The organism is Prevotella aurantiaca, from assembly GCF_015262605.1.
GTDB lineage: Bacteria > Bacteroidota > Bacteroidia > Bacteroidales > Bacteroidaceae > Prevotella > Prevotella aurantiaca.
The window spans coordinates 1-57,671 of record NZ_JABZSJ010000002.1 but is presented as its reverse complement, the minus strand read 5'-3'; the positions used below and the strand labels follow the sequence as shown (position 1 = coordinate 57,671).

The 57,671-nt window shown below is 39.3% G+C and carries 56 protein-coding genes (1 of these 56 running past the window's edge); 25 read left to right on the top strand and 31 right to left on the bottom strand.

Annotated elements, in window-relative coordinates; genetic code table 11:
• Positions 1-384: the 5' portion of a DUF481 domain-containing protein gene (locus HXN26_RS01075; protein WP_273158268.1), read on the bottom strand. The gene continues 372 nt to the left of window position 1, outside the view; 384 of the gene's 756 nt are visible here — the first part of the coding sequence; it begins with the start codon at positions 382-384; its stop codon lies beyond the left edge, outside the window.
• 280 nt (positions 385-664) lie between these two features.
• Here HXN26_RS01075 and HXN26_RS01070 point away from each other — a divergent pair, with 280 nt between their 5' ends.
• Complete coding sequence (locus HXN26_RS01070; RefSeq protein WP_025000560.1) at positions 665-1,081, top strand: hypothetical protein; 417 nt, start codon at positions 665-667, stop codon at positions 1,079-1,081.
• A gap of 248 nt (positions 1,082-1,329) precedes the next feature.
• Here HXN26_RS01070 and HXN26_RS01065 read toward each other — a convergent pair whose 3' ends face one another.
• Positions 1,330-1,746, bottom strand: a complete 417-nt coding sequence (locus tag HXN26_RS01065; protein WP_273158234.1) for an SMI1/KNR4 family protein — start codon at positions 1,744-1,746, stop codon at positions 1,330-1,332.
• 395 nt (positions 1,747-2,141) lie between these two features.
• Here HXN26_RS01065 and HXN26_RS01060 point away from each other — a divergent pair, with 395 nt between their 5' ends.
• From HXN26_RS01060 to HXN26_RS01035, 6 genes are all read left to right on the top strand, one after another.
• A complete protein-coding gene (locus tag HXN26_RS01060; RefSeq protein ID WP_273158233.1) occupies positions 2,142-3,404 on the top strand; it encodes a hypothetical protein in 1,263 nt (420 codons plus the stop codon).
• A 271-nt stretch (positions 3,405-3,675) separates the two neighbouring features.
• Positions 3,676-4,143, top strand: coding sequence for a hypothetical protein (locus tag HXN26_RS01055; RefSeq protein WP_273158232.1), 468 nt, complete (start codon positions 3,676-3,678; stop codon positions 4,141-4,143).
• Between the two features lie 104 nt (positions 4,144-4,247).
• The gene (locus HXN26_RS01050; protein ID WP_273158231.1) at positions 4,248-4,733 is read left to right on the top strand and encodes a hypothetical protein; all 486 of its coding nucleotides are present in this window, start codon (positions 4,248-4,250) and stop codon (positions 4,731-4,733) included.
• Positions 4,734-4,839: 106 nt separating this feature from the next.
• Complete coding sequence (locus tag HXN26_RS01045) at positions 4,840-5,427, top strand: hypothetical protein (protein ID WP_273158230.1); 588 nt, start codon at positions 4,840-4,842, stop codon at positions 5,425-5,427.
• A gap of 53 nt (positions 5,428-5,480) precedes the next feature.
• Positions 5,481-5,792, top strand: coding sequence for a hypothetical protein (locus tag HXN26_RS01040; protein ID WP_273158229.1), 312 nt, complete (start codon positions 5,481-5,483; stop codon positions 5,790-5,792).
• Between the two features lie 99 nt (positions 5,793-5,891).
• A complete protein-coding gene (locus HXN26_RS01035) occupies positions 5,892-6,080 on the top strand; it encodes a hypothetical protein (RefSeq protein WP_273158228.1) in 189 nt (62 codons plus the stop codon).
• A gap of 99 nt (positions 6,081-6,179) precedes the next feature.
• On the opposite strand, the gene HXN26_RS01030 is transcribed toward HXN26_RS01035, so the two are convergent.
• A complete protein-coding gene (locus HXN26_RS01030) occupies positions 6,180-6,806 on the bottom strand; it encodes a hypothetical protein (protein WP_273158227.1) in 627 nt (208 codons plus the stop codon).
• A gap of 208 nt (positions 6,807-7,014) precedes the next feature.
• On the opposite strand from HXN26_RS01030, the gene HXN26_RS01025 reads away from it, so the two are divergent.
• Positions 7,015-7,455 carry a hypothetical protein gene (locus HXN26_RS01025; protein WP_006045902.1) on the top strand — a complete coding sequence of 147 codons (441 nt, stop codon included), beginning with the start codon at positions 7,015-7,017 and terminating at the stop codon, positions 7,453-7,455.
• A gap of 351 nt (positions 7,456-7,806) precedes the next feature.
• On the opposite strand, the gene HXN26_RS01020 is transcribed toward HXN26_RS01025, so the two are convergent.
• A complete protein-coding gene (locus HXN26_RS01020) occupies positions 7,807-8,751 on the bottom strand; it encodes a Gfo/Idh/MocA family protein (protein ID WP_273158226.1) in 945 nt (314 codons plus the stop codon).
• 164 nt (positions 8,752-8,915) lie between these two features.
• Here HXN26_RS01020 and HXN26_RS01015 point away from each other — a divergent pair, with 164 nt between their 5' ends.
• From HXN26_RS01015 to HXN26_RS01000, 4 genes are all read left to right on the top strand, one after another.
• Positions 8,916-9,851 (top strand): RsiV family protein, encoded by a 936-nt coding sequence (locus HXN26_RS01015; RefSeq protein WP_273158225.1) that lies wholly within the window; start codon positions 8,916-8,918, stop codon positions 9,849-9,851.
• Positions 9,852-9,979: 128 nt separating this feature from the next.
• The gene (locus HXN26_RS01010; RefSeq protein ID WP_273158224.1) at positions 9,980-10,267 is read left to right on the top strand and encodes a hypothetical protein; all 288 of its coding nucleotides are present in this window, start codon (positions 9,980-9,982) and stop codon (positions 10,265-10,267) included.
• A 112-nt stretch (positions 10,268-10,379) separates the two neighbouring features.
• Positions 10,380-10,967 (top strand): hypothetical protein, encoded by a 588-nt coding sequence (locus tag HXN26_RS01005; RefSeq protein WP_273158223.1) that lies wholly within the window; start codon positions 10,380-10,382, stop codon positions 10,965-10,967.
• 89 nt (positions 10,968-11,056) lie between these two features.
• Positions 11,057-11,674, top strand: coding sequence for a hypothetical protein (locus tag HXN26_RS01000; protein WP_273158222.1), 618 nt, complete (start codon positions 11,057-11,059; stop codon positions 11,672-11,674).
• 174 nt (positions 11,675-11,848) lie between these two features.
• On the opposite strand, the gene HXN26_RS00995 is transcribed toward HXN26_RS01000, so the two are convergent.
• Both HXN26_RS00995 and HXN26_RS00990 read right to left on the bottom strand, forming a co-directional pair.
• Positions 11,849-11,983, bottom strand: coding sequence for a hypothetical protein (locus HXN26_RS00995; protein WP_273158221.1), 135 nt, complete (start codon positions 11,981-11,983; stop codon positions 11,849-11,851).
• A 71-nt stretch (positions 11,984-12,054) separates the two neighbouring features.
• Entirely contained in the window at positions 12,055-12,606 is a 552-nt protein-coding gene (locus tag HXN26_RS00990) for a DUF6078 family protein (protein WP_273158220.1), read from the bottom strand.
• 253 nt (positions 12,607-12,859) lie between these two features.
• Between HXN26_RS00990 and HXN26_RS00985 the strand changes: the two genes are divergently transcribed.
• The 4 genes from HXN26_RS00985 to HXN26_RS00970 all read left to right on the top strand — a co-directional run bounded on the left by HXN26_RS00985 (position 12,860) and on the right by HXN26_RS00970 (position 16,803).
• A complete protein-coding gene (locus tag HXN26_RS00985) occupies positions 12,860-13,420 on the top strand; it encodes a DUF416 family protein (protein ID WP_273158219.1) in 561 nt (186 codons plus the stop codon).
• A gap of 46 nt (positions 13,421-13,466) precedes the next feature.
• Positions 13,467-13,898 (top strand): hypothetical protein, encoded by a 432-nt coding sequence (locus tag HXN26_RS00980; protein ID WP_273158218.1) that lies wholly within the window; start codon positions 13,467-13,469, stop codon positions 13,896-13,898.
• 594 nt (positions 13,899-14,492) lie between these two features.
• Positions 14,493-14,657, top strand: coding sequence for a single-stranded DNA-binding protein (locus tag HXN26_RS00975; protein ID WP_273158217.1), 165 nt, complete (start codon positions 14,493-14,495; stop codon positions 14,655-14,657).
• Positions 14,658-14,718: 61 nt separating this feature from the next.
• Positions 14,719-16,803, top strand: a complete 2,085-nt coding sequence (locus HXN26_RS00970) for a leucine-rich repeat domain-containing protein (RefSeq protein WP_273158216.1) — start codon at positions 14,719-14,721, stop codon at positions 16,801-16,803.
• A 442-nt stretch (positions 16,804-17,245) separates the two neighbouring features.
• On the opposite strand, the gene HXN26_RS00965 is transcribed toward HXN26_RS00970, so the two are convergent.
• The 3 genes from HXN26_RS00965 to HXN26_RS00955 are packed head-to-tail and all read right to left on the bottom strand — an operon-like array spanning position 17,246 to position 18,928.
• Positions 17,246-17,929, bottom strand: a complete 684-nt coding sequence (locus tag HXN26_RS00965) for an LrgB family protein (RefSeq protein ID WP_273158215.1) — start codon at positions 17,927-17,929, stop codon at positions 17,246-17,248.
• A 44-nt stretch (positions 17,930-17,973) separates the two neighbouring features.
• Positions 17,974-18,342 carry a CidA/LrgA family protein gene (locus tag HXN26_RS00960; RefSeq protein WP_273158214.1) on the bottom strand — a complete coding sequence of 123 codons (369 nt, stop codon included), beginning with the start codon at positions 18,340-18,342 and terminating at the stop codon, positions 17,974-17,976.
• On the bottom strand, positions 18,329-18,928 hold the full coding sequence (locus HXN26_RS00955; protein WP_273158213.1) for a cytidylate kinase-like family protein: 600 nt from the start codon (positions 18,926-18,928) through the stop codon (positions 18,329-18,331). Before HXN26_RS00955 ends, HXN26_RS00960 begins: the two co-directional genes overlap by 14 nt.
• A gap of 412 nt (positions 18,929-19,340) precedes the next feature.
• On the opposite strand from HXN26_RS00955, the gene HXN26_RS00950 reads away from it, so the two are divergent.
• Positions 19,341-19,931 (top strand): hypothetical protein, encoded by a 591-nt coding sequence (locus tag HXN26_RS00950; RefSeq protein ID WP_273158212.1) that lies wholly within the window; start codon positions 19,341-19,343, stop codon positions 19,929-19,931.
• A gap of 107 nt (positions 19,932-20,038) precedes the next feature.
• On the opposite strand, the gene HXN26_RS00945 is transcribed toward HXN26_RS00950, so the two are convergent.
• Positions 20,039-20,188: a hypothetical protein gene (locus HXN26_RS00945; protein WP_273158211.1), complete on the bottom strand. Its 150-nt coding sequence runs from the start codon at positions 20,186-20,188 to the stop codon at positions 20,039-20,041.
• 843 nt (positions 20,189-21,031) lie between these two features.
• On the opposite strand from HXN26_RS00945, the gene HXN26_RS00940 reads away from it, so the two are divergent.
• Positions 21,032-22,660, top strand: a complete 1,629-nt coding sequence (locus HXN26_RS00940) for an anaerobic C4-dicarboxylate transporter (protein ID WP_025001213.1) — start codon at positions 21,032-21,034, stop codon at positions 22,658-22,660.
• A 127-nt stretch (positions 22,661-22,787) separates the two neighbouring features.
• Here the strand turns inward: HXN26_RS00940 and HXN26_RS00935 are convergent, their stop codons facing one another.
• The 3 genes from HXN26_RS00935 to HXN26_RS00925 form a co-directional block, all read right to left on the bottom strand.
• On the bottom strand, positions 22,788-23,000 hold the full coding sequence (locus HXN26_RS00935; RefSeq protein ID WP_273158210.1) for a hypothetical protein: 213 nt from the start codon (positions 22,998-23,000) through the stop codon (positions 22,788-22,790).
• 388 nt (positions 23,001-23,388) lie between these two features.
• The gene (locus tag HXN26_RS00930; RefSeq protein WP_273158209.1) at positions 23,389-23,988 is read right to left on the bottom strand and encodes a porin family protein; all 600 of its coding nucleotides are present in this window, start codon (positions 23,986-23,988) and stop codon (positions 23,389-23,391) included.
• Positions 23,989-24,208: 220 nt separating this feature from the next.
• Entirely contained in the window at positions 24,209-25,660 is a 1,452-nt protein-coding gene (locus HXN26_RS00925; RefSeq protein WP_025000173.1) for an aminoacyl-histidine dipeptidase, read from the bottom strand.
• 77 nt (positions 25,661-25,737) lie between these two features.
• Between HXN26_RS00925 and HXN26_RS00920 the strand changes: the two genes are divergently transcribed.
• On the top strand, positions 25,738-25,932 hold the full coding sequence (locus tag HXN26_RS00920; RefSeq protein ID WP_025000172.1) for a hypothetical protein: 195 nt from the start codon (positions 25,738-25,740) through the stop codon (positions 25,930-25,932).
• A 33-nt stretch (positions 25,933-25,965) separates the two neighbouring features.
• Positions 25,966-26,565 carry an OmpH/Skp family outer membrane protein gene (locus HXN26_RS00915; RefSeq protein WP_273158208.1) on the top strand — a complete coding sequence of 200 codons (600 nt, stop codon included), beginning with the start codon at positions 25,966-25,968 and terminating at the stop codon, positions 26,563-26,565.
• Between the two features lie 575 nt (positions 26,566-27,140).
• Here HXN26_RS00915 and HXN26_RS00910 read toward each other — a convergent pair.
• Both HXN26_RS00910 and HXN26_RS00905 read right to left on the bottom strand, forming a co-directional pair.
• Entirely contained in the window at positions 27,141-29,306 is a 2,166-nt protein-coding gene (locus tag HXN26_RS00910; protein ID WP_273158207.1) for a tetratricopeptide repeat protein, read from the bottom strand.
• 258 nt (positions 29,307-29,564) lie between these two features.
• On the bottom strand, positions 29,565-30,494 hold the full coding sequence (locus HXN26_RS00905; RefSeq protein WP_273158206.1) for an ABC transporter substrate-binding protein: 930 nt from the start codon (positions 30,492-30,494) through the stop codon (positions 29,565-29,567).
• A gap of 70 nt (positions 30,495-30,564) precedes the next feature.
• On the opposite strand from HXN26_RS00905, the gene radA reads away from it, so the two are divergent.
• Entirely contained in the window at positions 30,565-31,944 is a 1,380-nt protein-coding gene (gene radA / locus HXN26_RS00900) for a DNA repair protein RadA (RefSeq protein ID WP_273158205.1), read from the top strand.
• Positions 31,945-32,365: 421 nt separating this feature from the next.
• Here the strand turns inward: radA and HXN26_RS00890 are convergent, their stop codons facing one another.
• The 4 genes from HXN26_RS00890 to HXN26_RS00875 form a co-directional block, all read right to left on the bottom strand.
• The gene (locus tag HXN26_RS00890) at positions 32,366-34,147 is read right to left on the bottom strand and encodes an ABC-F family ATP-binding cassette domain-containing protein (RefSeq protein ID WP_273158204.1); all 1,782 of its coding nucleotides are present in this window, start codon (positions 34,145-34,147) and stop codon (positions 32,366-32,368) included.
• A 3-nt stretch (positions 34,148-34,150) separates the two neighbouring features.
• Complete coding sequence (gene yihA / locus HXN26_RS00885) at positions 34,151-34,765, bottom strand: ribosome biogenesis GTP-binding protein YihA/YsxC (protein ID WP_025000167.1); 615 nt, start codon at positions 34,763-34,765, stop codon at positions 34,151-34,153.
• Between the two features lie 11 nt (positions 34,766-34,776).
• Positions 34,777-36,168: a phosphoglucosamine mutase gene (glmM, locus tag HXN26_RS00880; RefSeq protein WP_273158203.1), complete on the bottom strand. Its 1,392-nt coding sequence runs from the start codon at positions 36,166-36,168 to the stop codon at positions 34,777-34,779.
• A 68-nt stretch (positions 36,169-36,236) separates the two neighbouring features.
• Positions 36,237-36,875 carry a BamK family beta-barrel-assembly machinery protein gene (locus tag HXN26_RS00875; RefSeq protein ID WP_273158202.1) on the bottom strand — a complete coding sequence of 213 codons (639 nt, stop codon included), beginning with the start codon at positions 36,873-36,875 and terminating at the stop codon, positions 36,237-36,239.
• A 217-nt stretch (positions 36,876-37,092) separates the two neighbouring features.
• Here HXN26_RS00875 and HXN26_RS00870 point away from each other — a divergent pair, with 217 nt between their 5' ends.
• Both HXN26_RS00870 and rd read left to right on the top strand, forming a co-directional pair.
• Positions 37,093-39,480, top strand: a complete 2,388-nt coding sequence (locus tag HXN26_RS00870; RefSeq protein ID WP_273158201.1) for a TonB-dependent receptor — start codon at positions 37,093-37,095, stop codon at positions 39,478-39,480.
• Positions 39,481-39,588: 108 nt separating this feature from the next.
• Positions 39,589-39,753 (top strand): rubredoxin, encoded by a 165-nt coding sequence (rd, locus tag HXN26_RS00865; RefSeq protein WP_084472151.1) that lies wholly within the window; start codon positions 39,589-39,591, stop codon positions 39,751-39,753.
• 1,460 nt (positions 39,754-41,213) lie between these two features.
• On the opposite strand, the gene HXN26_RS00860 is transcribed toward rd, so the two are convergent.
• The 3 genes from HXN26_RS00860 to map all read right to left on the bottom strand — a co-directional run bounded on the left by HXN26_RS00860 (position 41,214) and on the right by map (position 43,765).
• A complete protein-coding gene (locus tag HXN26_RS00860) occupies positions 41,214-41,762 on the bottom strand; it encodes a CinA family protein (protein WP_273158200.1) in 549 nt (182 codons plus the stop codon).
• Between the two features lie 12 nt (positions 41,763-41,774).
• A complete protein-coding gene (tsaD, locus tag HXN26_RS00855; RefSeq protein WP_273158199.1) occupies positions 41,775-42,809 on the bottom strand; it encodes a tRNA (adenosine(37)-N6)-threonylcarbamoyltransferase complex transferase subunit TsaD in 1,035 nt (344 codons plus the stop codon).
• A 92-nt stretch (positions 42,810-42,901) separates the two neighbouring features.
• Entirely contained in the window at positions 42,902-43,765 is an 864-nt protein-coding gene (map, locus tag HXN26_RS00850) for a type I methionyl aminopeptidase (protein ID WP_273158198.1), read from the bottom strand.
• Between the two features lie 1,617 nt (positions 43,766-45,382).
• On the opposite strand from map, the gene HXN26_RS00845 reads away from it, so the two are divergent.
• Positions 45,383-45,871: an outer membrane protein gene (locus tag HXN26_RS00845; RefSeq protein WP_273158197.1), complete on the top strand. Its 489-nt coding sequence runs from the start codon at positions 45,383-45,385 to the stop codon at positions 45,869-45,871.
• A gap of 471 nt (positions 45,872-46,342) precedes the next feature.
• Here HXN26_RS00845 and HXN26_RS00840 read toward each other — a convergent pair whose 3' ends face one another.
• The 9 genes from HXN26_RS00840 to glmS form a co-directional block, all read right to left on the bottom strand.
• Complete coding sequence (locus HXN26_RS00840; RefSeq protein WP_025000159.1) at positions 46,343-46,897, bottom strand: Fe-S-containing hydro-lyase; 555 nt, start codon at positions 46,895-46,897, stop codon at positions 46,343-46,345.
• A gap of 24 nt (positions 46,898-46,921) precedes the next feature.
• Positions 46,922-47,764, bottom strand: a complete 843-nt coding sequence (locus tag HXN26_RS00835; protein ID WP_273158196.1) for a fumarate hydratase — start codon at positions 47,762-47,764, stop codon at positions 46,922-46,924.
• A 4-nt stretch (positions 47,765-47,768) separates the two neighbouring features.
• Entirely contained in the window at positions 47,769-48,713 is a 945-nt protein-coding gene (locus HXN26_RS00830) for a P-loop NTPase family protein (protein ID WP_273158195.1), read from the bottom strand.
• A gap of 144 nt (positions 48,714-48,857) precedes the next feature.
• Positions 48,858-49,178, bottom strand: a complete 321-nt coding sequence (locus tag HXN26_RS00825) for a DUF4387 domain-containing protein (RefSeq protein WP_025000157.1) — start codon at positions 49,176-49,178, stop codon at positions 48,858-48,860.
• A gap of 24 nt (positions 49,179-49,202) precedes the next feature.
• On the bottom strand, positions 49,203-50,579 hold the full coding sequence (locus tag HXN26_RS00820; RefSeq protein WP_273158194.1) for an acyclic terpene utilization AtuA family protein: 1,377 nt from the start codon (positions 50,577-50,579) through the stop codon (positions 49,203-49,205).
• Positions 50,580-50,647: 68 nt separating this feature from the next.
• Positions 50,648-51,886, bottom strand: coding sequence for a methylaspartate ammonia-lyase (locus tag HXN26_RS00815; RefSeq protein ID WP_025000155.1), 1,239 nt, complete (start codon positions 51,884-51,886; stop codon positions 50,648-50,650).
• Between the two features lie 125 nt (positions 51,887-52,011).
• Entirely contained in the window at positions 52,012-53,472 is a 1,461-nt protein-coding gene (locus HXN26_RS00810; protein WP_273158193.1) for a methylaspartate mutase subunit E, read from the bottom strand.
• Positions 53,473-53,500: 28 nt separating this feature from the next.
• Positions 53,501-54,886, bottom strand: a complete 1,386-nt coding sequence (glmL, locus tag HXN26_RS00805; RefSeq protein ID WP_273158192.1) for a methylaspartate mutase accessory protein GlmL — start codon at positions 54,884-54,886, stop codon at positions 53,501-53,503.
• Positions 54,887-54,889: 3 nt separating this feature from the next.
• Entirely contained in the window at positions 54,890-55,306 is a 417-nt protein-coding gene (gene glmS / locus HXN26_RS00800; RefSeq protein WP_004364137.1) for a methylaspartate mutase subunit S, read from the bottom strand.
• Between the two features lie 739 nt (positions 55,307-56,045).
• On the opposite strand from glmS, the gene HXN26_RS00795 reads away from it, so the two are divergent.
• On the top strand, positions 56,046-57,257 hold the full coding sequence (locus tag HXN26_RS00795) for a hypothetical protein (RefSeq protein WP_273158191.1): 1,212 nt from the start codon (positions 56,046-56,048) through the stop codon (positions 57,255-57,257).
• Positions 57,258-57,671: the final 414 nt, after the last annotated feature.

Below are 57,671 nucleotides of genomic sequence, written 5' to 3'. Positions count from 1 at the left end.
AAATCGATAGCGTGCTTGCAGACCAGTAGACAACTTGAAAACCATGCCACGACTGCCTGCCCAAAGCGACTCTGCATAAGGATACACTTCGAAAACGCGGTAAAGCAAGTAGCGATATTCGGCATGAACGTGTCCTTCGCTCACAGCTATTTTATCGCCAACGGTATTGATTTCTAATTTGTTGATAAGGTTTATAATGCGCTTTTGCTTTATCAACACATTCAGATTAGCCGTATTCTTAATGGTGAACACATGTTTTTTCTCTGTTTTAAAGTCGATTTCAGGTTGTAACGAGCCTTGAATAGTCTTCGTACTATCTATGTCTAACGTAAGATTTTCGGAGAAAAGCATTTGCGCTTTCATTGGAATAGCAGCAAAAAGCATAATTATAATAAAGGCATATTTACCAAAATGCGCTTTATTATTAATGGTTTGATGAGACAAAAATAATGATAAACGATGTTGAAGATAATTTTTTTTCTTAATGTAAACGTTATTTTCCATATCCTTTCCTTTTATTTTTACCTTATATATTTTATTGTTTGCAAAGGTAGGGATTATATTTTAAGAAAATGTTATATACTGAAAAAAAATATGTAAAGGTTGTTGCATATTCCAAAAAATATCCATATCTTTGCATCGTAAACTAAATATTAATATGGTTATGAAAAGATTTTTGTTAATTGGGATAATGATCTTGGCAGCTGTAACTGGCTTTGCTCAGGATGAAAATAAAGTAAAAACATTAAAAGAACAGCAAAAAGTGCTGAAACTAACCTCTAAGTTGAATAAGCTTCAGCTTGATTATGAGAAGGAGAAAGCAACCTATAATGACATCACTCAAGCTGCTGCTGAGGCGAATGCAAATGCAGATATAGCTACAACAGACTTTAATACGACTGATGCAAAGGGTACTGTAAAGGATGCTAAAGATACGATTAAGGCTCTAAAAGAAGCTAAGAAAGCTAACAAAAAGTTGAAAAAAGTACAGCAGAAGTTGAGTAAAATGGAAAAGAAAATAGCTAATCTGCAGAATCGTTTAGATAATTTGAACAAGGGAATCGAGTTTGTAAACCAATAAAAGGTAGAACAAACGTAAAACAATAGAATAAAAACGACATTACAAATTGATAGGTAAAGATAGTCTTCTTTATTTCTTTTTTAAACTAAGAAATATTGAAGACTTCTTTTTTTGCCTAATTTTAAGCAACTTTTGTAGGCTCTTTATAATTATGTTTGTTTCTTTTATAAAGAGTAATACAGGCTTTTCAACTCTTTGTTTACATCTACATAATCTTGTCAAAAAGCCGCACATATCTTCTTTTTGTATTAGTGAAACGAATTAAGAAAGTCGGTAAAGGATTCTGAAACTAAAACAAATGCTTTGTCTTCAGCACATTCTGCTTCTATAATATAAATGTATCCATACGTGTTTTGTGCCACCGAAATAAGGTAAATGTTGCCTCCATTGTCGTAAGCAAAAGGTATTTTGTCTTCGAAAACAATGCCGCTTTTTTCGTAATCGCTTATGATTTTCTCGATAGGAAGCACACCATATTTAATCGGATAGAAGCTGTTGATAGTGAAAAGGTGCTGTTTTCCCTTTACATTTTCATAAGGAGGATAACCTCCATTGTATTGTAAATAATGCTCTTTGAAATCCTTTGGCAGTGCAATATCATATTGATATTCAAATGCTGTAAGTTCTTCCGCTGTTAGTTGCTGTTCGTATTGTTCGAATTTCATACCATTTTAAACACTTTATTTGTATATCGTTACTCTTCAATGCACATATACTTGTTGTATAGTAGCACTAATATGCAAAGATAATCATTTTTGTTTATTGCGCCAATACAATGCCTTTAAAACCATTATCGCTGCAATATGATGTCGTACCAATGGCATAACGAGAAAAGAAATGAATGTTTTTTATATTGCAATTTTTTTACTCAAAGTCTTTCATAATTTGAAATAATGATGTAAGTTTGTATCATCAAGACAAGATAAAGAATTTGAACCAACTTGAAATTCCCTTGAAAACAGCGAGAGAAGGGCCACATATAATTGAGTAATATCCTTATCCGTAAAGTTAAAAGGTGAATAGAAAGTGGCAGAAAAGAATATAAATCAGACAACGAAAAATGAAAAATTACTTTTTACTTATCCCATTTTTAGTTTTATTGGGTTGCAGTAATAAACCAAATATTAAGGACAATAAGCCAGCGAAAGCGAATATTTCCGAAAACAAATCCTCTTTGCCTTTAGCAATTCAACAACAGTTGGGAATATCAGAAGATATGATATTGCCATTTGATTCTATAAGGATGGATTCGCTAATACAAGATTATAAAAGTGCTTTAGCTGATGAGTCCGAAGGTGATGATTATGAAGAGCCAGAATGGTTTCCAAATAATGAACAGTACATAAAAACTTTAATTCCTTATGCTTTTAACGATTTGATAAAGCGAGGATTTGTGCCTTTGTCTGCAACTCAATTTCAGAATAAACTAAAAATATTGGGCTTGGAGATGCAAGAAAGGAAGAAAATTCCAATAATCAATGAAACTAAACACTATTTTTCTATACCACCTCTTGATGCTGGGTGGTATGATGAGGTAGCTAAAGATGGTATTGATAAAAAGGAACTTAACTATATTAGATATGGATTTTCAAATTATATTTATGTAAAAGGATATAATTTTATTTTACCAACAACATATATTGCAGATTACTTAAAAGAAAAGAAGCATAATGTCGTGTTTAGTTTAAACGATGAAATAGTGCATCTTAATAAGTTCTTCTTAAACGATGATAAAGCCAGTTTTTTATGGCTAAAACAAAATGCTCCGCTATCATTGATAGGTCTTCTTAAGACTTATGGTTACGACACGAACGAAAAAATTAATAATGTTGTTCTAGCAGATATATTAAATAGATATGATCAAGACGGAAGTGTATCTGGTATGTTTAACACCTTCATACGTAAAATATTTTATAACAAACCGCACATGGAACTTAGAGAAGGCTTATTAAAGTCTCTTCTGCGCTTACCAGTAAATGAAAAGAATAGTTTATGGTTAGCAATGCTTGATAATTATATAGGATTCCTCATAAAAGATGGAACTAAAGACACTTATGCTTGGTATTTCGACTTTACAAAAAAGGAACGATATAAGGCAGCAGCTTATTTCGGATATTATTTGTATAAACTAAGGGCAAAGTATAAAGAAACGAATCCAATTTTTTTTGGAGAAGAGCTATATTACAATAAAAACTTCTACAAATATCTTTACGAACAGAAGTATTTCAATCTTCCTAAATTCAAGGAGATATGCGATTCTGTCTACGAAGAATATGATATAGATGTTAAAACGTACCTTAATAGTATAGGGAATAAAGAGTAAGTAAAACAAAATACATACTTAATTTAGAGGACTTTGCTATGCGATTTTGCATTGATTACGTATCGCTTTAAAATCTATAATTATAAAATAAAAATTTATAATTAAAATTCGAGTAATTTATTATTATAAATTTGCTAAAATATAATTATAAATTTTTCATGGCAATTTACTTCTTGTAAATCAGTACTTTAGAGTATACATTGTTTACGCAGATATTTAAGTCTTGCACCTAAATATGACGACACTGAATAAAGGACAAACACTTGGCAATATGAATAACATAAATGAGTTTATAAACGGAGAAAATTATGAAGTTCTCCTGAAAAGTGTGCAGAAAATCAGTAGCATAGAGATTGATAATACTGTTCCTTTCGCATTGTTAGATTATGATAATGAAATGTTAAAGGCAGCGCAAGTTAAAATAGACGATTTAGAATCTTTACTTGGCTCAAACATGAACGAAGCAATGACCTTTATAGATAAAAAAATGCAATTTGACTTTGAAGATGATGATGAATATCCTAGAGGAGAAGAAATTTCAGACGACGATAAACCTCATACCATTGAAGAACTTCCTTACTATAAAAACTTTTTAGTTTCATTTCTAATCGAATATTATTTACTAAAAGAACAGCCTACGGAGTTAGGTAAATACCTAAAAAGAACACACATAGCACAGGCAACTAAATACGAAAAAGAGTTACGCAACATTTGGAAAGAAGTATCAGAACTTAAATAAACTCTCTTAAGAAAGGAACTAATAAAGATAGAATATGAAAAATAAGAAAATAAATAGCTACATTTGCAGTTGTACACTTTTGTTTGACAACTTACAATTATATTATGAGAATAAACTTTGAAGGAATAAAAGATACAGAAACAAGAGCATATCTTTTTGCTGAAGTACCATCAGGTGATGTAATTCCTGATGGTAAAAATGATATAATAAAACGAGACAGAAGTGGACTTCTTGATAAAATAATAGATGCATATCGTCCGTTTCTTCCTCAGAGTGGTGCTGTATTGAATAGTAATTTTATCATTATTACGCCGTTGAACAGCTATTTTTATGGATTTTCTTACAATAAAGACTTAGCGGGTTGGCATCAGCAAATAGAAAAAGGAGCCAAACTCTTAAATGTTCGATTAGGAAAGATAGTTGACGAGGAGTATTTTCTGTTATCAGATGGGACTAAATACAAACTGTCTGAATGTGAGTTTGAACGATACAATTTTAAATTCAAAGATGAAAACGGGAGATGGAAGACTCATAAAAAAAGAGAGAGAATTGAAAAAATATGTTTGTTGGCAGATAATATAGAAACATAAATTGGGCGGCAAACTATTCTTCGTTAGTTTAATAGTTAGCAAATATTATGTCTGCAGCACTTGTAGTTTATAGTTGAATTAGATATTATCTAAAACGTAATAAAAAATGTTTTATAAGTTAGGAATAGCTCCAAGCAGTAAGAAATGGGCGAAATACGAAAATATTTCGTCATCACTTTGGATAGATAATATTGAGATAACAAGTACAAAGCTTTTTAAAGAGGCAGACTTGTTAAGAAACGGAAAACATATAGAATATACAACTCTACGTGATGGTAAAATACCCCCAATAAATTCGATAGGTGCAGACTTTATCGTATTTGATGCTTTAATTTCAGATATCCTTTCGCTAAACGAAGAAAATAATATGGTAGTTATCGAAAGTAAAAAAGCAAATAATAAATACCTGTTGTTGAACAACGATAAGTCGATAGATTGTGTTGATTGGGATTTATCCGAAATAGAACGTTGGCCAGAAGGAACCAAAATTGCAGATTGGCAAAATAAACGTGGTCGTTTCTTTATTAAACCCGTATTAAAAGAAAATAAAATCCCACCCAAAACACAAGTATTCCGACTACAAGAATGGGGAGGAGCCTTTAATATTGTCATTTCCGAAGATTACAAAGAAAAAATAATGAATTTAGATTTCGACCATTCGTTCTTAACATTTGAGTGTTTAAAAACAATATAGTGTGAAGTAGATTTAAGAATTTTTGTATTTGGTGATTACAGCGATATTAAATTATGAATCAGCAACTGGAATATTTAGCAGAACTTAAAGAACAACTGTGTAATTGGAAAGCGTATGACGAAACACAGTTAGAAGAGTTAATAGAAGAGTTTGAGAAGTTTCCAAGAAAAGAGTACTCGCTTAATTACATTCCAGTTTTAACCGATTCATCTTTAATTACAAGTGTATTCGAAATAGGCAAGGTTTACCAAAACAATCTAAAATTATTGATAAACGTCATTTCGAGTTTAGGGAACATCGTATGCCGTTATGAGGTTACTCCGTCCTCCGAAATGTTCATATTTTTTAAAGAATGCACAAAGTAGAAGAAAGTAAATTATTATGTGTCGTTATACATTAGTTCATTTCCTCAATATTCCAACTGGGACGATAGGTGGAACTTCTTGCTTTCGATGCCCCAAATAGTGCCTAAAAAGAAATCAATTTTAAATTTTCAGACGGAACTTAAAAGACTTCTTGTTTCAAACGAACCAATTCCAGCCGAAGTCCGCCAGCAAATAATACAAACTTTAAATACAATCATCGGTTCAGGAACATTAGGCGAATATAGCAAAAGTGCTTTTTTACAAATCGCTTCTTTGTTAGAGCAATAAAAAAGTATATCGCTGAATCTTGAGAAAAGTTCTTATCTCTTTTTCCAATGACAGAGAAACGACTTCAGGTAGAGATAGTCGTTTCTGCTTTAGTCAGAACTATTCTCTGTTGTAAATTTTTTCAGTAGAAATTAGTTCTCCTGTTTCTGCATCTAAAACAAAATCCTCCGATCCATACATTGTTATACGTTCTATGTACCATTTGGCATGATTGTTCTTTCCTGGTACGAAGTAAATGCGGAAAGGGGTACTCATACAACTGGTTTGTTGTCCTTTTCCTGTTGTTAAATCTATCCAGCCTTTTTCTTCCATCCAAAGAAGCAAATCTTTGGGTTTTATTTTTAAGTTTTCAAATTTTTTGTCCTCGTTTTCTTCTTTTATTAGTTTACCCTTTTTATCGTACTCACGCCAAACGCCAATTCTTATATTTGAACAATACAATATGTCACCTTCTGTATCTAAAAAACCATTTTTATGATACATTTTGATATGTGCTTTAAAGGTTAATGGCTTTATCGTTTCAATGACATTAACGTCTTTATCAAAACTAACTTTAACAACCGTTCCATCTTCCTCTGTATATTCTGTTATAGATGTATTGGGCGAAAGTTTACTTTTATAATATTTGTAATTAAACTTCTCAGGTGCTTTCATTTTATTTGAGTTTTGTGCAGCGCACGGAAATATAATAGTTAAAAGTAAAAAGAGTATGATAAATTTTTTCATCTGCTTTATTAAATTTATATGGTAATAAAAAATATCTTTGTGCAGTTTATGAATATATACTTTTGCAAATATACTTATTTGTTTTGGATTAGCATGGTTTATATTTTATAAAATATGTTGTTGCAGATCGTAACTTAACATTCGTTAATCTTGTCAGAGTTATGAATCTTTTTGTTTACCTTTGTCAAAGGTAAATAATTATATATTTATGAGATATACGCAAGAAAACTTTCAAGAGTGGATATTCTTTATCTCTGATAAGATGGAATACTTCACTGGAACTTTTGCCAAGGAACATGGTTTAGTATTAGATTATAGTAAGAAGTCGTTAGATGATTTAGAAAGATGGATTCTTGATAATTTTAATGACCATAACGATTTAATAGCGCAAAAAGAATTGTTAGACCATCTAACCATTTATATTGGACAAACTTTCAAAAAATATATTGGTGGCAAATGGTTTATTGACTTAGAAAACAAGAAAAATGTATATTATAGTATGCCTGTTCTAACTGATGAAACCTATAGAGGTGTGACATATGTTTCCCCAATGACCTTTGCAACTGCTTGTATTAGTAGGAATAAAGGAAATTACATCAGTACCATTCTTTTGAATAGAATGAAGAATATGGGAATTGAAATGAAATGATTTGGTAGCTTATTTTTAAAAGAAAAGTGTTTTAAAAGTATTGCAGAACTGATGGAAGAGGTGAACAGAATAGATGGAGAAGCTGAACGAAACCTACTGAAAAGTTGAACGAAACCAATTGAAAAGGCGAACAGAACTGATGGCAATACTGAACAAAACTAATTGGAAAGCAGTCGCTCGTGGTGTATCATAGAAAAAATGTTTTATCTTTTCAAGAGATAAAACATTTTTTTGTAGGTTGCAATTTAAATATTATGTGGTTGCAGATATTAAGATATGATGAGGTAGTTTCGATTGTCTTATAATTCAAGCATTATATCTATCCATTCAAAGCTAATATAAACCATGTTATTAGGTCATTACTTTCATAACCTCAATAGATGTCTCAAGCCATTCTTCCATCTGCTTATAATCTTTTCGTTCCCATATATTTTTAAAATCAACAAATTCATGAGCAAGTCGGTTTTCGTATGCATTGCGCTGATAGCTGGTAAGTTTTCCTTGCTTCATAATCTCTATACTTCTGAATTCATTGGCTGTTGTTGGTATGCGAATCCAACCTTTTTCTCCTTGTATAATAATGAAAGAAGGACTGCTCGAATCCTTTGCGGCAGTGCAAATTGCAGTCATTGAAGGGTAGGAAAGCACCATTACACCAGATGTATCAATGCCATTGTGTCCACGATTTGCAAAATATTGTTTTGAAACAGGACGTCCGAAGAGTCCAACCATAATGTTAATATTATAAACATTTAAGTCGTTTAACGTGCCTCCTCCCATTTCAGGACTAAATGCTGGAGCTATATCTCCTTGCAAATAACGTTCGTATTTACTCGAAAATTGCGAAAAATTACATTGCACAATACGTATCGGCTCGATGCGTTTTAGGCTTTCTTTGACAAGACGAAAGTTAGGAGTATGAAGCGGTGCAATAGCTTCGAAGAGGTAAAGCTGATGTTCCCGTGCCAAAGAAGCCAATGTTTCAGTTTCTTGAAGAGTCATTGTAAATGGCTTTTCAATAATAACATTCCTCTTAGCTTCCAATGCTTTGCGTGCAAAATCATAGTGAACACTATTGATTAAGGCGATATATAAGAAATCAGCATCATCGTCTTTGAGTAATTGTGAATAGTCTGTATAGATGCGTTCTATACGATTTGACTTTGCAATAGCCTGCGCTTTTTCCTTATTACTATGTGCGAAGAGACTCGTAATTTCTATCCCTTTAACTTCTGTTTTCAGCATTCTGATAACTTCATTAGCTATCGTGCCTGTTCCTATAATACTGATTTTCATTTTTCTTTCTACTTTAATAGAATGTCCTTTGGTACGATTAGATTTAGATATAAGACCGAAAGAACATGCTCCTTTTACTAACCTACAGCAACAAAAGTAGGCAATATTTTGCAGAATAGGGGAGAAATGACTATTTTTGTGCTCTCTTAACAAGCATTATACGAATGAATAATAAAAGATATTTGTTAATTTTTGCCGCTCTTATATTAGTTTTAATAAATGTTGGTAGTAAGGGTAATCAAGCGAAATCGGTAAAGAAATTGGGCGATTCTGTGGCATCGCTTTCTAAAGTTTCAGATCCTATTGTAGCAGAAAAGGAAGTTCCTCTCGTTGTTGATTCGATAAAAAAGGAATATCATACAAAGACAGCTGACTTACTATTTGTTTATTCTTTCCCTACTTCAGGACCTCGTCCTTTAATCGATTCATTGCGTGTTTACCTCTCATCTGAAATGCATCAAAGTACGGTTATATATGAAGATGAAGACATTTTAGTTAAACCTTACAAGCAACTTGCCGATGGTAACGGTATGATAAAGTATTATGCAAAGGCTGCTTTTAAGAATTTGAGTCGCATTTTAGAAGGCTCTAAAGACGAAGAAGTGGCGTGGAAGCCTGACCTTTCAATGTTTGTGTTGCTGGATAACGAAACAAATCGCTACGTTACATACGTTTCTACTTATGGTTCTTACTTAGGTGGTGCGCATGGAATTGTTTACGAATATGGTGTAAACTTTGATAAAAAGACAGGCAAGAAACTCAAAAATGTGCTGAAACCACATAGCGAAAAGAAACTACAAACCATACTTAGAAAAGGCATAGAAAGCTATTTTAGAGATATGGATGGCTTTGAAGAGAATGATAAAGAGTCACGCGAAGCTTATGTTAAGGAGCAAATGGGATTCCTTTTCGTTGAAAATGGAATTATACCGCTACCCAATAATGGTGTTTATCTTACTCCAGAAGGAGTTGTTTTTACCTATGGCTTCTATGAAGTCGGTGCTTATGTCATAGGAATGCCCACTTTTGTAGTTCCTTATCATAAGATTAAGAACTTCTTAACGCCCGAAGCTCTCCGTCTTGCAGAGCTTGATAAATAATGTCATCGTGGTACGGAGCTATTTTTAAAGAAAGACTTTGAGGTAGCAGGCGGTTTACTTTTAATAAACAATACACGTACAAACAGACAGCAATAACATTGTGCGCACATCGTCGTAAGGCTTTTCTTATGTTGCCTAAAAGCCGTTATGTTTTTGCTGCAATACCCCTGCAATCATTCTGCATCGTGGGCGGCAGCAGTGCTGAAATGCTGTCGCACCTTTGCTGCACACCCATTGCAGTACTTTTGAAAATATCTTTGCACGCAGCAAAAAAGCAGAAAACAAACAGCTTTTTCCGCACCAATCAGCAGCAATTACGTAAGATATACACCATGCATGGCGGGCTTTATTCCGCTGAAAACGACACAATAATCGCCAATTATTTCCGTTTTGAATGCAAGGCAGCATGGGTATGAAGCACTAAAGCGAAAGTTACAATATTCTGTATGAGCGCTTATCGTCTCCGAAAGGTGTATATTCAGCTGATGAAACACGTAGGTAATACGATATAAAAATAAAAGTTTAGCTATGGAAAGAAGAACTTTATCCATCACGGGTTATGGCATCTATGTTGTTAGTATCGCTTCTTTAAAGCGCTTTCTTTCAATCAAAAATGTCAAAAGCAAGAACATCTTGCAAGTCTTTCAGAATAATCCTGATTTGTATTTCGAGTCGTTAAGCGAAGGAATTTGGATACCTATCCTGCCCATTGACTGTATAGACTACGACATAATGGTGGGTTCTGACGAAATAGCACAAAGCAATTGGGAAAATGTTTTCGCCTACGATGGCTTCAATCTTGACGTTGAAGATGGCGAAATATGGATTGGTTCTATTGGCAGTTTCGCCAATTTTAAGGTCAGCGAGTTTAAGAAAGCTGCATCAGACCGCCTCTCTTATCAGACCTTAGATGGTGAAACACTGAACAAAGGCTTCAGAATTACCCTCGAAAAAGGCAAATATCGTGTGTCTATTTCGGGACATAAGCAGCATACTAACGACGATAAAACTATTTACGGCTACGGGTTCGACTTCCAGAATACGGCTGAATTTACAGAATATAACGACCCTCGTGAAGACGAGAAGTACACTTTTAACCTGCCGCTTTATCCATAACAAACCAGCAGAATAACCCCGACTAAGTCCAATCATAATTATAACAAGAGTTATAAAATAGTAGGTTTAAAACTAAAAATAACTTCAACATGAGTCAAGACGAATTAAAAGAAGAGTACGATAAATATAATACAGAAGACATGTTCAATGCGCTTAAAGAGAGCGTAGAGGCACAAGTTGTGCGCACAGAACCTTATAAAGGTTTTGGATACAATATCTTCCCCTATGAGTTTCAGATGGTTGGAATGAAAAAGGGTAGGCCTGTTAAGAATCTCGACAGCCTTAAGAACAAGACCAACCTCTATTTTTACGGCTTTAACGAAGCCAATCAGATAGTAGAAGTTAAGGAAGGTTGCGAGATAGAAGGGCTGTTTGATTATCAGTTTCTCCTTTATGAAGCAGGTTTTTTCAAGTCGTTACAATACAACGAAAGGAAGAAATTGCAAAACGTTACATACTGTTATCTGAAAGAAGGAGGACTGCTTGACAAAGCATTATCGAAGGGTCGATATGGCGGCAGCGAGCAATATTACTTCTATGACGATACCAATAAGCTGCAAAAAATAGAACGTAAGCAATACGATGAGGAAGGAAAAGCAGCGGCAACCATATACCATACGTTTAACTATCGCCCTGATGGAAGCTTGGAAAACATTGTAAAGTCTACCTCAATGTACGAACAAGTAGTTTATAAAGAGAAGAAATAACTCGGCGATAAAGTCTTTTGACCGCTCTGTTTGCAGCCCCCTCTTCTTTCGATATTTGGGCCAACAGAATGTGTCGAAAGGGTTGATGCGTTGTTGTTGGTAGGCAAAGACTATTTCATTGCCTACCAACAACAACGCATTTTCTTTATTACTATCATCGTATATCAGTCTTTTTCAACTTTCATCTGCTTTCGATGAGGCTGCAACATCGTTTTGCCTACTTTGCTGCAAAGCCCTTGCAACCTTACTGCCGAGTGGTGGGCAACGTTGCTGCACAGCAGCAGAAGCAATGCTGCAAGCTGGTTGCACTATCTTTGCAAAGGTGTTTTCATGGAGTAGGACAATAAAAAAGGAACACGTAGAACATGCTCCTTTTCTTCTTAATCCCAGTTGTGCAACATCTCAAAACTATCGAACTGCGGTGCCGAATAGCCGTATTCGTCGAATACAGCAGCTATTTTGACTTGCTCTTCAGGCGATATGGGAACGTCGCCGCGCAGCGCATAGTAGAAAGAACGCCTGCTACTGAACACCTCTATTACCCTTTCTCGCACGTCAGGGTATAGTCGTTTTGTAACGTTATCGAACAACCGACTCATGCCGCGTGCATATTTCTGCAAGTCAATGGACCGATATTCGCTGCACGTTTGTCCCTTTTCAACTCGTTCTACATAGGCAGGCGATATGCAGAAGTCGGTATTAGGCATTTCGTTTTGCATCTTTTTAAGTTCTGCCACCCTCCTTCTTAAGCAGTTAGCAGCCTTCGAACACTGTGCGTCAGTGGCGTAGCACGAAGCGTAGCCAAATGGAATTTCCTTTTCAGACATAATGAATAATAATTTTAAGGTTAATATATTGATGATAAATACAGCCACCATTACCACCCAAAACCATGTCCTGCATGGCGTCAGACGGCTGATCTTTGTATGCAAAGTTACTGCAAACACACTGCTAAAATGCTGTTTTTACGGATAGAGTATAGGGTAGTAATCTGGTGATAGGCACACAATACAACCATTCCTATGCCTGTTGCGTGTTATATTTGTTATCGTTTGCATAGTTCGGCAAAAAGTATTATCTTTGTAACAGAATCTTTCAAATGTGCGACTTCAAACACTTTTGCAACACAGAAAAATAGATTTGAAACTCCGCCATTGGGGGAAACAGAACAACCAATAGTTTGAAATGAACGACGAAATAAAAGACCTGATTGCAGCATTGCCTCCACATAAGCAACTCTTGTTTGGTGTTTGTTGCGTTAAAAGAATAGAGAACAACCTTTATAAGTTTCTCGAAAGCAGAGACGAAGAACCTGCTTTTATTGCAGCAAGTGCCATAACTGACGAGCTGTTTCGAGGCTGTATAATAGACTATTTCCCCTATATTGGAATGAGATTTAGCAAAGAAGAAGAGGCATTTATCGAATCTCTGATACCCGATACCGATGAAGACGGAAGCAAAGAGGTTGTATTTGCACAGAACGCAGCTATAGCATTGGCATATTGTATGCGCTTTACGAAAGAGCAGAATAGCGATTTTATGAACTATTGCGGACTTAAAATACTCGAAACTGTTGATGTTATGGCATTTGATTCAAAGGGAAATGAATCGTCAGACTTGCTCATTTTACACGAAATAGCAATGCAAAAGAAAATTATAAAGCTGATAGATGCAATGGAAAATAACTTCGACGAAACTGACGTCGTGGCGTTGAAAGAAACCATAATGCAGTATGCTGTAGGCTAATAGCCTGAAAGAAGAATAGAAAATAAACTTATATAAAATCATATTTATGCTGTCGGAGAAAATAAAAAACTACCTGATAGAATCGGAATTTTACGATGGAACGGAAGATGAAACCTATCAAAAAGTAATGTCAGACTTAGGTATTGACCTTCAAACACCCTTTGCTCAGTTTCACATTTATACGAATCAGGTAACGTTTTTGGGCAAACGTGCCGAGCTATACAACGTATGTTGGTTTGCAATAAACTCGATTTACTACGAGCAAATAGAGTCTATGAGGTCTATATTCAAGCTGCCAGAGGAGTACATACCGCTCGATAGCTTTGAAGGAGAGGGCGGATTCTTCTACAATAGGAATACGGGCGAAGTGTTAGAACTTACTCTTGGGAAGGTGTACGAGGACTTTCAGCAAGGCAAATTAAAGCCCCAATGGCCCGATTTCAATACTTTCCTTGAATGGTTCTTCGACCTATCGTAACTTCATTGTGAAAGAATTGTGCAATCTTACAGTCTGTTTTGTATTAAGAAACAGACAGTAAGGAATAACCATTGCGAAATAATCACCTTATTATAGCAAGGGTTCTATCTGCTCGGAGTAGCGATAATACCAAATGGAAAACACAAAATTAGAAAATATTTATACTTTTGTTATATTCCTTTACCTTACTACTTGCCATTCTAAAACCATATTTCTCCCTCTTTTTAGCCCCATAATGTTAAAAGTCAAACACTTATAATGTTTAGTAAAAAAGTGTTTTTTATGCTTTAATTTTAGTTAATAAACATTTTTTTTACTATCCGTTTGCAAACTGTTTTCATATTTTTCAGAATGAAATACCTATCTTTGCAGTTGAAAAAATTACAGAGACAAGACTATACTATACATAGAGTAAAGATACATCAGGATAAAGATTGTAGATTATTCATTGTTTTAGGAGCTTTTCATTAAGTTGTAATTATCACATGAAACCCTCATTGGGCTTTGCTAAAATGGGTAACGTTTATCAACGCGACTTGCTTCTATTCACTTTAGTAAAGTACTTTTAATAGTTTAATAAAAGTAAAATGAATTATGAAAAAAGATTATAATGCGCCACAAATCAGTGTGATGTCAATAGAGGTTGAACAAGGATTCTTAACTCTTAGTGTAACAGGCAACTCTCACGAAGGCTTCGTTGAGGTTACAGATCCAAACCTAAAGATTGAAGATGGAACCAATGATGACTCACCATTCTAAGCATTCGATACAATTGTATCAAGGATAACAAAAACAAATACAGTTTAAAACGATTTCTACAATGAAAAGAATTGCAACATATTTATTGTGTGGTATCACGTTATTTGCAGCAGTATCGTGTGCTAACGACGACGAAATGGTGAACGAAAATACCGAAGACAATTTGGTTTCCATGTCATTTCAAACAGGCGATGCGCCTAATTATGATAATGATACAGCCGATTCTGCAAAGGCAACAGGTACAAGAACTGCGTTGAATCCAGATAAAAGCAGTGTTACTTGGAACGCTAACGATAAGATAAGCATAGGCTATCAGGGTGCAGCAGGCAATGTAACGCAACCTTTTTCTACGCCAACGACGGGCTCAAATGTTAAGTTTTGGGGTCAAGCAGCAGAGAAAAACACTGCATACTTCATGATGTATCCTTATCAAACAACCACAAAGATTGAGTATAAGAATAACAATTGGGCGAATTACACCTATGTTTTCCCAAAGACACAGACTGCTATTGCAAATACATTCGACCCTAATGCCAATCTTTCGGTGGGTGTTATACCAGATAGAACAAAGCCTTTCACAGCTTATAACCTTGGTGGTTTGCTGCGATTCAGCATCGAAGGCGCTGCCAACGTGGCTCAAGTGAAGATTCTTGCAAGGGGTCAGGAGCCGTTAGCAGGTGATGCTACATCGCAAATAAAGTTTAATAACAATGGTAGTATAAGCTCTGCGCCAATACAATTTGTGCCTAATAAGAATACATGCGTGCTTACTTATGCGCCTGCTTCTGGTACTTTGGCAGAGAATACCGACTATTTCGTGGTGCTTCCAGCTGGTAAACTTGCTTCAGGACTTACGCTTGCGTTCATCTTAGAAGATGGAAAAGCAATTCAAGTGAAGGTATCTAACGCTATCGAAATAAAGCGTGCGCAAACCTATTCATTGGGTAAGCTTACACTAAATGCTGCAAAAGCAAAGAGCGAAATACTAAGAAATAAGGGCTTAATAGAGGCTTATGCAGAGAAAGTTCCAGGTATTGAGCTTGAAGCTGATGGTACTTTAGACATCTATCGTGGCGATAATCTTGAAAAGATTCTATCTTATAAGGGTGTACTTGAGGTTAAGGATAAAGATAATCTTACCTCGTTGAATGAATTGCAGTATTATCGTAATGTATCAGGTATATTTCTCAGAGGCAATAAAAACCTCGCTGGAGAACTTAATTTTAGCAAGTATCCACAGCTAACAAATATGATTTTGTTAGAAGGAAGTCCACAGGTTACAAAGGTAGACATAACTGGTTTGGATAAATTAAGGGCTGCATATATAATCAATATAAAAGGTTTTAAAACGATAGCAACTGGTAATAACAAAGGATTAATTGAGCTTTCAATTTATGGAAGTGATGCTATTGAAGAGATAGATGCAAGTAATATGCCTTCATTGTTGAACTTAAATGTATATTCAAACAAAGCTTTGAGGACAATAAACATTACTAACTCTCAAAAATTAAAGGTAATTAATGCACTTTACGACAGTAGTTTGACAAACATAATAAGCTTGGAAGATAAGTCAGAATTAGAACGTTTCTGGGCTGCATACTCTAAAATAGAGAGCTGCGACTTTACTAATATGCCGAAATTGCAGAACATTAACCTTGCAAGCTCAGAGGTAAAGGAGCTTAAAGGGCTATCTGCAGCAGGTGCAAACTTGAAGAATTTGCAATTGTCAAATACGAAGCTTACATCGTTAGACGTATCAAACAACACTGGTTTAACAGAGATAGATGTATATGGTGTAAAGGGTTTGACAACGTTAGATGTAACCAATTGTGTAGAATTAATAAAGCTTCGCACTTCTCTTGCAAGTAATCTTAGAGAACTGAAGTTAGGAAACCATACCAAATTAACGGAGCTTAAAGTTGCTCATTGTAAGCTTACAGAATTGGATATTCGTAAGTTCCAAAACTTGAATATACTCTATGCAGGAAGTCAACAGCCCAATGGCTTCTTGGCAAACATAGTAGTTAAGATGACAGCTGCGCAGAAAACAAGACTCGAAGCCGTTAAACCTTTCGTGGAAAGCGGTAATGATCCACATGCTACGAGTGAAGATACGAACAGCTGGGTAAAGGTTGTTGTAGAATAATTCAAGGAATGTAAACACCCTATATCGTAACGATTGTAGGGCATTGAAAATACAGAAAGACTCCAAACGATGCACTATCGTTTGGAGTCTTTTGTTGTTATACATGACAATGTTACGCCAGAATGAAAGTGTTAAAAATGCTTTGATTTGTTAATACGTAGATGAGCGAAATGCAATGTACACACTATCGTTTTCTAAAAGTGCCTGTTTTGCAACGCAAAACAGGCACTTTTATCGTGTAAAACAGGCTCTTTTGCAATGCAAAACAACCGCTTTTGCAACGTGCTGGTAATAAGATAGTTACGCCATTGTTTTTATCTTATCTTCTAATGTTAATTTTATGCCCCTTCAGTTCCCATTATCATGTCATGTTACGGTGGGTAGAGTGGGGTGCAATCCTGTTATTTTGCTTGTAGAAGAAAACTACTTTTGAACTGCAATTCTAAATGAACATAGCGAACAGCGATGCGCCGATTACGGTTAGAATACCACTCACCACGATAGACAAGCCACTTGTTGCGCCTTCGATAGTACCCATTTCCATCGCTTTAGCTGTACCAATGGCGTGCGAAGCACTACCAATTGCGATACCTTTTGCAATGGGTTCATCTATCTTTAGCAGCGATAAAAACTTTTCGGCAAAGATGTTTCCCAATACGCCAGAGATGATAATGACAACTACTGTAACCGATACGAAGCCGCCTAACTCTTCGGAAACGCCCATACCAATGGCTGTTGTGATAGATTTAGGAAGGAAGGTTGCATACGTAGCATGGTCGAAATTGAAGAGCAAAGCAAGCACTAAGACTGTGAGTAAGCTCGACAAAACGCCTGCGGCAATACCCGAAATAATGGCTTTATAGTTCTTTTTCAGCAATTCAACTTGCTGATACAGAGGCACAGCAAGGCAGATAGTAGCAGGTGTAAGCAGGTAGCTTAACCAGTTGGCTTCGGCATTATACTCTTCGTAACTCACGCCTGTGATGAGCAAACAAGCTATAACCAATATGATAGAAATAAGGAGTGGATTCATGAAACTCCAACCAGTTTTTCGTTTGAGATACATTCCGATGACGTAAGAACCAAGACTTATAAGTACACCGAAGTAGACAGAATTTTGTAACATATCCTATTTAGGTTTGGCAAATCGGCTTTCGCCTACCATTAAAGTTAATTTGTTGTGTTCTTTATCTTCTTGCTTTTGCGTATAGTAAGCTGCGTTATGTAGCCAGCAACACCCATTACGACAAAAGTACTCACTACGGTTACGATGGCAAACTTGAGGAAGTTGGATTGTACATCCTGCCAAGAATCGATGAGACCAACGGCTGCTGGAATGAACATTACGGGCATAATGGCAATCAAGAAAGTACTTGTTTCGCGAATATCGGATACCTTTACCCACTTCTTCATCAGTGCAATGAAGAGCAGAACAATTCCGTAAATGCTGGCAGGAATGGGCAATGGTATAAGAAAATGGAGCAATTCGCCAATAAAGGTAAAGGCAATGATGTATATAAACTGTTTAATGAGTTTCATTTTGGTGCGGTAACTTTAAGTCGATTTCACGTATATATTGCTCAATAAAGTCTACGGAACGATCCGTTCCGAGCCTAATACTATCGAAACAAAGGTCGTAATCGCTTGCATCTCCCCACTTTTTGCCAGTGTAATACTTATGGAAGCGTACACGATTTTCGTCTAATTCGTTTACTATTTCTTCTGCTTCTGCGCGACTAACGTTGTGCTCTTTCGCCATCGCTGTTATACGATCTTCGAGGCTTCCTTTGAGAAATACAGAAACAAGGTCCTTGCGTTCTCTGAAAATATAGTTGCCACAACGACCTATGATGATGCAATCCTGAGTGCCAATGAGTTCGGAAAGAATCTTAAAAGCCTTACAATTAACCATCTCTGGTTCCTCATCGAACTGCGCAATGGCAAAGATTAGCTCGTCAACAGGGCGCTCTTCGAAGAAGTCGTCCATCTCTTCTAATACTCCTTTCTCCTTTGCCATCTCCAGCAAACCCTTTCGTGTGTAGAACGGAATACCATAAATAGCAGATAGTTTTTCGCCGATGTGCAATGCACCACAGCCGCTTTGGCGTGCAATAGTTATAATCATAAATATCTAAAAGTTGTTACCTTGATAGTACAAAACTACAAATCATTTTACAGATATTGGTGCTTTTACACCCTTTTTTAACCTTTGTTATACTGCCATAGGCGTGATAATAGAAAGCGGGAGAATAGAAAAAACATTGAAAAACACTTGAAAATATGGAGGGGATATGGTATATTTGCAACAGAAGGTAAGTAAAAACCGAAGTAGTTGGATATGCTAACAACTTTAAAAAACGCAACGACAACCCTATATTTAATAAGGTGTAGAAGTGCGATTGTTGAGCAATCTTTCCTTAAAAACTAAACACTTGACGACACAGACATAGTTAACATTTTTATAACCCAAACGCCCTAGACTTCCCGAAGGCGTCCCTCAAAAAAGCAAGAGGTTGTAGGGAAGCACATAAAAACTAATGAAACAAAACAGCTTTTTGGTGAGAATGGCAAGTAAGATGCTTGCTTTCGCGGTGGTAGGTATGATATGTGTAGGTTTCGCAGCGTGCTCAAAAGACGATGAAACCCCAACAAACAAGACCGAAGAAACCAAAGAAAACGAGAAAAAAGAGCAGTTTACGAACACTGCAACCTTCGATGGTACAGAGGTAAAGGTAAAGGAAGTGTCGCTGACAAACGTGAAAGACAACATGTATTGGTTAGCTTTTGAACTAGAAGATGGTGCAAATGCTACTGGGTTAATAGTACATTTTATTCCTGAAGCACACAATAATAAAGAGATAAACCTTGGCGTACAGAGTGAAACAGATACCAGTTGGTCAATCTTTGTAATGAAAGATGAGTTGTCTGTGTGCTGCGGTAAGGAAGCAACAAATCCTCAATTCAAGTTTGATAGTGGCAAGATGAAACTCAAAATTGATATGGAAACCAAAGAGTTTGAGATTAAAATCGACAACGCAAAGATAACAACCAGTCAAGAAACCATGTATGGTGACGGTGTAGAACACATATTTAGCCTCAGTTATAAAGGCAAGGCAGTCGGCGAATAAGAAGGAAACAACATAACAACTGAATACAAAAAGAAAAGCGCAACCAGCAAAAAGAGGTTGCGCTTTTATAGTTTTTAAATAGGAAATATAATGTGATTAGGCTTTTATTATGTGTACCATATTTCGCCTCCTACAGACTTATTGCCTGTTGTTCCCTTATCGTTACGAATGAAATCGTTTGCTTCTGCATTGTTTTTGCGTTCGTCTTTGTTCAGATTGTAGTCCTTATACAATTCTGAATGATTTAAACTTTTCATATAAACTCCTTTCTTTTGTAATACAGATGTTAAGTCATTGCAAATGTAAAGTTTTTATCTCATAATTGCAAATATATGCCCTTAAGGTTCTATTGTTTTTAAATATTTTTGTACAAAGGCTACTATAATCCCACCTTTTCTTTACAAATGTTTTGTAAAACTTTAATAATGCCATCATAATGGCGCTGTAAATAGAATTTGTTAGATATAAAAAAATAGCACTTTCCACGAATATTTATTGTGTTTTTCCTTTTCTATTCAAACTTTATTGCTATCTTTGCACCCGCTTAGCTCACAAGCGAGATTAACCATAAAGCTTCTGATTGGCCGCAGAAAGGTCTACGAAGCAACCGACAGGCAAATCTACACAGACTGTAATAAAAGCTGATAAGCAATATAGAAGTATTGCTTATAAGGAGCTTTTTTTGTGCCAACACAGTAAAGAACAAGGCACATTCTAAATACTAAATAGTAACAACGCAGTGTTTTACAATCGGGAACGTTGTAGACCAAAGCTAAAAAAGCTATACATTGGAACCGATTACACTGTACAACATAAACAAAGAATGCTGTGCGGTAAACTAAAAAAACTTCGGGGTTCCAATACTTATGAAGTGCAGCACAGCTTCTTTTTTTTTATATTTTCCCCACAAATAATCGTTCAAAATGTCTCTAATGAACGAGAAAATCTGTACTTTTGCATTGCTTTTTCGTTAAAAAGACTACTTTAAGTAAGCCTTATGGCGATAAGTTTCCATGTGTTTCGAAAGATACATGCATCGCATAGGTGTTCGTAGGACCGGGTTTTGAAAATATATTTATAACACAATAACAAAACGCATTATGACATTTTTAATGATTGTAGAGCTACTTGTGGTACTCATTGCCCTTTGGGTGGGTGCGCGATATGGCTCGTTAGCGCTTGGCGCAATCTCTGGAATCGGCTTAGCCGTCCTTGTTTTTGGTTTTCAATTAAAGCCTGGTGAACCACCTACCGACGTTATTTACATCATCATAGCCGCTGTTACGTGTGCTGGTATCCTGCAAGCTTCAGGCGGAATGGACTGGATGATACAGATAGCAGAGAAGCTTTTGCGAAAGCACCCCGACCGTATTACAATTCTTGCACCCTTCACTACCTTTATTTTAACAGTACTTGTAGGCACCGGACACGTGGTTTACACGCTCATGCCCATTATCTGTGACATTGCATTAAAGAAGGGAATACGTCCTGAACGTCCTTGCGGCATCGCCAGTATCGCCTCTCAAATCGGTATAACATGCTCTCCTATCGCTGCAGCGGTGGTAGCCTTTTCAGCTATTTCGGCCGACAATGGATTCCAAGTGTCTAACATTCAGATTATCATGGTATGTATTCCAGCCTGCGTTATCGGTATTTTGGCAGCGATAGGCTATAGCTGGAATCGTGGATTAGACCTTGATAAGGACCCAGAATTCCAAGCAAAGCTGAACGATCCAGAGCAACGTGCATACATATATGGCTCTACTGCGACTACACTTGATAAGGAAATATCAAAAGAAAGCAAGCGTGCCGTTTACATATTCCTTGGTGCTTTGGTTGTTATCGTGGCTATTTCGCTCACCAGTATGTTTGGAGTGAACGTGTTACCAGAGTACAGTAACGTGAAAGCTACGAACCATGCAACGTCGTTAAGCGTAATTCCTACTACACGAGATACGGTATGTGTACGCTCGTTTGTGATTGAAAACGGAAAGAAGACCATGCTTCTTACTGCAGAAGAAGAGCATGCTGCCTTGGCAAAAGGTATGACTATAGAACACCAATCGGATACTCTTAAGGTGGCAGCGAACCCAAAAGCCGTGAATATCGACGTGAAAAAGCTTGTTAAAAGTGGCGTTGTGATAGATGGTGTAACCGCTAAAGGCTCGAAACCGCTAACGATGAACATCGTTATTCAGATAATAATGCTTGTCGCATGTGCCCTTATGATTATATTCTGCAAGGCAAAACCGAAGAAAGCCATTGCAGGACCAGTTTGGCAAAATGGTATGGTGGCAGTGGTAGCCATATACGGTATAGCGTGGATGAGCAACACTTACTTCGACAATTACCAGGTTGAGATGCAGGCATTGTTGGGCGATATCGTTCACGAATACCCATGGTCGATAGCCGTTGCCTTCTTTGCTGTATCGGTACTCATCAACTCTCAGGGTGCGGTAGTGGTTAGTATGTTGCCTTTGGCTTATGCTTTGGGCATTCCAGGCTGGATACTTCTCGGTGTAATGCCGTCTGTTTATGGCTACTTCTTCATACCAAACTATCCTTCAGACATCGCTACAGTGAACTTCGATAGGTCGGGAACGACCGTCATCGGCAAGTATTTGCTGAACCATTCCTTCATGGCGCCAGGCATGATTCACGTTGTTGTGGCTACCATAGCAGGTCTTGGATTCAGCTATGCTTATCATTTCTGGTTCGGATTGTATTAAGATAGTTCTATAAAACTATATATAAAATTGCGGGATTGTCCTACGATGGACAATCCCGCATTATTTTTTCATTATATGTTTGTAGCTACATTCTCCAACGAATGTGCAGCCCTCGTAAAACGAAAGTCTATTCTATCTTTAGAATCAGTGCTTGCGATGCATCGTTAAAACCGCCTCTTCCCCCGTCAGCATCAATCAAAATGTTACCACATAGGCATTTACCCGACTGCATAGAAGCAACAATCTTTCGGCAGTTTAGGCATAAATAGAATACATCTTTCGCCTTTGGTAAACCGTCTTCACCTTGATAATTCAATATCTTAATACTTCTTTCTTTCATCTTTATTGGTGATATAAACCAATCATATAAGAGAGGAAATCTCTCCCTTTAAGGACATTAATAACGCAAAATAAGTGTAAAGAAATTACAGAAGCGTAGGTCTCATGTAATTGTATGATTATTAGCACGTTGCAATACCCATTGTTTTACAACGCAAAATAGGCTCTTTTGTTCGGTAAAACAGGCACTTTTGCGTTGCAATATAGGCCCTTTTAGAATGCAAAACCATTTATATCGCTTTTCGTTTGTATTTTTCTTTACAAACTAAAATGATTTCCAAGCATCATAAAGTAACAAATAAAAGGAGCAAATATCACAAGCGATGTTTGCTCCTTATGTATATATTAATAACCCATTCACGTTTATACGTGTGCCATATAAAGTGCTATTAGAGAGCGAACTTATAACCGAGAGTAATCTGGAATACAGAGTTCTTATCCTCTTTGTTCTTCAAAACCTTTGAAATACCCCAGTTATAACGCGCGTCGAGTTGAACGTTTGCAAACTCGTATGACAAACCTACTGGTATAGAAAAGTCTACAGACTGAGCTTTCATATCGCTTGTTGTTTCTACAACGCGGCCAGCTGTGGTTACCTTTTGGTTGTATTTAGAAGATATATTGAAGCCTGGTTGAAGACCTAACTTAACTGCTAAGCCCTTAGTAACGTATACATTAGCAAGGATAGGCACGTTAATGTAGTCTAACTTTGCTGTTCTTTCGTAGTCAACGCCACCTATTACCCAGTCTTTCTTATAACCTTGCTGAGAGTAAATAGCACCTGCTGAGAGAGAAACGATATCGCTTAACTGATACTCAACCTCTAAACCAGCTGCCAATCCAAGGCGTGTCTTAGAATCTTTTTCCTCTGTTACGTTTGCAACATTTAAACCTACCTTTGGTTGTAATGTAACTGTTCCAACTGCATGTTGTGCATAAGCACCTACTGATGCAAGCGTTATTGCTGCTAATAAAATAATCTTTTTCATCTTTTCTTAATTCTTTAATGAGTTTATTTATTAAATACCGCGGCAAAATTACACCTTTTATTCCATTTAAATCAAATCTTTTTACTGAAAAAAAGATATAGATATAAAAAATTGATAAAGAATAAGTATTTTTATTTTTAACCTATATCGAAAGCGCCCGCTTGTTCTGTTAAAGAGCAAGCGGGCGTATATAATGTGTTTTTTTAGAAGCGAGTGCCTTTTATTTTATATTCTTTAGTACTGCGAGTAAGTGGTCCCAAACCATTTCAACGGTAGGGATAAGCAAACGTTCGTCAGGTGTATGCACGAAGCGGAGGGTTGGACCAACGCTCATCATATCTACGTTTGGATACTTTTCTGATATGAGTCCGCACTCCAAACCAGCGTGAATACCGAGCACCTGTGGTTCCTTGTTGAAGAGTTTCTTGTATTCTTCAACTGCAACTTCCACAAGTTTAGAATTTGGATTCATCTTCCAGCCTGGGTAAGCGTCGTGCTGATGGATTTCGGCACCAGCCATTTCGAAGCACGCTTTAATGGTATTTGCCATGTTAATGAGCGCACTTGGCACGTTAGAACGCTGAGATGCGATTACAGTAATGGCACTTTCTTCAGTCTTTACAACTGCAATGTTGCTCGAAGTCTCTACCATATAGGCGATAGCTTCGTCCTGACAGTTGGTCAAAGGACCATTATCTACAGCTTGAACAGCCATAACAATGCGACGGCCTACTTCCTTTTCTACTACTGGACGAGCCTCTGTGCTCTCCATTCCCCATACTGCGTTAGGGTCAGATACGTGGTATTCTTCCTCAACACCCTTTGTAAAGACGTTCCAGTCGGCCATTACTTCTTCCTTCTTTGCCGATGGTACTGCGAAGACAACCTTACCATCGCGAGGTATTGCATTGTCTAACTTGCCCGAATTCCATTCTACAAGGCGTACATCCATCTTGCTTTGCTCCATATAAAGGAAGCGTCCAAGAATCTTAATAGCGTTCGCACGCTTCTTATTTATATCGTCGCCAGAGTGTCCTCCAATCAGTCCTTTAATGCTAGCCTCCATGAAGAAGTAGCCTGCAGGAGCGTCTTCGCGCTTGAATTTGAACACGCTATCGGTGGCAATACCACCTGCACAGCTTACGAAAATCTGACCTTCGTCTTCTGAATCGAGGTTAATGAGGTAGTCGCCAGTAAGCCAACCAGGTTCCAAACCGAAGGCACCAGTTAGTCCTGTTTCCTCATCTACAGTGAAAAGACATTCGATTTTGCCGTGCTCAATATCGTCTGAATCGAGTACTGCAAGTTCGTATGCAACACCAATACCATCGTCTGCGCCGAGAGTAGTGCCTTTAGCCTTTAGCCATTCGCCATCAACATAAGTCTGAATAGCGTCATTATGGAAGTCGAAATCTACGTCTACAAGTTTGTCGCACACCATGTCGATGTGGCTTTGCAATATTATTGTAGGTGCGTTTTCCATGCCCTTGGTTGCTGGTTTCGTAATAAGTACGTTGCCAGTCTTGTCTACTTTGGTGTCCAAATTACGGCTTTTGCCGAACTCAACAAGATATTCTATCATCTTTTCCTCGTGTTTTGATGGACGAGGGATTTGGTTGATTCTCGCGAAATGCTCGAATACGCGAGCTGGTTTTAGTTCCATGTTTGTCATTTTTAATAGTATTTGTTTTGTTATATTCTTGATTTGTGTTACCTTTGCCAAAAATATTAGATGCAAAGATAAGTAAAATGGCTGAGACTTTACTGCTGAGTGTGTTAATAATTGCTATTGCAATGGTATTACTTTCAATAAGAGTGCTCTTGAAAAAGGGCGCAAGTTTTCAATCACAGCATATTCATGACAGTGAGTATATGCGCAAAAAGGGTATTCATTGCGTTATTGACCAAGACAAAGAGGCACGTGCTTCCAACAAAGCATACTAAGTATAGAATATTAATAAATAACAAATAGAGAAGATGAAAAAGACATTAAGCGCTATAGCAGTGGCTGCATTGGCATTCGGTATTACGTCATGTAACAACCAACCACAGGCTAACGACACAAAGGAAACAAAGAAACCAGCAGCTGCAACAGCTACTTCAAGCTCACAAGAGAATATTGCATACGTAGAGATTGATTCTATTATGAACCAGTATACATACTGGAAAGAAGTAACAAAAATACTTGAAGCAAAGGAAAAGAACATACAAAAGACACTTGCTGGAAAGCAACAAGCATTGCAGCAAGCAGCCGCAAACTTCCAACGAAACGTTCAAGCTAACAAGTACACACAGGAACAAGCGCAGCAGATTCAGGCTGGTATTCAGAAGCAAGCAGCCGATGCTGAGTCGCTACAACAACGCTTAGGAGCTGAGTATCAAAAGGAAGTTAGCAACTATAACAAGGCGCTTTCAGACAGTGTTCACAACTATTTGAAGAGCTTTAACAAGGATAAGAAGTATGTCATGATACTTGCTAAGAGCGGCGATAATATTCTTTACGCTGACGAAGCATGCAACATTACCTCAGATGTAGTGAAGGGAATGAACAAGGCATACACTGGTATGAAGAAATAAAACATTAATATTTTGATCTCATAAGTAGAAGTATTCTCTCTTGTAAGTGATTATAGGAGAGAGTAATTTAAAGAATTTTTCAATGAAAAATTGTAATAGCTGCCTTTATGGGCAGCTATTTTTTTTATCTGAAAATGGCTCTGTGAAATTGCCTTTGTTTTACTTTGGTATGATTGAATTACGATGAAAACCATCTGCTTCTTAGACTAATAAATGCTTATCATGTTGTTAAGATTTTTCGAAAGGGTTATTGTTGTATAACTATCTTTATATCAACGTGTTGCAATACCCCTTGTTTTGCGTTGTAAAACAGGCTCTCTTGCACGGTAAAACAGGCACTTTTGCGTTGCAATATAGGCGCTTTTACAGCGCAAAACCAATTCTTTGGAAATTTACATGTGCTTTCTTTACAAAATAAAAGCCTTTTTTGGAGATTTCTTAGGTGGGCGAAAAGCAATGTGTTTTCGCCTATAATTCAAATCGTTATTTTTGTTTTTACTTTCTCCCTTATATATAATAATGTGTATAAGGGATAGCTATCGTTATTTAAGAACTTGCCGCTTGTGCGATAAAACCTACATGTTGATGGCGCTTACCATCAAGGCTTTGTCGATGTTGGTAATGCCGTTGTGTTCGAACATATAGCTATCGTTCTCGAATTCCTGCTCAAGTTTATCGCCAGGGTGGTTGATAATCCATTGCAAGAAGTAGGCTTTTGCTTCACCAGGATTGCCGTTTACCCAATGTGCATAAGCCATATTGAGAGCATCGTCGGGCTGTTGGTCGGTTTCAACCAATGTATTATATATGTTCAAAGCCTTATCACCATTGCCATTACAGATAAGAGTCCATGCCAAAAGGCGTTTCACTTGGTTGTCGTTCTCGTTGTTTAGTTCGAGTTCGTAGGCTTTGTTCACAGCCGTTTTCGTATCTCCATCAGCAGCTAAGCATAGGCAATAGTTGATGGCATAGGCCTTAACGTTCGGCATAAGTTCGCATAACTTGCTGTAACAATGCAAGCCTAGCGCATAGCCTTTGCGTCGTAAAGCGAACGAACCTGCTGTTTTCAGAACCCAAACGTTCTCTGGTTCTTTGCCAATGGCCGATAAGAAGTGTTCTAAAGCCACGCCTTGAGCGCCTTCTCGGTCGGCTTTTAAACCGCAAAATGCTTGGTATGTAGCCGATTCGCTATGATAAAGTTCAATGAGTTTGTCTACTTCTGTTTCGCGTTTATGCTTGTATAGGAACATCGAAAGCGATAGTTTAGCGTCGATATAGAAGTCTTTCACAAACAAATCGTGTAGCATGAAGAAAGCTTTATAGTAGCCATCGCCAGCCTTAAACGGATTTTCAATATCCTTATTGAATGCCAACTTTACCTCAAAAAACCGATACAAGTCTTGTATATACATGCGTCGGGTAAAGTCAGGCGATTGGTCTACAGGTTCAGGAATAGGCAAGCCGATGCTTTCTCCCGACTTAAGCATCTCCAAAATGTTGGCTGGTAGCTGGTTGATAATCTGCGACATGGTCAGCGCAAGCGAATATTTGTCTGACTCGCAGAATGGATTTTGCCCTGCCAAATTATCGAGAAGCTGACTATTTCCTAATCTGTCCACCACCTCTTTTAGTCCTGGATGTTTCGCAGTAAAAGGTGTAAACCAGTTTGAAATATGGTCGAAGAAAGGGAAACGCTTCATCTTACTGAAGCCTCCAAAATAGATATCGGACCCTTGTTCCTGCATTTTCATCATCTTTTGGATACTCTCTTCCATCTGCTCCATCTTCTGTTCGTCAGCGTCTGGGTGCAGTATGCTTTCCAAAGGGTCGCTCTCTTTCTCTGAAATACCGAAACGATCGAAATGCAAATCAGAGTTTTTAACGATGTTAGGCATGATATCTCGCTGTATCTTAGCATTGTCGCGGTCAGCATTCATACAGTTAAACATCTGCTTTTGCAAGTTCAATAGTTCGCGTTTGGCGTCCTCTGTAGTTATCATAGCGTTCATATACTTCGCCTGTTCCGCTACAAACAGTGGGTTATCGGTAAGCGATAGCACGCTACCAACCAATGCACGCTGTCGTACTCTTTCCTCTTGCGCACGTCGATATACCTCTACGAGCGTGTAAAACTTCTTTGCATCGTAGATTGTCATGGTAGAAAGAGTGATTGCGCTAACGATAATCATCTGGTCAGATGCATCGATTGTGGGGGTAGAAAGTAGGTCAATGTAGAAGTTGGCATCGTCTATTGACCACTGACTCGATACCAATAGGGCACAGAACAAGCGTTCCATGAAAGTCTGATGACGCTCATAGAGTTCCGATTCCTTATTTCTTTGTTCCGTTTCAGGTGCCAATGAGAGCATGGCAACGTCTGAAACGAAGCTCTCTAATACGGAGTGAATAAAGCTGTGGCTTAGGTTTAGGTGGTCGGCAGTGCGGAAAGCGTCTACAAATGTAGACTTGTTTTTACAGTTCCAGCTTAGTTGTAAATTGGCAGTAACCTTGTAAAGACGTTCCAAAAGCGAATTGTAGAGCTGTTCACGGGCTGGGTCTTTGATTCCTCGCAGCATGAAGTCGCACATTAAACTATAGTCGTTCGTAATGGCCATATACTCGTTATAGTCTACCAACGACGGCTTTCCGTTATATATTAGTTGCAATGCCTTAATGGCTTTGTACAACTGTTTGTTGCGAATAAGCTCGAAAGCAGTGTTTATGTTCGTTTCTGTGTTCAATGCCTTATCCTCTTTTTGTTCTGCTTTATTGTCTTTATTCTATTCCTATGGGAAAAGTTTTCTTCTGTTTCTGCAGTGATACCTTATTCTTACTTAGGTAGAATTGCCGACCGAATGAAATGTTGTTACATGGTAGTGAAAACCTATTAGCCCTTCAGTACATCTATACTTGCAGGCCAGTTTATATGTGGTAGCAGTTCCATTTATGTATGGACGCCAACCTAATTATATATGACTACGGGTAGAAATCATGGGAAATTACAACGAGTAGACTACCTTTGCAACTTGTTCCGTTGTTGCTTTGCGAGCTTTAAGGATATCGCTTTGGCGTGGAAAGGTTACCTGTTTGAAAACCATCTTAGGCAAAGCATTAACCACTTTATCGTCTACTTGCATGTATTTCTTAATCAATGGCGCGAAATATTGGATTGGATGACTGTTCAATATGTCCACCGCCTTATTGTAAGCAGCCTCGAATGCCTTCTGTTTGGCAACGTCTGGGTTGTTCACATAGACGAAAACACCAGGCAAGAAGTCGCTTTCTGTTGAATTATACAATACCTTGCTACCTGTAACTTTAGCCTCTGTGGTCTGTGGCTCGCATGTCCAAATAGCGTCAATCTGGCTATTTTGGAACATCTTCATGCGGATAAAGATATCGTTTATCTGTGCTCCGTAAGACCTATTGGTTAAGGTATGAACTTCAAAAACCTGCTTTGTGAGATACTGAGTAATAGAGTTGAAGGACATTCCGATAATCTTATCGCCTAAGTCTTCAATGCTTTTGATACCTGAAAGCGGTGTTACCATGAGCTGCCATGAAGTGTTTGTCTCGGTCATATAATCGAGAATAGTGTTCTTTGACTGCTTTAAGTACTCTGCTTGGATAAGGTCTGTAACTGCAGCTTGCACACGATTACGTTCCATTGCAGTATCGCAATCTTGCTGAGAAGTATATTCTAACAACCTAATATCGATATCATCGGCATTGTATAATGCGCTGTCTTTCAGTAAGAAAACAGGCAAACAATCCATTGTAGGCATCACACCAACCTTGAAAGCGCGTTGGTATGCCACCTCTTCAACCTTGTTCTTACGCTTCTCAATAAGCGATTCCTCTTGGTCGGATACCTGGCAACCCACTATTGCGAAGGCTGCAAGGATTAGTAAATACTTTATTCTACCCATTGTCATAATGTTGCAAAAGTAAACAATAATTTTGTAATTACGAAAAAAAACCATACTTTTGTGCGTAAATATGGCAAAAGATAAAATAGCATTCGTTTGTGATTACTGCGGACATGAGAGTGCAAAGTGGATTGGAAAGTGTCCGAGCTGCGGACAATGGAATACGTTTAAGCAAGTGCGCATAGCTCCAGAGACGGGGCTTAGTACTGCAAAAACACTTGTAGCGCATACCTTTGGCGCACCGAAAAGCAATGTTCCACAGGCACTTAGCGATGTTTCTTCGGCAGAAGAGATACGTATTGACATGAAAGACAACGAACTTAATCGTGTTCTTGGTGGCGGTCTTGTTGTTGGAAGTATGGTGTTAATAGGTGGAGAACCAGGCATTGGTAAGAGTACGCTAACGCTTCAAACTTTGTTAAACACCGATCGCAAGGTGCTATATGTTAGCGGAGAGGAAAGTCCACAGCAGATAAAGATGCGTGCTTTGCGCATTTCTGAGTCTATTCCAGATAACATTGTCATTCTTTCAGAGACTTCCATAGAAAAGATTTTTAGTTGTATTAAGGAAGTAAACCCCGAATTATTAGTTATAGATTCTATTCAAACAGTCGCCACAGAGACTGTTTCAAGTAGTGCCGGAAGCATTACTCAAATACGAGAGAGTGCTGCCGCCCTGCTACAATTGGCTAAATCGAGCGACATTCCCGTTATTCTTATCGGTCATATCAATAAGGAAGGCTCCATAGCGGGGCCGAAAGTGCTTGAACATATAGTCGATACGGTGCTCCAATTCGAAGGAGACCAGCATTATATGTACCGTATTTTGCGTAGTATCAAGAACCGTTTCGGTTCAACATCGGAACTGGGGATATACGAAATGGGCCAAAACGGACTGCGACCGGTTAGCAATCCGTCGGAGTTGTTGCTCACTGACACACCCGAAGACCTATCGGGGGTGGCTATTTCAAGTGCTATTGAAGGCGTACGGCCCTTCCTTGTGGAGACACAAGCCCTTGTTTCGTCGGCTGCATACGGCACTCCGCAACGCTCCGCAACCGGTTTCGACCAGCGAAGGCTCAATATGCTGCTTGCAGTGTTGGAGAAACGTGTTGGATTTAAGCTTATGCAAAAGGACGTTTTCCTTAATATTGCAGGCGGATTGCGTATTACTGACATGGCAATGGACTTGAGTGTGATTGCAGCAGTGTTGTCGTCGAACGTCGATACCCCCATCGAGGCAGGGTGGTGTATGGCGGGCGAAGTGGGATTAAGCGGCGAAGTGCGTCCCGTTAGCCGTATAGAGCAACGCATTGCAGAGGCAGAGAAGTTGGGTTTCAGTCATATTATCATTCCTAAAAACAATGCACAAGGACTTAAGGGGCGCTATAAGATAACCACACACCCTGTTGCAAAAGTGGAAGAAGCCTTGCGTTTGCTGTTCGGATAGTTGGGTTGGATAAGGCGATAGAAGTGTAAATATATTTCGCAAGTGCAACTGTTGCGTAACAGGCTGTATGCCAATACTTTGCAAAACCTATTGTTTTGCGTTCCAAAAGCGGCTGTTTTGCACGGTAAAAGCGTATGTTTTGCATTGCAAAAGAGCCGCTTTCGCAATGCAAAATCGAAATTAGTGTTTTTCTTTGGAATTATTTTTACAAAATCGAGGCGATTTTTAGGTTTTGTGATAGAGTTCCTAGGGAATCTAGTTTTCCTAGATTTTATAGATGAACCTGCTGCTTTCTTGGTGTTAGGAGCGTGATGAAACACGCCCCTAACTGTGTTGGGGAAAGGTTTTTGTGCTTGAAGCCCTATATATAATAAGGTGTAAGGATAGCAAAAACCTCGTTGTAGAGTTTGCAAGGGCAACGTTATTCCAATTCGGAAAGTTCAAGCCAACGTAGTTCTTTTTCGTCCAACTCGTCTTTCTTCTTCGGCAATTGTTTGCTGATTTCGGTTAGTTGGTCTATCTCGAGCGTACCCGAACAGAGTTGTTCTTCCATTGTTGCAATCTCGTTGGTAAGCTTTTCTATATCCGCAGTGAGCATTTCGTATTCTCGTTTCTCCTTATAGCTCATGCGTTTGCGTGTTTCGTTGTGGTAATCGCGCTGTGTTGTAGTTTTCTTTTCCTTAGTTTTGTTATCCTCTACCAACTCTTTGCTCTTCAAAGCTTGGTAGTCTCGGAACTGCGTATAGTTGCCTGGGAAGTCTTTTACTTGTCCTTCGCCTTGGAAAACGAGCAGATGATCTACCACCTTATCCATGAAATAGCGGTCGTGCGATACCACGATGACACAGCCAGGGAAGTCTTGCAGATATTCTTCAAGTATCTGAAGCGTTTGTATATCAAGGTCGTTGGTAGGCTCATCGAGTATTAAGAAGTTCGGATTGCGCATCAAAACTGTGCACAAATAGAGCTTACGCTTCTCTCCACCCGATAGTTTTGCCACGTAATTGTGCTGCATTTCGGGTGTAAAAAGGAAGTAATTGAGGAACTGCGATGCCGTCATGTGGCGGCCACCACCAAGGTCTATGTAGTCGGCAATATCGGTTATGATGTCGATAACCTTTTGGTCGTCTCTGAACTTTAGTCCATCTTGCGAGAAATAACCGAACCTAACGGTCTCTCCGATATCGAATTTTCCATCGTCAGGCTTTACCAATCCGAGCAGCATCTTAATGAAAGTAGACTTCCCCGTGCCGTTATTACCGACTATTCCCATCTTTTCGAAACGGGCAAAGTTATAGTAGAAGTCTTTCAGAATGACTTTTTCGTCGAACGCCTTCGATACATACTGGCACTCAAATATCTTGCTTCCGATGTAAACGTTGGACGCTTTCAGTCTGATTTGCCTTTCTTCGATGCGTTGAAGAGCTTTTGCTTGGAGTTCGTAGAAGGCTTCTTCCCGATAGCGCGCCTTGTGTCCGCGCGCTTGTGGCTGCCTTCTCATCCACTCTAACTCCGTTCTGTAGAGGTTATTTGCACGCGCTATCTCTGCCTTTGTATTGGCAATGCGTTCCTGTCTCTTCTCTAAATAGAAGGAATAGTTGCCCCGATAGGTGTAAATCGTGCGGTCGTCAAGTTCAAGAATAATGTTACACACGTTGTCAAGGAAGTATCGGTCGTGTGTAACCATGAGGAGAGTCTTGTTCCCTCTCGCCAAAAAACCTTCTAACCACTCTATCATTTCAAGGTCAAGGTGGTTGGTTGGTTCGTCAAGAATGAGCAAATCGGGTTCAAGTATCAGCACATTTGCAAGTGCTACGCGCTTCTGTTGTCCGCCACTAAGCTGCCCCATAGGCTGGTTTAGGTCGGTTATCTTAAGCGTTGTAAGTATTTGTTTGGCCTTTAATACCTTGTCTGGGTCGCCCTTATGATTGAAACAAGCATCGAGTACCGACTCTTCGGGGTTGAATTTCGGACTTTGTTCCAGGCAACTTACACGCAAATCGTTGCGATAAATAATGGATCCCGACTCGTAACCCTCCTTTCCTGTGAGGATGGAAAGTAGGGTAGACTTGCCCGTTCCGTTCTTCGCAATCAGTCCGACATGCTGTCCTTCTGCTATGGAGAAGGATATTTCATCAAACAAAATCTGCGCTCCGAAGCGTTTCGATAGCTTTTGAACGTCTAAATAAGGTATCTGTGCCATTGCTTATTCGGCCGTATCGTTTGCCAAATCCGTATTGATGCTCTCGATATAGTCAAGCACTTCCTCTCTGCCTACCTTGTTTTCAGAAGATGTTATAAAGTAGGGTGGGGTAACTTCCCACGTGTCTTCCAACTTCTTCATCCATGCTTCGGCATTGGCTTTCGCCTTTCCTCCCGATAGTTTATCGGCCTTTGTGAAGACGATAGAGAACGGAATGTTGCTTTGTCCTAACCAATCGATAAACTCGCGGTCTATTTTTTGCTGCTCATGACGTATGTCGATAAGTACGAATACGTTCACGAGCTGCTTGCGTTGCAAGATATATTGCGCAATCATCTGTTCGAGTTTGTTGCGCACAGTCTTTGAATTCTTAGCATAACCGTAGCCAGGAAGGTCTACAATATACCACTCCTTGTTAATAATAAAGTGGTTGATGAGCAATGTTTTGCCAGGCTTTGCCGATGTCTTGGCAAGGCCTTTGTGATTGCAAAGCATGTTAATCAGGCTCGACTTGCCCACGTTCGAACGGCCGATGAACGCATATTCGTTCTTCGTATCGTTAGGACACTTCGCTATTGTAGGCGATGATAGACTGAATTCCGAAGTCTTTATAATCATGTTAGCGGTTCTTATTGCATATCATAAACTACCTGCATGAGCTTCTTTCCTAATGCATCAGCTTCTTCCATGCTACTTGCTTCGCTGTAAACACGTATGATTGGCTCGGTGTTAGACTTACGTAGGTGTACCCAAGCTGTTGGGAAATCAAGCTTAACACCATCAATATCGGTTACCTGCACGTCCTTTTCGTTTCCGTAAAGTTCCTTAACTTTAACGAGAATAGCGTCTACATCGGTTTCAGGAGTGAGGTCGATGCGGTTCTTTGCAATGAAATATTCAGGGTAAGTCTTGCGCAATTCGCTTGCTTTCATGCCCTTTTGAGCCAACGAACTAAGGAAAAGTACGATGCCAACAAGCGCATCACGACCGTAATGACTATCTGGATAGATGACACCACCATTACCTTCGCCACCTATAACAGCCCCAACTTCCTTCATTTTGGTAGTAACATTCACCTCGCCAACAGCTGCAGCGTAGTACTTTCCGCCATGTTTTTCAGTTACATCGCGTAGTGCTCGTGTTGAAGAAAGGTTGCTAACGGTGTTTCCTTTTACGTGATCGAGAATGTAATCAGCCACACTTACCAGTGTATATTCCTCTCCGTACATGACTCCATCTTCGCGTATGAACGCCAAACGGTCTACGTCTGGGTCTACAACAATACCGAGATCGTAGCCTCCTTTCTTTATTTCTGCCATGATACCACCGAGATTTTTCTCTATAGGTTCGGGGTTATGAGCGAAGTCTCCAGTTGGTTCGCCGTACAACAACGTGTATTCTACGCCGATTTGGTCTAACAATTTGGGCAGAATAATACCTCCAACAGAGTTCACTGCGTCTACGCAGACACGGAATTTGCGTGCTTTAATTGCCTCCAAGTCTGCCAATTCAAGTGCTTTAACAGCGTCGATGTGGCGTTGATCAAACGAATCGTCCTCCTTATAACTACCAAGTTGGTCTACGTCTGCATAGTTGAAATCTTCCTTTTCTGCTATATCGAGTACGGCAGCGCCATCTTCTGCGGTGAGAAATTCGCCTTCGTGGTTCAATAGTTTCAGTGCATTCCACTGACGAGGGTTGTGCGAAGCGGTAATAATAATACCACCATCGGCTCCTTCCATACGCACTGCCAGCTCGGTAGTAGGTGTAGTTGCCAAGCCAATATTAACGACATCAGCGCCAATACCCATGAGAGTGCCGCACACAACGTTCTTTACCATCTCGCCAGAGATACGTGCGTCGCGTCCAACAACTATCTTTAGCTTCTTTCCTGGGTGCTGACTTGCAATGTAAGTAGCGTACGCTGAAGTGAATTTAACTATGTCAAGTGGGTTCAATGTGTCGCCTGTTGGTCCGCCAATCGTACCGCGGATGCCTGAAATAGACTTTATTAGTGTCATCTTTTTCTATAAATATTAAAGCCACGACTGCACATTGTGCGGTCGTGGCATGTTATTGTTTTATCGTATTATGTACCTCGTTGGAAAGTGATATCGTAGAAGCAAGCATATACTTCTTTGTTTGCTAAGACTTGTCCTTGTGCCGATGGGACGATAAGACGTACATGGGCTAACTTATCGGAAGCACTTGTGATGCGGCCAATCTTAATGTATGGCAGAGGAACAAGCCAGCCTTTAGGCACTGATGCACTTTTGTATATGCGTGCCATAACGCTCGACGACTTATCGAAAGAAGCCGAGTAAGTACCGCTTGTACGTGTTACCATCATCTTATCGACTATTCCGTCCCAACGCAAATTCATATTAGAGAGCTGCAAACTATCGCTTGCTACGTTAGTTTCTTCGAAGCGACAGAGTACAGTTGAGGTTTCTCCGTCTTTCAATTTCTCGCCTATTCCTTTCTCAACTATCTGCATATAGACTCCAGAATTCTTAAAAAGAACGTACTGATTCTTCGATACGTCGGTCGTAGAGTCTTGCTCTTGGAACTGACTTTCTGTTATAACGTTTATCTTATGGTTCACTATAAACGCATTTATAGACTTGCGCTCGCGTTTCAATTGGTCGTCGTAGGTTTCTTGTTTGCTGCATGAGGTGCTGCAAATTCCACCCAACACAATTGCGAGGAGAAAGATAATCTTCTTCATTTGTGATATTTTTGTTTCCTTATTTATTATCTGCAAAGGTAACAAAAGAAAACAAATATACGCACAAACTGCTGCTATAAAATATATAAAATATTGAAATTCGGTTCTGTTTGGCCACATTTTATCTCATATTACTGCATTTTGTAGGTTCTATCTGTTTTTGTTTTTCTCTATCTTTATGATGCAATAATCTTTCCAAACCATCGTTATTCATAATATGAATAAGGCAAAACTATTGAACATTATATTATTGTTCCTGTTTACTTTCTATGGTGTTGACGCTATGGGACAGTCGTTTACGCTGCAAGGAAAGGTATCCGACCAAGAAGGAAACCCCATTGAATTGGCGTCAGTTATAGTGGCTTCGCAAGGAAAAATGGTGATGAGTAACCTCAAGGGAGAGTTTAGCATGCAGCTACAGAGTGAGGATTCGGTTAAGATACGGTTCTCAATGCTTGGCTATAAAAGCAAAGTGCGCGTGCTACATCGCCCTCAAGGCAAACAAACGTTGCAGATTCAGCTTGTAAGCGACAATGAATTGCAAGAGGTTGTAGTCGAAGCGCATGCACCACAACATGGAACTACTGAAGAAATAAAGGTTGAAGCGACGAAGCGAACGCCCTCTGTTTCGGGCAATGCAGTGGAGGAAATACTGCAAACACAGGCTGGTGTGTCTACGCACTCCGAGCTTTCGTCGCAGTATAACGTGCGTGGCGGTACGTTCGACGAGAACTCTGTATATATAAATAATGTGGAAGTGTATCGTCCTTTCCTTGTTCGTAGCGGACAACAGGAGGGCCTTTCTGTTATCAATGCGGACCTTGTAGAACGCGTTGGATTCTCTACGGGAGGCTTTGAAGCAAAGTATGGCGATAAGATGAGCTCTGCTTTGGACATTACTTACAAGCGTCCGAAGCGCACAGAAGGCTTGATAAGTGCTTCAATGCTGGGCGCAAGCGGATATTTTGGACTTGCAGTGAAGAAGCTTACTTGGACAAATGGTTTACGTTATAAGACTAATAAGTATCTCTTAGGGTCGCTTCAAACACGTGGAGAATACAGACCTTCGTTCTTAGATTATCAGACTTATTTATCATGGCAGCCTTCTAAACGCTGGCAAATAGACTTTATTGGAAACATATCGGAGAACAATTATAACTTTGAACCCGAAGACCGAGAAACCAATTTCGGTACTTTGAAGAACGTAAAGTCCTTTAAAGTCTACTTCGATGGCCAAGAAAAGGACCTCTTTCGTACTTTCTTCGGCTCTTTAAGCCTTACTCATCACTTATCATCGCGTACCGATATCTCGCTAATAGCGTCTGCTTTCTCTACCAAAGAGCAACAACGATACGACATTCAAGGCCAATATTGGCTCACACAGACCGAAACTTCAGAGAATTTAGGCGTTGGAACGTACATGCAACACTCACGAGACTACTTGAAAGCAAACGTTAAGAGCTTGAAATTGATGTTGCAACAGCGTGCAGGAAAGCACAAAATAGAAGGTGCTTTGACCTATAAGATAGAGCAAATCAAAGAGAATTCTGCCGAATACGAGTATCGCGACTCGGCAGGATACAATGTTCCGCACACTGGCGAAACCCTCGACATGATATATTCGTTACGTGCGCGCAATAAGTTAGATGCAAAACGCTTTGAAGCATACGTGCAAGATACGTGGAATTTCCAAAGCAACGACTCTGTCCCCACGCTTTACCGATTGAATTATGGTGTGCGTTATGCGTACTGGGACTTCAACGGTGAAAGTATAGTTTCGCCTCGTGCATCGCTCAATATCACGCCCGGTTGGAACCGAAACCTATCGTTCCGTGTGGCAGCAGGTCTTTATTACCAAGCACCTTTCTACAAAGAATTGCGCGATACTACAATGGTTAATGGTGTAACATACGCCCTTTTAAATCAGAAAACACGCTCGCAGCTTTCTATTCACGCCTTGGCGTCGATGAGTTATCGGTTCAATATGCTGAACAGACCATTTAAATTCACAGCCGAAGCATACTATAAGGCAATCTCACGCCTTGTTCCTTACTCGGTAGACAACGTGAAAGTAACTTATTACTGCGATAGTCAGACCACTGGACACGCCACTGGTTTGGACTTAAAACTATTCGGAGAGTTTGTACCAGGGGCCGATTCGTGGCTCACGCTCAGTCTTATGAACACCAGTATGAAGCTAAATGGAAAGAACGTACCGCTACCAACCGACCAGCGTTTCGCCTTAAACATCTTCTTTACCGACTACTTCCCTGGCTCAACACGCTGGCGAATGTCGCTGAAACTGGCATACGCAGACGGCTTGCCTTTCTCGGCGCCACACCAAGAGTTAAGTAGCAACTCGTTTAGAGCGCCTGCATACAAGCGTGCCGATATTGGAATGAGCTACCGACTATTCGATAATAACGATGGCTCGCGACACTCTATCTTCCGTAATATATGGCTCGGATTAGACTGTTTGAACCTCTTTGGAATCAATAATGTGAACTCTTATTATTGGATAACCGATTTCTCGGGACAACAATATGCCGTGCCTAACTATTTAACTGGCCGACAAATCAATGCGAAAGTATCGGTAGAGTTTTAAAATAAAACTGCATATATAAGACTTTTTAACATGTTCTATTTGTAATAAGTACATATTTGTAGTATCTTTGCAGCGAAAAATTAATTATTAAAATAAAAGAAAGACATTATGAAGAAATATGAATGTGAGACTTGTGGTTACGTTTACGATCCAGAAGTAGGCGACCCAGATGGTGGCATTGCGCCAGGAACTGCTTTTGAAGATATCCCAGATGATTGGGTATGCCCACTCTGTGGCGTTTCAAAAGAGGACTTCTTTGTAGTTGAAGAATAATTTCATAAGATAATAATTTAGATGTTAATGAAGAAAGGTATATGGCTTTTAGCCTTATACCTTTTTTTATTTTGTAATACTTAGACAGTTGATTCACTATTTGCTGACTTTTCTTTTGCAATCTATTGTCAGTTGCTTTGTTATTCATTGGTTTTTATTTTGTGTGTTCATGGAGTATAGTGGTTGTTTCATTCATCACAATATTACTTATTCACTATGTTGCTTCTATTCCTCAAACAACTGCTATATGGATAGAAATAGCAGGGCATAAGCTATCCATAAACCATGTTGCTATTTTTTGTATAAAATTGCTTTAGTTCTGCAAAGAAATACGATTGTAAAACGTTATAGCCTCTTTGATTTTCCAAAAGAGCCTGTTTTGCAACGCAAAAGAGCCTGTTTTACCGTGCAATATAGGCACTTTTGCAATGCAAAACAACCCCTATTGTAATGCATTGATATAAAGTTAGTTACACAATGTAAGTTTTGTTGAAAGCTACAGATGGGAATATTGTATATTTATAAGCATTCTTATGTTTTTCTATAGGTATAAAAACAACAAAAGCGCAGGGCGATAATCGTCTTGCGCTTTCGTTATTTTTAAATAAGCTTTCGCTTATTTTGGTCTCTGCTTGATTTGAGGTTCGCGCCTCTCGGCGTTCCCCTGAAAATCTCGCATCGAATTGTTATCCTTTCTTCAATCTTTCTTTTGTTACCTTAAACTAATCCTATCAACCTGAACAATCTCTTTTGTTCTCCTTAAATAAAACAACTAAAAACCTAAATCTATTACTATTAACCTAAACAATCTAATAACCTTTTTTGTCTTTTTGACAATGCAAAGGTACGCAGCTTTCACGATATTAAAAAATATTTCTACCTATTTTTTGCTGAAAAACAGTCTTTCTTGACCTGCGTCAACCCTTTATTGTGTTCGCACACACAAAACATTCGCTTTCTTGAAAAAATGGTCTTATTTTGGTATAGGATGTCTTTTGAGTTTCAATACAATATTTTTTGATTTTCTTTCCTTATGATTATCTTACTTTGTTCTATGCGATAATGATCTTCGTTGAATATTCTTTGCCGTTCGTTTCAGAAGCAACTGCTTTGCCATTATTTTTCCTTTGCAGTGGTATTCTTCTGTTTATGTTGAGCGCATTGATGGGTAAAACTATTTTAAACGACAGTTTTATGTTAGAAAAGGCAAAGAGGAGAGAATAGCTTTTAACTGCGTTACGAATGCAAAAATAGGGTAGTAGGGGACGAGTGCAGATTATATTCTGCCTTCATCTTACTTTATCATATCTGTTAGAACAAAGGAATGAAGATGATAAAACGAAAAAACAGATTGCAGAAACCGAAATTTCGGAATTGCAATCTGTTGTTGTTTGGTAGGTAAGTATCAAATTTGTGCGACTGCACACTATGGTAGTTATACCATGATAGATACAGTTTCTTTAGAGTCCCATGCTTGGAACACCTTCTATAGAATTATCTTCTACAGTATTATTGTCTTCGAGTTTCTCTTTCAAAAAGTCGAGCATCAAGCGTATTGCCTTATTTGTTGCAATGGCAAGATTAATGTCTCGTCCGAAATCCTCGGTTAGTTTGAACGTTCTAATGTCGTCTTTGTTGCCGTAACCAATCCATATTGTGCCGACAGGAGCCTCTGGAGTGCCACCGCTTGGTCCTGCTGTTCCTGTTGCAGATATGGCGAAATCAACCTGCAAAGCGTCGATAGCACCTCTTACCATCTGGCGTGCCACTTCCTCGCTAACGGCAGTTTGCTCTTCCAAAGTCACGGGAGAAACACCCAAAACGTTAATTTTTACTTCGTCGGTGTATGATATAATGCCACCTTTAAAATAGTTTGAAGCACCAGGAATGGCTATAATTGTTTCGCTAATGCGTCCTCCCGTGCAGCTTTCAGCAGTGCCGAGAGAGTATTCCGATGCGTAAAGTAGGTCGCCAATTTGGCGTGATAATATTTTACTTTCAAATTCCATAGTCGTTAATATCTATTCAAATGTAACTTTACTAAAGGCGGGTATGTCGATAGTTGTAAATTTTCCGTCGCGATACTTAAACGTTCCAACGCTGGCAATCATAGCTGCATTGTCGGTGGTATAGCTAAACTTAGGTATGTATATCGTCCAACCGAAACGCGCAGCGTGGTCGTGGAAGGCATTGCGAAGACCATTATTAGCCGATACTCCGCCTGCTACGGCAACATGCTTGATGCCGGTGTCCTTCACAGCTTTGCGAAGTTTCTTCATTAAAATGTCTACAATGGTGAACTCTAAGCTCGCAGCGAGGTCGTTTTTGTGGTGTTCTATGAAGTCAGGATCGCCCTGTATCCACTCGCGAAGGTTATAAAGGAACGACGTTTTAAGCCCCGAGAAAGAGTAATCGTAGCCCGATACGTTCGGTTCAGCGAACTTAAAGGCCGTCGGATCGCCTTGACGAGCCAGCTTATCGATTATTGGACCGCCTGGATAACCTAATCCCATGACCTTAGAACACTTGTCTATGGCTTCTCCAGCAGCGTCATCGATGGTCTGTCCGAGTACTTCCATGTCGTTATAAGCATTCACTTTGACAATCTGAGAGTTGCCTCCAGATACCAAAAGGCATATAAATGGGAATGGGGGCTGGTTGTTATCGTCGTCAGTTTCTTTGATAAAGTGGGCAAGAACATGCCCTTGTAGGTGGTTAACGTCAATGAGTGGTATGCCCAACGAACGCGCAAAGCCTTTTGCAAAGCTTACTCCGACGAGCAAACTGCCCATGAGTCCTGGTCCACGCGTAAAGGCAACGGCCGATAATTGCTCCTTTGTGATACCCGCACGCTTAATGGCTTGGTCTACAACAGGCACTACATTCTGTTGGTGTGCACGCGATGCCAGCTCTGGAACAACGCCTCCGTATGCCTTATGGACATCTTGTGAGGCTGTAACATTGCTTAGAATAACTCCGTTGCGTAGCACCGCTGCGCTGGTATCGTCGCAGCTACTCTCTATACCTAATATATATATATCCTCGTTTTTCTTCATTGTTGTTGTGTTGTTGCGTCGAGGACGCTTCAGCTTATTTGTCTTTTCCCGTTGCGAATAGGGCTTAAAGACTTTATTTTGCTACTGTTTTTTTAATACGTAAGTATTTCCAATCCGTGCTCAGTCATTAGGAAAGTATGTTCCCATTGGGCTGAAGGAAGTTCGTCACCAGTGATGATTTCCCAACCATATGGGTCTTCTGCGTCGATAAAAACCTTCCATGTGCCTTGGTTTATCATTGGTTCGATGGTGAAAACCATGCCCGGAACAAGCAGCATACCAGTACCCGCGTGTCCGAAATGGGATACTTCTGGCTCTTCGTGGAAGTCGAGTCCCACGCCATGACCGCACAAATCGCGTACTACTCCATAGCCATGTTTCTTCTCGGCATGCTTCTGTATGGCGTGTCCAATGTCTCCAACGAACGAGTAAGGCTTAGCTGCTTCCATGCCAATCTCAAGACATTCCTTTGCAACACGCACCAGTTTTTCTTTCTCTGGTGTAGTTTTTCCGATGATGAACATACGGCTTGCGTCAGCATAATAGCCATCAACGATGCACGTCATGTCTACATTTACGATGTCGCCCTCTTGCAAAACGTCTTCTTTCTTAGGTATTCCATGGCACACCACTTCGTTAATGCTGGTGCAAACGCTCTTCGGGAAGCCCTCATAGTTAAGGCATGCGGGTGTAGCATTGTGCTCTTTGCAGTATGCCATGCATATATCGTCAATCTCTTGCGTATTCATTCCCACGTGTATAGCGTCAGCCACAGCGTCTAAGCAACCAGTGTTAATGACACCAGCGCGGCGGATTCCTTCAATTTGTTCGGGTGTTTTTATAAGGTTTCGAGTAGGAACCAATTTGCCTCTCTTCTCGAATTCCATTATTTTTTTATCCATTTCGGTGGGTTCTTGTCCCGGTAGACAGTGCCACCTTCTCTTTTTCAATATCATTGTTACCGTTGTTAAACTTTTCTGCAAAAGTACTATAATAAATATAGATAGCAAAGGAATTAACTCATTTTTACCCCCTAAAGCTTACAAGAATGCTGATATGCGCTTATTCTTGCCACACTTTGATATTGGCATTTGTAAAAACTTTGTTTGTAAAAGAATATGTATAATCTCACCATATAAACCTTGATTTAAATCAATTAAGCGAGATTTAGAAAATATTTTAACTAAAATGTTTGTATAATCAAATGTTTATTTCTATCTTTTCTTACAGATTAATAGTGGTAAACTAATAAGTTTAGCATTATCATTTAAGGAAAAATAGCGTGTTTAGGAGATGCGTAAAAATTTTCTCAGGAGCAGTGATGCTCACCAAATGTTTATATTTAAGTTTATAAAAGTTTTCTTCAGTAAAAGTTATAGATTAGGTAGAAAATGATTGAATCAGGATAACTTCTCTGTTTCAAGCCACTTTTTTCAAAACGAAAATATAGTAACACCACTTGCTTACTTTTTCTTTTATACTATTATAGATTACCCATTTACTCTTGATTCATGCACTGATAGCAAATAATTGTATCATTGCGGTTGATTTGTTGTGAATTCTTAACGAGTTTACAACAGCTATTTTTGTTATCGCACACGCTCTTAAAATAAGTTAAAGCAAGCGGAAATGATGTGTAAAAATTTTGATATTAAATAAAAATAGCGTACATTTACAATCGTTATCCTGAAACAATCTTATAGCCTTACTAACTAATGCCTAACATAAAATAGAAACGACGGTCTGAGAAGATCGTCGTTTTCTCTAGTTTATAGGAATTGTCCTGATTTCTGATAGAGGTTCTTTACTTTTGTAAAGATAATCTAATAGAAAAGTGATGTAAATTGTTTCGTGTTTCAAAAGTGCCTGTTTTGCGTTGCAATATAGGCTCTTTTATTATGCAAAAGTATGGTTTTTGCACGCCAAAAACCATACTTTTGTAATACAGAAAAATGGACTTTCGTAAGGCGTTGTCTATTAGATGGTTATGAGCTGCGGTATGCTTCGGTTACAACTGGTAGATGTTTCGTACATTATTATATGGTGTAAATGCCACCACACTCGGTAGTTTGTTGTATGCTTGTTGGCATTTTGCACGCCTTTCGCCTTTGTTGTATATGGTAATATCTTTATTATGAGGTTTATAAACTATGTTTATGGCGGAACAAAATAAACCAACTTTAATAACCAATTAGGCAAGAACCACGTGTTAATAAATAATAAACACATTGTGAGAAAAATGTTATGAAAAGTTTTTGTCCTTTAAATTAATTTGCATATCTTTGCGAAATGAAACTAAATATTCGTATGTAGAGAGAGTATAACAAACAATATATAGAAATGGAGGTGTAGTTCTGGCTGCTTATGCGCCACATTGCAATGCTGTTGTTTTGTGGAAGGGGTAATGCTAAAATAAATTTTTATGTTTGCCTAAATGCCGTTTATGGCAACAAAAAGAGGATTTTATGGCATACTAATAAGCGTACGAACACGGTTAAAATAACCACTTACTTTCTGTAATACAATCAATTAAAAAGCTCAATCACACAAAAATAAAATAAACAAAACGTAAAATGAAAAAACTATTAGTATTAGTATGTGCTGCCATTGTAAGTATTTCTGCTTCAGCACAAAAGGGAGATAAGGCAATAGGTGTAAACCTTTCGTATGGTACAAAAGTAAAAAATATAGGCTTAGGAGTAAAAGGTCAGTACTATTTAACCGACCGTTTGCGTGGCGAAGCATCTATAGATTACTTTTTAAAGAAGGACGATGTATCTATGTGGGATATAAATGCAAACCTCCATTACCTGTTTGATGTTGCTCCAAAACTACAGGTTTATCCTGTTGTGGGGGTAGGTTATACAAAGTGGAATGTGCAATTTATACTGTTAGACGGCAAGAAGAAGTCGGCATCAGAAGACAAATTTGCGACTAATCTTGGGTGTGGTGTACAGTATCAGCTTATCGGTAGGATTAATGTGAATGCAGAATTGAAATATCAAATTATAGATAATTACAACCAATTGGTGCCAAGTGTGGGACTGACATATAGATTATAAAGTTTTTTTATAGAGGTTGTTAAACCGTAGGTTTGCCTCTATTATGATAAGAAAGGTGTGGCTGAAGCATTTGCTTTCCACACCTTTTATAGTTTAAACCTAAAAAACTGTTAGAACAAATATATACTTTGTTTTGTTGTAGAGTATGTTATGTTGCGTATAAACAAAGTATAACGAGCTATAATAAACGGCAAACGACGAACAAAAGAGGGGGAGGAGAATATTGCATTAACAAGGTGTGGCGGTTGTTTTTGTGGGTTTATACACACTGTAAAACTGTAGTTTCGGCTTTGTTAGCTTGTTTTTTTGCTATAAAAAAACTCCTACCTGTCTTATAAAAAGACAAAGTAGGAGTTCAGAAAATATATGGTATTTATAAGTTTTTCTATATTTTAGCGCATTGTAAGCATAACAACGCTGCTGCCAAAACAAACGTAAGGTTGTTCTGTAGTATATATATTGTAGTAGTTTCTACTGTTTATACTTCTCTACACCCAGCTTATACATATCGTTACCTTCGTGGTCTATGGCAACAATAACGGGCAATTCTTCTACCCGAAGACGGCGTATAGCCTCTGTTCCAAGCTCATCGAAGGCAATAACTTCTGCCTCTTTAACAGCCTTTGCCATAAGTGCGGCTGCGCCACCAATGGCAGCAAAGTAGACTCCGGTATATTTTTTTAGTGCATCGATAACCTCTTCTGAACGTGAACCTTTACCTATCATGACACGTAAACCTTCTTGAATGAGGCGAGGAGAATAGGCGTCCATGCGCCCACCCGTTGTCGGACCAACTGAACCAATAGGCTGTCCTGGTTTCGCAGGGCATGGTCCAGCATAGTAAACAGCCTGTCCTTCAAAATCGAAAGGCATGGCTTCGCCTGCATCAAGCATTTCGCAAAGACGCTTATGAGCTGCATCGCGTGCAGTATATATGGTGCCTGAGATGTAAACCATGTCGCCAGCGTGGAGCGATTTGATGGTTTCATCAGTGAAAGGGGCTGATATTATTCGTTTTTCTTCCATAATATGTTTTCTTATAATTGCTGTTTAGAGTGAACCTTCGGCATGTCTTGTGGCGTGGCAACCTATGTTTACCGATACTGGCAAACCTGCAATGTGGGTAGCATTAGTAAGAATGCTAACCTGTAGGGCCGTTGTTGAACCACCAAAACCACATGGTCCGATGCCGAGTTTATTGATTTCTTCTAACAATTCTTTCTCCAATTCGGCTACATGTGGCTTGTCGCTCACACTACCAACAGGGCGGAGAAGGGCTTTCTTACTTAGGAATGCTGCACGTTCCATAGTTCCGCCAATGCCAATACCTACAATGATGGGTGGGCAAGGGTTACCGCCAGCATGGAAAATGGTATCTATGACAAACTCTTTGATACCTTTTACGCCTGCACTTGGCGTAAGCATCTTGAGTCCACTCTTGTTTTCGCTGCCGAAACCCTTAGGTGCTACAGTGATATGGAACTCGTTTCCTGGAACGATTTCATAATGAATGATGGCAGGAGTGTTGTCTGTTGTATTCACACGGTCTATCGGATCCTTCACAACAGACTTACGCAAATATCCATTTGCATAGCCTTGACGCACGCCTTGGTTAATGGCTTCTTCTATGAAACCACCTGTTACGTGGCACTCTTGGCCCATTTTGACGAACACAACAGTCATTCCTGTGTCTTGACACATAGGTACTCGCTCGGTTTTAGCTATGTCGGCATTCTTTACTATCGTGCCAATAATTTCGCTTGCCAATGGTGATTTCTCTTGTTTTTGGCATACTGCGAGCTTGTTGTATATATCGTCTGCAAGCACGTAACATGCTTCAATACAAAGTTTTTCTACTAACTCTGTAATCTTAGATGCTTCAATTTCTCTCATTTATCTAAACTTTTCTTGTAAGGAAATACTGTGTATTTCTGTTCTCAATGTTTTCGCAATTCTTGTCTACAATACCGATTAGGCAGTAGGCTTTACTATGTGCATCGTACATAAGTTCCTTTACGAAAGAGAAATCTTCTAACTCTTTCGTATTGGCAACCTGCAAACGCGGACCACCACATTCTATTATATGGTCGCCAATTGTGATGTGTTCTTCATCGTAATAGGCTACTGGCAGTTGCTGATCTATTACTTCCTTTACGTAATCTTCTACTTCTTGAATGTCAAATTCTTCATGATTGTAGAACTTTAATACGAATCCGTTGCGTATATCAGAGAAGTAATAGCTATCTGGAGAGATGCCGTAGTTTTCCTCAAGTATATAACGAGTGATTTCTTCGGCCGTGTGTGCCCTCTTACGATACTTCAATGACTCGTGCACTATGGTGTAAATACTTTCTGGTAGAGGACCGAACATCGTTGGACGAACCACGATAATCTCTTCGCCAATGCCCACTATCAAGTCGGCATTACGGCCTAAAGCTTCACGCAATAAGTTGAAATGCTCGACGATGACACGCTTCTTGCGTTCCAACAATGTCTTAACGAACTCTGCAATTTCCCACATCTGCATGAAGCCCATGAGGAAACGAATATCCAAATGGAACGATGATGCCTCTTTTATTTCGCCCAATGCAATGGCTTCACGCATAGAAAGAATCTTGCGAGGATTAATAACGTCATCATCATTAGTGAGTTCTAGTCCGGGAAACATACCTTTGATAAGCGAAGACTTGCCTGAACCTGCATCTCCGACAATGCCGATAAGACGGTCGGTGTATAGAAGGTGGCGCTGCGAAATGTGGTCGCCAAGAAATATTAGACGCTCTTTGCCGCGTGGGGCGTAGTACTGCGTCGATATAAGGTATTGCTGTAGCGGATTTATCATTGCTTGTTCGTGTAAAGTGTTGAGTGAGAAGCAGCGTCTGCTGCCTATGTTTTATAGAATTTACAGTATAGAAACTGTCAATAAAAAACAAGTTGGCACGTTACCATTATATAGGTTTCGGTGCCAACTCGCTCTATGTTTGTATTACAATTCGAAGTTCAACTTCATTAAAGGTGTGTGCTGCTGTGCACCATAAACATCGGTTTCGCCTAATGAACCTGATGGTATCGGACGTACGATGGTTATCTTAATGGCCTTCGCAGGGTCGAAATGAATGATGTTGATAATATCTTCAGCCTTGATATGGTAGAGTTCGCAGAACATCTTTTCGTTGAAAATGTTAGCGTCCTTCACCTTATAATACATATCAAAGTCTTTGAATATGACGTCGAATGTAAGCTCGAAAGGTCCTGAATTCTTGCTGCGAATAACAGAAGCCACGTCTACTAATTTATATTGTGCCATGTTTTTATCTCCTTTTACTGTTAGTTACTTGCATTCTCCCCTGTCGAAATTGACATAAGTAATAGGGAAAAGACTTGTAGGATCGTCTACTTCCAAGAGGTGATAGATATTGAACTCGTAAACTTCGCCCATCTTACAGTCTGATGGAGAGAATGGGAAGGCGAGGTTACCTGATGTAGAATAGCGACCATCGTAACCGAAGTGAAGCATTGTGCTTCGTGCAAAGCTACAGATAGTATTCGCTGTTTCTTGGTTATCAGCAACTGCTTCGATGATGATAAGCAACTCATCAGAGTGTGATTCCTCAGCTCCTTCGAACATAGCCATTACGCCTTTCTTGCCGTAAATCTTGAAATCAAGGAAGAAATCGGTTATTCCGTACTTCTTAAAGTTATCTTCTACGCGAGCACGAACGGCCTTTGTGATTTCATCTATCTTAGAAATCATAATAGGATCCTTTACTGCTGCTGGCGACATAGTACGATAACCTACGCGACGAACACCTTCAAGCTTAACGTAATACTTGTCGGTTGGTACGAATTTAGAGCCAGAAACGCACACCTTATTCTCATCAACTTGTTCGAATTTGCATTCGTGTAGGTTGATTGCACCACCTGGACCAGGCAAGATATAAGGGTTTGTCTTCTCGTAGAGAGTGTGTCCTGCTATAGAAAGTGTGGTACACTTGCGAGCTGAAGACAATGGTTCAAGCACGAAATTATCGTGGCGGAGGTAGCCAAACATACAATCGCTACCGCTTCCTGGTAGTGCGCAGATAGCCGCACACTCAAGGATTTTACCCAAGTGAATGGCCAAACCTTTAGGGAATCCTTCCTTGATAGGGAGGGCTGCAAATACTGAAGGGTCGTAAGAACGGCCTGCAATGATAACATCTGCACCTTCTTCCAGTGCCTTGATATATGGCTCTTCACCCATCTGAGCAACGATGTGAACTGCTTCGTCTACATCTTTTTCTTCAATAGGCTTCGCTGGAGCAAGTGGAGTAACCTTACCATTGCGGAGGTTTTCCTTAATAAATTCTTTTTCAAACTCAGACTGAATGACAGCCATCTTGAATGAAAGACCTTTTTCTTTTGCTATTTCACGTACTATATCAAGTACGAATTCAACGTGAGGACGTGCTCCGCTACCACCAGCAGTACCAACAATAACAGGTACTTTAGCCTCGATACCAGCTGGAATCATGATTTCCAAGTCGCGTTTTACCGAGTTGCGGTCTGTGAAAGACTTGCCTGCGCCAAGATAATATGGGCCTGGATCTGATGAACCAGCGTCTACAGCGATTACATGTGGCTTGCGTTTCATACCCTCTACAAACGATTCCATTGGGAAACCATAGCCCAAAATCGCTGTAGTGGAAAGTATTCTGATTTCTTCCATCTTCTTTTTTCTTTTTAATTACTTAGCCGAAACCAAGATAAGATTACTTGGTCTGAACCAAGATTTAATTACTTAGTCAAAGCTAAGATACGGCTCATTTCGTTGAAGACAATCATATAGCCTTCATCAACACCCATACCTGGTTTTGCAAGATACTGTACTGGCTTAGTCGCCATAGCAATGTTTGCACATACTTCTGCAGAGCGGTTTGTTTCATTACAAGTACCACCGAGGTAAGCACCCATACCATTTTCTTTGCAATAGAGTACAGCTTCGATTGTGTTATTGATACCACCGAGGTCTGGAGTCTTAATTTGTGCCATGTGACCAGCCTTCTTTTCAGTGAAAGCTTTGATGTCTTCCAAAGTGTTGCACCACTCGTCTGCAACGATTTCAGCATCAATTCCATCGCGATCCATGGCTGCACGGATAGCTGCCAAAGCATCTATTTGAGCTTCACGTTCGCCCATATCCACTGGACCTTCCACACGCAAGTGGAATGGTTTAGCTATTTCTGCAACTTCGCCGATATACTTTGCGATTGCCTCAAAGTCGTTGTTGAACACGATACCAAGTGTACCATAAACGTCAATGTGGAATGTTGGGTTGTAACATTCGCATGGACGAAGTTCAAGAATACGATTGCGGAGCCATTCTACATACTCTTTGATCTTTTCACCTTTCAATCCAACCTTTGTTTCTACGTGGTTGAAGAGAGCGTGAGGCAATACATCAGCACGCTTCATAATCATTTTATCAGCGTTCAAATAGCGGTCGTCGCCTGACTGAGAGAAGATAGGAATAATTTCTTTTGATACTTCTGTTCCGTATTCTTCAGCGATTACCTGTGCCATTAACTTGCATTGGCTCTTTGCAACAGCGTCAAGACAAGCTTGAGTTACACCATAACGGATAGCTGTATGATATATTTTACCAGTAGAAGGGCTAACTGTTTTATCAACAATGTCAGCCATTTCACGGAAAGAAGTAATATCTTTGCCTTCATATAAAGGAGCAATCTCCTTTTCAATAACAGGAATAAAGTCTTCAGCAAGGAACAATGGGTCGCGACCACCAGCACCAGAATATTGTACAGCAGCACAATCTCCGTGTGCAATAGCGCCATTTTCAAGAATGAACATAACGCTGATAGACTCACCTGCTTGTCTTACTTGTTTGAAACCAGGTGTTAATGGAGTGCCAACATAGAAAGCACCATCGTTCTTAGCACCAGCTTTGATGGCCTTTTGGTCATCGAAGAAAAAGCCCGTTTTACCAGGGGCACATACCACTTTCTTAATTTTCATAATAAGAATTTGTTTAAGTTATGGTCCCACTACTATTTTTTAATGTTCGTGGGACCCATATTTTAGTTTATGTTTTTACTGAATTATTTCTCTTAAAAATTCGCTTTTGAAATAGTGCGAAACTATTAGCTCTGTGGGTTTGGACGTCCAACGAGATGTCCTTTACCGATCGCGTAAACGTCATCGATAACCATTTGGAAACTAACAGGGCGGTTTTCAGCCTTTGCACGTTCCTCAAGTTTCTGACGGTGGAAGATAACCAAGTCGTCGCTGAGAGGCATATTACCCATATTCAACAAGCGGATAGCACCTTGATTGTCGCGTGCAGGCAATACCTTACCAGCATTGTACTTACTTGGTGCAAATGGAATGTCGATAACACCAGCTTCGATAGCAGCGCAAGTACCTACTGCCCAGTCGCCCTTACCGAGTTCTTCTACCTTATCGAGCATACACTCCATTTCTCTCATAATGATTTCGCTTTCTTCTACAACAGCAGGAATTTCACGGAAGTTTTGGTCCTTCAACATGTTGATAACCTGCTTAGTTGCGCGCAAACCTGCGGCGTTAGCTTCCTTAGTTGGGATACCCATAGCCTCGTGAGGAGTCTTTACGATTACCTTTGTTGCCTTTGCCAAAGCGCCTGCAGCCGAACCCCATGAGATAACACCGAACGCTTGTGCTTCATCTTGTGGGAAACCACCCATCCATTGGTGGAACACTGTAGTTACACGAGCGTCCTTATAGCCGAACTTATCAAGATATTTGCGTGTCATGATGTCGAGCGAACGGATAGCAGCAACGTCTTGAATGAGGTTACCACACTGTCCATATCCAACAGTAAGGTCGCGTACTCCCTGTGTAGCAGCAAGCACAGCTTCAATCACAGCAACTGTGTTTGAGATACAAGGAGGAATAAGTGTACCTGTAAGAGGGCCGAAAGGTTCACGGTTGATAGATACTCCAGCTTCTTCATAAAGACCCACCAAACGGTCAGCATACTGCCAGTGGTGAATAACCTGGTCTACTGGGTGTGCCTTAGAATAAGGAATGTTATAAGAAATACCGCCGCCTTCGTAAGATGTGAAGCCACCAGCGATAGAGAGTTCGGTAAGCAAACGTGCGTCAGGGGTTCCGTGACGAACCTGCACAGGGTTCTTAACTGCCGATGTAACCTTACGGCAAATGTCTACACCATAGTTTACAATAGGGAATCCGTTAAGCATAGAGCGGTTGGTTTCAAAACTTTTCTGAATACCAACTTCGCATTCTTTGTATCTATTTAGACGTGTGTAGCTATCCACAGTAGATGGCAACAAGTCTGCACCACCTTCGTCTTCGAGGAAGCGCAACAGCTTAATATGTTCTTCATAGAGTGCTACACCTGCACGAGGCTGAATGAGAGTGTCGCCATTTTCAACTGCTTTCTGCAACTTGTACGAGAAGCGTTTCTCTGGCGCAATGCTCTTTTGGTAATCTACTGCTTCTTGGAAGTCTACGTCTTTACCAGTCTCCCAATGCGTGAGGACGTCGGCTCTTTCTTTGTAAAACTCGTCGTCGGTAAGTTTTTTATTCTTCAATTCCATAAAAAATATTTTTGTATTATGGTGTTATTTATATTTCCGTAATTTCTTTTTTCATGATTGCCAAAGCCAAATGTGGCTCGAATGTACTCAGCAAACCCATTGAAGCGAAGATATACTTCTTATCTAACATATACTTAGGGGCTTTTGGTTTAGCAAACATAGGGTCGCGCGACGCTTTCTTTTCGGCTCCGCTTAGAATCTTTTTAGGGTCAGCGTTGTTTTTGATAGAACCACCTATACCTACTATATATGGCACTTCTGAAAGGTCTTTACCTGTTAATGTGAATACTTGACCCATTGGAGTGAACGCTGGTTCAAAGTATCCGCAGTGGCGTTCTACTGCAACTTTCACGGCATTACGTGCTAATCCTTGTTCTATCCTAGCTTCTTCGTCGGTTTGTGGAAGCGTTGCAGGAGCCGCAGCGCATCGTTTAATCCAGTCTTCTATTTTAGTTTGGTCAATTCCAAGTTCATCAGCGAACACCTCCATGTTTATCTCATCGGCCATTGCCGTTAGGCTATAGCGCATTCCAAGGTCGCCTTCCACAGTGCGTTTGCTATATGGTTCTGGCAAACCTTTGGTGATAACTTCGGCGATGGTAGGTTCTCCTTTCGCCATAGAATATATGTCTGTGGTTGCTCCACCGAGGTCTACAGCCATCATATCTCCCATTCCTTCGTCGCGTCCGTATCCTTTGCTGAATAGTTCGCACCCTGTTAGCACTGCCAACGGTGTAGGTATAATATCGTAACCGCTCATTTCTTGAACCCTTGTAAGTCCTTTTGCTTCAATGATTCGGCTAATGAACAGTTCCTTAATCTTCTGTTTTGCGGGATTGATATTGATGATATTGAACTGTGGCATTACGTTTTCAGTAATGACACACTTCTTTTTATTAGAGGCTTTGAAGATTTGGTCTAGTTCGTAAGAGGCAGTTTTATTACCTGCAGCTATTATAGAGAAGTCGCGATCTATTTCGCATAAGCGTTTCGCATTGGCGATAATGACATCTTTATTGCCCCCGTCGGTACCGCCACATAGCAATACCAAGTCGGGGTTTATGTCGTAAATTTCCTGTTGTTCGGCTTGTGAGATTTCAAACGAATAGGTTTTTACAACCTTGGCTCCTGCACTTGACGCTGCCATCTTTGCTGCTTTAGCAGTCAATTCAGGCACTAATCCGAGTGCAACCATCTTCAATCCTCCAGCAGCGCTACTGCAGCAGAGAAGTCTGTCGTATGCGAAGTGTCCTATTTGGGCTTCGAGTTGTTGCATGCCGTTGTTGAATCCCTCCATCACATCGGTCTCGATGGTGGTGAATGCGGCTGCTGTTCCTATAACGTCGCCCTTGTCTGTGTCAATCGCTGTCAGCTTCGTGTATGTGCTACCAAAATCTACTGTAAGGTATTTCATATATTAGTCTTCCTTTCCTAAAACTTTATCGAGGTCTTTGATAGAGATTTCGATGTCAGTTCCAGGAGGGTACACCTTTGTGAAGCCCATAGCGAGGAATCGCTTTTCTACGTCTTCAAAGTTTTGTTTACCTACTACGAGGTTTCCACCTACGAAGATAGGAATACCTTTAAGTCCTGCTTCGTCGCACTTTTCGCGCAATCCTTGGCAGTCGATTTCGCCGTGGCCATACATTGACGATACCAAAATAGCGTCAGCATTCGTTTCGATGGCAGCTGCGATATATTCTTCTTGTGCTACCATTACACCCAGGTTTACCACGTTGTAGTTATGTTGCTCAAGAGCAAATGCGATAATCTTGTTGCCTACTGCATGCGCATCAGCACCAATAACTCCAGTAACTACTGTCTTTTTTTCCATAGCTATCTAATGTATTTGAGTTAGGTTTTATATATTTTCGTATATTTTGTGCAAACTTACAACCTTAATTTTTAAACGACAAAGATTTACTCAACAAATTTCAAAAATTAACACTACTTAGCAAAAAATAGCACTGTAATTCCCTCATAATGGTGTTCTTTTGTTCTTAATGGTGGATAAACACTTTGCTTTTTGTTGTTAATTGCGGTATTAATTGGTCGTTTTTACACCAAAACGACTGGTAGATTTGGATACATTGGCATAATAACTATTTTTGCATATTAATACTTTTGTTATATGCATAAAGTACTATTGCGAAGTGATGCATATTGTTCGACATTGTAAAAGTGCCTATATTACACAGCAAAAGTGCCTGTTTTACCGAGCAAAAGAGCCTGTTTTGCACTGCAAAACAATGGGTATTACAATGCGCTGATAATTAGATGGTTACATGATAGTATAGATTTAACACATTGCCTGTATCTTTATGCTATTATTTTTGCATAATAACAAAAAAGCTTAACACAGAGTAAGGTAGTGAAATTATGCTGTTAAAGTATTATTTGACAAAATAATTTGGTGGTAAAAATAGAATGCTGTACCTTTGCCGACAAGTATGGCGATTACTAAATGCTCTACTATAGGGAAGTAAACAAGCCTGTTCTATTATATAATAATGTAGAAACTCGCTACTAACAATCGCAATAAATAGACTTTGTTAGCAATAAATCAAATCGGTATGAAGAAAGTTTTGACGGCAATTTTTATACTTTCAATGGCAACAATGTTGCTGCAATGCAGCACTAAATCTGAGAAAAAAGGAGCTGTTGTTAAGCAAAAGAAAGAAGTTTCGCGCCAGAAATACAATCGAGTACTCACAAAAGAACAATTAAAGGCCATGGGTATCGATTGGAAAAAGCTAATGAAACATCTAAAATTACAGGAGGTTTCGTGGTATGGTGGTGATTTCCGTGATGACCAATCAGAGCCTCGCTACGAGCCAACACGTGAAGATTTCTTGCTGACAATACCTTTGGTGGAATACTATATGAACACGCATGGCTATAAAAAGCCCTCTGATGAACTATTTAAACAAAGGATTCAAGCAGTCTTTGGCATGCGTCTAAATATGCAAAGCAAAAAGCTTTATCAGCCTCTTGATGATGAAGAATACTTTGACTATGCATCAATTTATTTTGCTTTGAACGGCAAAGGCATCATCACATACAATTGGATGCTCAACGATATGCTGAAAGTGAGGCACGAAAAGATTGTTTTAAAGCCGAAAATATTACAACAGATACTTGCTTTAAATAACTTTATTGTATATGAAGATGCTGCTGCTTTCAAGTTCTTATCGCAGGCAACGTTTGAAGGAAACGAGGAAGACTACGATGGAATGGGCGATCCTTACGACGGAGAGAGGATATTAAGCGATTTGTTTTCGGTTTATCAATACTATGGAAGTGACTTGCTGAACCAATGGTACTTTACTACTCAAGATGTAAATCCCATAGCTTTCTTCCACCATATATTCGAAAAGACTATAAAAGGTGAGCTCATTGTGCAACTACCTTTGATTAAATTGATAGAAAAAAATACTACGGGTAAGAACAATAGGGCATTCTCAGAGTACTTCGGAAATCTTGTTTTCGACCTTCTAAATGGAGAAAATAATATGAACACAGTAGGGTTTAGTTTTGCAGATAAGGCAAAAATATTCTGCTATTTTGCCGCATCGGAACACAAAATGCGTACTAAATACGCAAAATATATACCTTCTATGAATGAAAAAGCATATTGGGACCGTTCTTCTTCTACCTCTTCTATGATACTTCAACACCCCGAAGTGTATTCAGAAGCAAGCAATCATAACTTCTTCGGAGTAGTTAAGCCAGCAGTAATGAAGGCTTTTGCTGAAGAAAGTAAGAAGAGGAAAGACAACGAATAAGAATAAAATGTGTTGTAACAAGGTATGAACAAGAACGGAAAAGGCATAAAAAAAGATTGACTGTCTCACGACAACCAATCCTCAAAACCTTAATAATCTAATACCATGAAAAACACGTTGCAAATTTATCCAGATATTTTTACTCCTCCAAATATATAGATATAAATAATGTTAATATCTTTTTAATTCTCTCTTTTTGTGAATATATCCTACGTTTTTATACGAAAATAGTACTAAACTGCTAATGGTTTATCTTTCTTTACTATATTTGCTTTTGAACTACTTTTGTTGTTTTAAAGTGCGAAAGTTTTTGTAGTTTTTGTCGCCCATAGTCTTTTGTATCAAAAAGTTTTGCTAACTTTGCATAAAATATAGCTGCACTCGACAAATTGAAAGTTCCTTTCTTTGTACTCG

Excerpts from the sequence above, each read along its gene's own strand:
- HXN26_RS01070 (WP_025000560.1), top strand. The coding sequence starts at position 665 with ATGAAAAGATTTTTGTTAATTGGGATAATGATCTTGGCAGCTGTAACT.
- HXN26_RS01065 (WP_273158234.1), bottom strand. The coding sequence starts at position 1,746 with ATGAAATTCGAACAATACGAACAGCAACTAACAGCGGAAGAACTTACA.
- HXN26_RS01060 (WP_273158233.1), top strand. The coding sequence starts at position 2,142 with ATGAAAAATTACTTTTTACTTATCCCATTTTTAGTTTTATTGGGTTGC.
- HXN26_RS01055 (WP_273158232.1), top strand. The coding sequence starts at position 3,676 with ATGAATAACATAAATGAGTTTATAAACGGAGAAAATTATGAAGTTCTC.
- HXN26_RS01050 (WP_273158231.1), top strand. The coding sequence starts at position 4,248 with ATGAGAATAAACTTTGAAGGAATAAAAGATACAGAAACAAGAGCATAT.
- HXN26_RS01045 (WP_273158230.1), top strand. The coding sequence starts at position 4,840 with ATGTTTTATAAGTTAGGAATAGCTCCAAGCAGTAAGAAATGGGCGAAA.
- HXN26_RS01040 (WP_273158229.1), top strand. The coding sequence starts at position 5,481 with ATGAATCAGCAACTGGAATATTTAGCAGAACTTAAAGAACAACTGTGT.
- HXN26_RS01030 (WP_273158227.1), bottom strand. The coding sequence starts at position 6,806 with ATGAAAAAATTTATCATACTCTTTTTACTTTTAACTATTATATTTCCG.
- HXN26_RS01025 (WP_006045902.1), top strand. The coding sequence starts at position 7,015 with ATGAGATATACGCAAGAAAACTTTCAAGAGTGGATATTCTTTATCTCT.
- HXN26_RS01020 (WP_273158226.1), bottom strand. The coding sequence starts at position 8,751 with ATGAAAATCAGTATTATAGGAACAGGCACGATAGCTAATGAAGTTATC.
- HXN26_RS01015 (WP_273158225.1), top strand. The coding sequence starts at position 8,916 with ATGAATAATAAAAGATATTTGTTAATTTTTGCCGCTCTTATATTAGTT.
- HXN26_RS01010 (WP_273158224.1), top strand. The coding sequence starts at position 9,980 with ATGTTGCCTAAAAGCCGTTATGTTTTTGCTGCAATACCCCTGCAATCA.
- HXN26_RS01005 (WP_273158223.1), top strand. The coding sequence starts at position 10,380 with ATGGAAAGAAGAACTTTATCCATCACGGGTTATGGCATCTATGTTGTT.
- HXN26_RS01000 (WP_273158222.1), top strand. The coding sequence starts at position 11,057 with ATGAGTCAAGACGAATTAAAAGAAGAGTACGATAAATATAATACAGAA.
- HXN26_RS00985 (WP_273158219.1), top strand. The coding sequence starts at position 12,860 with ATGAACGACGAAATAAAAGACCTGATTGCAGCATTGCCTCCACATAAG.
- HXN26_RS00980 (WP_273158218.1), top strand. The coding sequence starts at position 13,467 with ATGCTGTCGGAGAAAATAAAAAACTACCTGATAGAATCGGAATTTTAC.
- HXN26_RS00975 (WP_273158217.1), top strand. The coding sequence starts at position 14,493 with ATGAAAAAAGATTATAATGCGCCACAAATCAGTGTGATGTCAATAGAG.
- HXN26_RS00970 (WP_273158216.1), top strand. The coding sequence starts at position 14,719 with ATGAAAAGAATTGCAACATATTTATTGTGTGGTATCACGTTATTTGCA.
- HXN26_RS00965 (WP_273158215.1), bottom strand. The coding sequence starts at position 17,929 with ATGTTACAAAATTCTGTCTACTTCGGTGTACTTATAAGTCTTGGTTCT.
- HXN26_RS00960 (WP_273158214.1), bottom strand. The coding sequence starts at position 18,342 with ATGAAACTCATTAAACAGTTTATATACATCATTGCCTTTACCTTTATT.
- HXN26_RS00955 (WP_273158213.1), bottom strand. The coding sequence starts at position 18,928 with ATGATTATAACTATTGCACGCCAAAGCGGCTGTGGTGCATTGCACATC.
- HXN26_RS00950 (WP_273158212.1), top strand. The coding sequence starts at position 19,341 with ATGAAACAAAACAGCTTTTTGGTGAGAATGGCAAGTAAGATGCTTGCT.
- HXN26_RS00945 (WP_273158211.1), bottom strand. The coding sequence starts at position 20,188 with ATGAAAAGTTTAAATCATTCAGAATTGTATAAGGACTACAATCTGAAC.
- HXN26_RS00940 (WP_025001213.1), top strand. The coding sequence starts at position 21,032 with ATGACATTTTTAATGATTGTAGAGCTACTTGTGGTACTCATTGCCCTT.
- HXN26_RS00935 (WP_273158210.1), bottom strand. The coding sequence starts at position 23,000 with ATGAAAGAAAGAAGTATTAAGATATTGAATTATCAAGGTGAAGACGGT.
- HXN26_RS00930 (WP_273158209.1), bottom strand. The coding sequence starts at position 23,988 with ATGAAAAAGATTATTTTATTAGCAGCAATAACGCTTGCATCAGTAGGT.
- HXN26_RS00925 (WP_025000173.1), bottom strand. The coding sequence starts at position 25,660 with ATGACAAACATGGAACTAAAACCAGCTCGCGTATTCGAGCATTTCGCG.
- HXN26_RS00920 (WP_025000172.1), top strand. The coding sequence starts at position 25,738 with ATGGCTGAGACTTTACTGCTGAGTGTGTTAATAATTGCTATTGCAATG.
- HXN26_RS00915 (WP_273158208.1), top strand. The coding sequence starts at position 25,966 with ATGAAAAAGACATTAAGCGCTATAGCAGTGGCTGCATTGGCATTCGGT.
- HXN26_RS00905 (WP_273158206.1), bottom strand. The coding sequence starts at position 30,494 with ATGGGTAGAATAAAGTATTTACTAATCCTTGCAGCCTTCGCAATAGTG.
- radA (WP_273158205.1), top strand. The coding sequence starts at position 30,565 with ATGGCAAAAGATAAAATAGCATTCGTTTGTGATTACTGCGGACATGAG.
- HXN26_RS00890 (WP_273158204.1), bottom strand. The coding sequence starts at position 34,147 with ATGGCACAGATACCTTATTTAGACGTTCAAAAGCTATCGAAACGCTTC.
- yihA (WP_025000167.1), bottom strand. The coding sequence starts at position 34,765 with ATGATTATAAAGACTTCGGAATTCAGTCTATCATCGCCTACAATAGCG.
- glmM (WP_273158203.1), bottom strand. The coding sequence starts at position 36,168 with ATGACACTAATAAAGTCTATTTCAGGCATCCGCGGTACGATTGGCGGA.
- HXN26_RS00875 (WP_273158202.1), bottom strand. The coding sequence starts at position 36,875 with ATGAAGAAGATTATCTTTCTCCTCGCAATTGTGTTGGGTGGAATTTGC.
- HXN26_RS00870 (WP_273158201.1), top strand. The coding sequence starts at position 37,093 with ATGAATAAGGCAAAACTATTGAACATTATATTATTGTTCCTGTTTACT.
- rd (WP_084472151.1), top strand. The coding sequence starts at position 39,589 with ATGAAGAAATATGAATGTGAGACTTGTGGTTACGTTTACGATCCAGAA.
- HXN26_RS00860 (WP_273158200.1), bottom strand. The coding sequence starts at position 41,762 with ATGGAATTTGAAAGTAAAATATTATCACGCCAAATTGGCGACCTACTT.
- tsaD (WP_273158199.1), bottom strand. The coding sequence starts at position 42,809 with ATGAAGAAAAACGAGGATATATATATATTAGGTATAGAGAGTAGCTGC.
- map (WP_273158198.1), bottom strand. The coding sequence starts at position 43,765 with ATGATATTGAAAAAGAGAAGGTGGCACTGTCTACCGGGACAAGAACCC.
- HXN26_RS00845 (WP_273158197.1), top strand. The coding sequence starts at position 45,383 with ATGAAAAAACTATTAGTATTAGTATGTGCTGCCATTGTAAGTATTTCT.
- HXN26_RS00840 (WP_025000159.1), bottom strand. The coding sequence starts at position 46,897 with ATGGAAGAAAAACGAATAATATCAGCCCCTTTCACTGATGAAACCATC.
- HXN26_RS00835 (WP_273158196.1), bottom strand. The coding sequence starts at position 47,764 with ATGAGAGAAATTGAAGCATCTAAGATTACAGAGTTAGTAGAAAAACTT.
- HXN26_RS00830 (WP_273158195.1), bottom strand. The coding sequence starts at position 48,713 with ATGATAAATCCGCTACAGCAATACCTTATATCGACGCAGTACTACGCC.
- HXN26_RS00825 (WP_025000157.1), bottom strand. The coding sequence starts at position 49,178 with ATGGCACAATATAAATTAGTAGACGTGGCTTCTGTTATTCGCAGCAAG.
- HXN26_RS00820 (WP_273158194.1), bottom strand. The coding sequence starts at position 50,579 with ATGGAAGAAATCAGAATACTTTCCACTACAGCGATTTTGGGCTATGGT.
- HXN26_RS00815 (WP_025000155.1), bottom strand. The coding sequence starts at position 51,886 with ATGAAAATTAAGAAAGTGGTATGTGCCCCTGGTAAAACGGGCTTTTTC.
- HXN26_RS00810 (WP_273158193.1), bottom strand. The coding sequence starts at position 53,472 with ATGGAATTGAAGAATAAAAAACTTACCGACGACGAGTTTTACAAAGAA.
- glmL (WP_273158192.1), bottom strand. The coding sequence starts at position 54,886 with ATGAAATACCTTACAGTAGATTTTGGTAGCACATACACGAAGCTGACA.
- glmS (WP_004364137.1), bottom strand. The coding sequence starts at position 55,306 with ATGGAAAAAAAGACAGTAGTTACTGGAGTTATTGGTGCTGATGCGCAT.
- HXN26_RS00795 (WP_273158191.1), top strand. The coding sequence starts at position 56,046 with ATGAAGAAAGTTTTGACGGCAATTTTTATACTTTCAATGGCAACAATG.